Source organism: Algihabitans albus, from assembly GCF_003572205.1.
Lineage (GTDB): Bacteria > Pseudomonadota > Alphaproteobacteria > Kiloniellales > DSM-21159 > Algihabitans > Algihabitans albus.
This window is the reverse complement of the sequence record NZ_QXNY01000002.1, coordinates 1-57671: the sequence shown is the minus strand read 5'-3', so window position 1 is coordinate 57671 and position 57671 is coordinate 1. Positions and strand designations below refer to the sequence as shown.

The following is a 57671-nucleotide window of genomic DNA, read 5'->3' as shown; positions in this document are numbered from 1 at the left end:
TCCGGCACCATCGGATCCAACCGCATGATCCTCGGCAATCTCGGCGTCGACATGGACGAGGCTTACGAACTGGTCTACCTGGGCTACGGGCCGAGCGCGGAAGCCTTGCAGAGCGGAGACGTCGCCGGAATGTCGACGCCGGCCGGCGCCCCGGTGGCCGCGGTCACACGTGCCTTCGCTGCGATGGGCGACGACATCGCGCTGCTCGAGTTCACGCCGGAACAGGCGACCGAAGCCGATGGCGGCACCGGCATCTGGAGCCCTTACGTGATCGCGGCCGGCACTTATCCCGGACTGGACCGGGAGATCAACACCGTCGCCCAACCGAACTTCCTGGCGGCCCATGCGGATGTTCCCGAGGAGGACATCTACATGATCACCCGGACGATCTACGAAAACCTGCCCTTCCTGCAGAACATTCACCCGGCGACCCAGGCGATGGCGCTTGAGACCGCGATCGTCGGCTTGCCGGCACCACTGCACCCCGGCGCGCTGCGCTATCTCGAAGAGAAGGGCGTCGAGATCCCCGATCGTCTGCGCCCCTGAAGCAGGAATTACGCTTTAGGTGGATCGTCAAAGCGAAACCAAGTCGCAGAGCCGCGAAACGCGTGAATCTGGAGTCACCGCTCAAAGGATCTTGGGCCAAAGGATCTTGGGCTGAACTTCCCCCGCCGTCTTCCGAGCTCATATCGCTTGAGTTGCGCACTCCGCAACGGTCTTCGCCTGGAATTGGCGTCGGAGCCGGCGAGTGTTAGCGTCGTCGAAGACACAGCAAGGAGTCCGACAGGATGCAGATGACCGGCGAATACCGGATCGAGGCGCCGCGAGAAGCGGTCTGGGCCGCGCTCAACGATCCGGAGGTATTGAAGGCCTCGATTCCCGGCTGCGAGGAGCTGCAGCAGACGGCGCCGGACGCATTCGAAGCCAAGGTCCGGGCAAAGGTGGGGCCCGTCAGCGCCCGCTTCGCCGGAGCCGTCTCCCTCAGCGACATCGTCCCGCCGGAAAGCTACACGATTTCCGGCGAAGGCAAGGGCGGTGCCGCAGGCTTCGCGAGCGGCGGCGCCAAAGTCCGCCTGGAAGAGATCGCAGACGGCGCGACGCAGTTGCATTACGAAGTCGACGCCAAGGTCGGAGGCAAGCTCGCGCAACTCGGATCCCGCCTGATCGACTCGACCGCCAAGAAAATGGCCGATCAGTTCTTCACCACCTTCGCGCAGCAGGTCACCGCAGCGCAGCCGCCGGCAGCTGCCGCGACGACGCCCCCTACCGAACCGCCCGCAACCGAACCGACTTCATCCGAGCAGGCGGCTTTGCAGCAAGCAGCGCCCGGCGGAACGGCGATGGGCCAGGCGACGCCGCCGGAGGCTGCAGCCGTCAGCGACACGGAGGTCAAGCGTCGGGCCGCCGAGGCTTCGACGCAAGCGGTCAAGGACGCACGTGCGACGAAGAGCCTTTCACCGATCGTCTGGGTGGCCGGTCTGATCGCCGTGGTGGCGATCCTGTGGGTGCTCCTCGGTTCCTAAAGCGAACCCCGGTCCGGTCTCCCGCACAACCATTTGAGACGGCGCCGTGACCATCCGGATCTCCGCCGGCAAGTCTTTGTAGGCGTGCGAGGATTCCTGGCGGCGGGTTTGTCTTGACCTGTTCCCGGCCGCCCCACACACTACCTCTAGACGGTCGGCCGCGCGGTGTAATACCTGCTTGACTCCGGTCCATGGATTGTCAACCGGCCGATGAACGAGGCGAGGACCAGGCCCGACAGCCCGGAACCCCGGTCTATTACAGGGAGGATCGTATGCTCACCGTATCGATGACGGTGAACGGGCAGCCGGTGACCAAAGAGGTCGACCCGCGCACGCTGCTCGTTCAATTCTTGCGCGAACACTTGAGCCTGACCGGAACCCACGTGGGCTGCGATACCAGCCAGTGCGGTGCCTGCGTGGTGCATGTCGACGGTGCTTCGGTGAAGGCCTGCACCATGCTGGCCGCCCAGGCCAACGGCGGCGAGGTGACCACCATCGAGGGGCTTGCCCAGAACGGCGAGCTGCACCCCATGCAGGCTGCCTTCAAGGAGCATCACGGCCTGCAATGCGGCTTCTGCACGCCGGGGATGATCATGAGCGCGGTCGATCTGCTGAAGCAGAATCCAGATCCCAGCGAGCATGAGATCCGGGAGTGGCTGGAGGGCAACATCTGCCGCTGCACCGGCTACCACAATATCGTCAAGGCGATCCGCCACGCGGCCCAAGACATGAGGAGTTAGGACGATGCCCGATTCCGGTTTTGGCGCTTCCGTCAAACGGCGCGAGGACTTCCGCTTCCTCACCGGCCGAGGTCGCTATGTCGACGATATCGACCGGCCCGGTCAGCTCTACGCCGTTTTCGTACGCTCGCCGATCGCACATGCGAACGTCACCTCGATCGACATCGGCGAAGCTCGCAAGGCACCCGGTGTCGTCGCCGTTTTCACCGGCGACGACATGGCCGCCGACGGCGTCGGCTCCCTGCCCTGCGGCTGGGTCGTCACCGACAAGAGCGGCGATCCGCACAAGGCACCGCCGCACTGGCCTCTGGTTCGGGGCCGCGTCCGCTACGTCGGCGACCATGTCGCCGTGGTCATTGCCGACACGCTGGCCCAAGCGCGCGACGCCGCGGAACTGGTCGAGGTCGGCTACGACGAGTTGAGTCCGGTCGTCGACCTCGGCACCGCCGGCCAAAATGTGCAGCTGCACGATGAAGCGCCGGGCAACCTCTGCTTCGATTGGGAACTGGGCGACAAGGCTGCCGTCGACGAGGCCTTCGCCAAAGCCGCGCACGTCAGCAAGCTGGATCTGGTGAACAACCGGTTGATCCCCAACGCCATGGAGCCGCGCGCGGCGATCGGCGAGTACGATCCGGGATCGGACAACTACACGATCTACTCGACCAGCCAGAACCCGCATCTGCTGCGTCTCATTCTCTGCGCCTTCGTTCTCAATCTGCCGGAGCATAAGGTGCGCGTCGTGGCACCCGATGTCGGCGGCGGCTTCGGCTCGAAGATCTACGCCTATGCCGAGGAGACGGTCTGCACCTGGGCCTCGAAGCGGCTCAACGGCAAGCCCGTCAAGTGGACGGCGGAGCGCAGCGAGTCCTTCCTGTCCGATGCTCACGGCCGCGACCACATCACCACGGCCGAGCTGGCGATGGACTCCGACGGCAAGTTCCTGGCGCTGCGGGTCGACACCCAAGCCAACATGGGCGCTTACCTCTCCAGCTTCGCAACCTCCATCCCGACCTATCTCTATGCGACCCTGCTGGCCGGCCAGTACGCCACTCCGGCCATCCACTGCAACGTGAAGGCCTACTTCACGACGACCGCCCCAGTGGACGCCTACCGCGGCGCCGGACGGCCCGAGGCGACCTACGTGATCGAACGTCTGGTCGAGGTGGCGGCACGCGACATGCGAATGGAGCCCGCCGAGATCCGCCGGAAGAACTTCATCCAGCCGGACCAATTCCCTTACCAGACGCCGGTCGCGCTAACTTACGACATCGGCGACTACGAGGCCTCGCTTAACAAGGCCTTGGAGATGATTCGCTACGGGGAGTTCGCACAGCGCCGCAGCCAGTCGGAGGCACGCGGCAAGCTGCGCGGGATCGGCATGTCGGCCTACATCGAGGCCTGCGGCATCGCGCCCTCGGCGGTGGTCGGAGCGCTGGGGGCCGGCGTCGGCCTGTGGGAGTCGGCTCAAGTCCGCTTCAATCCGACCGGCAGCGTGACGGTCCTGACTGGCGCCCACAGTCATGGCCAGGGCCACGAGACCACCTTCGCCCAATTGGTTTCGGAGCAGCTCGGCGTCGACTACGAGCAGATCGATATCGTGCACGGCGACACCGGCCAAATCCCGATGGGGATGGGGACCTACGGCTCGCGGTCGCTCGCGGTCGGCGGTTCAGCCATCAGCAAGGCCTGCGACAAGATCATCGAGAAGGGCAAGAAGATCGCCGCCCACCTGATGGAGGCGAGCGTCGACGACGTGGAGTTCGCCAACGGTCAGTTCACCGTGGCCGGCACCGACAAGTCCAAAGGTATCGGCGAGATCGCTTTCACCGCCTACGTGCCCCACAACTACCCGGAGGGCGTGGAACCGGGACTCGACGAGACGGCCTTCTACGATCCGCTGAACTTCACCTACCCGTCCGGTGTCCATATCGCCGAGGTCGAGATCGACCCCGATACCGGCGAGACGGAGATTGTCGACTGGGTCGCGGTGGACGATTTCGGCAAGGTCCTGAACCCGATGATCGTCGAGGGTCAGGTTCATGGCGGAATCGCCCAAGGCGTTGGCCAGGCTCTGCTCGAAAACGCCGTCTACGACGACAGCGGGCAGCTCGTCACCGGCTCCTACATGGACTACACCATGCCGCGCGCGGACGACCTCTGCGAGTTCCGGGTCGGCATGACGATGTCGGAGTGCACCCATAATCCGCTAGGCGTCAAAGGCTGCGGCGAGGCGGGTGCGATCGCCGCTCCGGCCGCCCTGATGAACGCCATCACCGACGCCCTCGGCGTCGAGATCGATATGCCGGCCAGCCGCGAGAAGGTCTGGCGCCATGCCCAGGCCCGCTTCAAAGCGGCAGCCGAGTAAAGGGGAGGATCGACGACGCCATGTATGCCTTCAACTATCACCAGCCGGACAGCGTCGAGGCCGCGGTGCAAGCGGTCTCGGCCAACGAAGACGCCAAGCTTCTCGCCGGCGGCATGACCTTGCTGCCGACCATGAAACAGCGCCTCGCCATGCCAAGCGACCTGATCGACCTCTCGGCCATTGCCGATCTCAAGGGTGTTAGATCGGAGGGTGACAGCTTGGTCCTCGGGGCCATGACGCGTCATGCCTTGGTCGAAAGCGATGCCACCGTGCAGTCGAAGATCCCGGCACTGGCCAAGCTGGCCGGCGGCATCGGCGATCCTCAGGTGCGCAACTGCGGCACCATCGGCGGCTCCATCGCCAATGCCGACCCGGCGGCGGACTACCCGGCGGCGGTGCTCGGCCTCGGCGCCACGGTGAAAACCAACAAACGAGAGATCGCCGCGGACAACTTTTTCACCGCTCTCTTCGAAACGGCCTTGGAGCCGGGCGAACTGATCGTTTCGGTGCAGTTCCCCATTCCCGAAGCAGCCGCCTACGCGAAGTTCGACAATCCGGCCTCCCGTTACGCGGTGGTCGGGGTCATGGTTGCGAAAACCGGCGGTGGCCTGCGCGTCGCGGTGACCGGTGCCGGCCCGAAAGTCTTCCGCCACAGCGAGATGGAGCAAGCCCTGGCCGGAAACTTCGCACCGGAAGCGCTCGACGGCATCTCCACGCCGGCCGACGACCTCAACAGCGACATCCACGCCTCGGCCGAGTATCGCGCGCATCTGGTCGGCGTCATGGCCAAACGCGCCGTCGTCGCAGCCAAGGGCTGACGATCGCATCCGAGACAAAACTCTGGCTTTGCAAACCTAGGGGCCGGGCTCATCGTCCGGCCCCTTTGCGTTTTCGGCTTCGCCAGCACGGCTCACGGGATTAGCCTGCAGCAATGCGGCGGCTGGCCTTCGTCTCTCTCATCTTGCTGGTGTTTCTGCTGGGACTCGCCAGCGGCGCTTGGCTATTCCGTATGGACTTGGCGGAGATCGCCGCACAGCGCTGGCTGGCCGCGCGCGGAGTTCCGATTGAGCTGACGGTCACGCGGCTGGACGTCGATGGCGTCAGGATCACCGACCTGAAGCTCGGCGGTGCCCCGGTCGCTTCGGCCCGGGTGGCTCAGGTGGAGATCGCCTGGCCGCGTTGGCGGGAACCGGAGGTGGCCGGCTTGACCGTCGAGAGCGGACGTCTGAACCTGAACCTGACCGGTGACGGCCCGCTCCTGGGCGAGCTGCAGCCGCTGTTCGAGACCGCCGGGACCGAGGCCCCGGAAGAGACCACGGCGTCCCCCCGGACGACCGAACCTGCGGCGGCGCTCCCCTCCCCGGCCGCCTTCCCAGGAGCGCTTCCGTTTCGACCTTTCCCGGTCGAAGTCTCCGACATGACGATCTTGGCCCGAACGGCCCTGGGGCCTGCGACCTTGCGCCTGGACGGCAAGGCTCGGCCTGACGGCGAAGGTCTGGCCACCGACGTCACGCTGCAGGGCGTGACGCCCGTCGCCGTCTTCGGTGGCCAGCTCCAGGCCGAGGCGACACCGCAAGGCTTGGCCGACCTGCAGACCGACCTGCAGTTCGCAGCGGAAGATCAAGGACTCGAAGGTCGTCTGATCGCCGACTTGTCGGATCTGCCGGCGTCGCCGTCGGGGCAGCTGACGGTGGACCTCACGGCAGGGCCGCGCACGGCCGCCCTGCTGGCGCCGCTCCTGCCCAAACCCGTGACCTGGCGGGATCTGCGGCTGACCATCGATCTGGAAGGGCAGGTCCCGCAGCTTCCGGCGGACCCGGTATGGCAGACCTGGCTGCAGGACGGCGACTGGTCGGCCGCCATGACCCTGACCGCCAACGACTTTGCATGGCCGGATGGCTTCTCCGGCGGGCAGCTCCTGCTGGTCCTCGATGCGAAGCTTGCCAAGGGAATCCTGACGGTCCTGCCAGCCCAGACTGCGGAGCTTTCGATCCCGCGCCCCGATCCGACCTTCCTCGCCGAACTCGGCTTGCCGGAAGATCTGAGAGAACAACTGCTCGATGGCATCGGACTGCGTCTGCAGCCGCTGGACGCCGGAGATCCGCTGCTGGCGATCGAACGGGGACCCGAGACGACGGTTCTGAGACCGGCCCTTCGGGTCGGGCTCGAAACCGGGCCGTCCGCCGCCGCCGCAGCCTTACGTGGAAATCTTAGTTTTAACTCCAACTTAGACCTTCAGTTTATTGATTTATCAGAGTTTAATTTTTCCTTATCCAACTGGACTCTGGCCGGACACAAGCTCAATGGAGCCGCGATATCGGGCCGACTTGCGGGGCCGCCCGATGCGCTGCTGGGCGTGGTCGACATCTCCGGCGAGGGCGTTCCGGAGCTTCCGGGCGCCGTCGCCGAAACAGTTGCGCTTCACTGGCCGGCAGATCTGCAAGGGGATCTGGCTGCGAAACAGCTTCGCCTCTCCGGTCCCCTGGCCTTGGACGCGCTCGCGCTCGCCAACGAAGAGCTGTCTTTGGCGTCCTTCGACTCCCGTCTGCAAGCCGATCTGACGATCAGCCCCGAAGGCCTCGACCTCACGGCACCGGGATACCTTGAGGCCGGGGACCTGCGCTTCGGCCAACGGCGGATCGCCGAGCTCCGAGCCACCCTGGAGCAGAACGAGGTGCGTTGGTCACCCGGCGGTCCGCTAAACCATCGACAGGAAGCCCGTTGGTCACCGGTCGAGTTGCGCATCCTGGAAGGGGACAGGCCCCTGTTGGAAGCCGATCTGAAGCTTGGTCGCTGGCAGGTCGGTGGCACTCTGGAAGACGCAATCTACGAAGGCGGCTTTTCGATCGATGAAGCCTCTGTCGGTCTGCAGGAGCCACCGTTGCGGGTCGAGGCGCTTCGGCTGGGGGGGGCCCTGCCGCTCCAAGCCGGAGCGGCGCTCGACCTCGCCGGACGCCTAACGCACACGGCAGAAGTTCCGCTGCTGCCTCCGCTCGATCTTGCCGGCAGCCTGGAGCCGGAAGAAGCCGCTTATGAGGTCGCGGTCACGGGCCGCGGCCTAGGCGGACGCGTAACCGCCTTGGCGCGTGCCACGATCGACCCGGACGCTCCAAGACTGCGTGCCGACCTGACTCTAGCCCCCGTGGTATTTGCTCCCGAAACTCTGCAGCCCGGCGATCTCACGCCGCTGTTGTCCGACCTTACGAGCGTCAGTGGTCGGCTCGCCGCGACGCTGGGCCTGGACTGGACGGCTGACGGTCCGCGCAGCCGGGCCGAGGTCACACTCGAAGGCCTCAACTTCGACTATGGCGACGGCATTCGCGTTTCCGGCCTGTCCGGCGGGCTTGAGTTCGCCAGTCTGATGCCGCTGAACGCCCCGCCGCCGCAGCGCCTGTCGGCCGCGCGGATCGAGACGCTTTTCCCCCTGACCGACCTGATTGCGGAGGTCGGCGTTGCGACGCCGGCAGCGACCGGATCGCCACGGCTGCAGATCGTTTCGGCCAGGGCACGCGCGCTGGGCGGCTGGCTCTCTCTCGAGCAAGGCGTGATCGATCCCGCAAGCAACCGTGAAGAGGCCGTTCTCGGCCTCGAGAGGATCGACATAGCCGAGCTGTTGGCCGTGCTGAACGCACCGGACGTCGAGGCGACCGGGCGGATCAGCGGCGAGATTCCGATTCGCCTGGAGGGCAACACCGTCACCATCGCGGAAGGCCGATTGGCGGCAGAAGAGCCCGGCAGCCTGCGCCTGACCTCGGAGGCGGCCAAGCAGGCGCTGGCTGCGGGCGGCCAGAGCGTGGATCTGATGATGCAAGCCCTGGAGAACTTCGAGTATCAGGAACTCGCCCTGACCCTGGACAAGCCGGCCGAAGGCACAACCCTGGTGACGCTCAAGCTGCTCGGCCAGAACCCGGACGTGCTCGACGGGCAGCCGTTCGACGTAGCTGTTCGCTTGGAAACCGACCTGGCACCGCTCCTCCTGGCCTTGTCCCAGGCCTTGGCCCTCACCGACGGGGCGATCGAGCATCTATGGAGATTGCGACGTTAACTGGCGTATCACGTTAGAACTGAGTGGCACGGGCCGGGTCAGCACGGCGAAAAACAAGGAGAGACTGCGTGCAAGCTTCATCGAAGTCGATCGCTCCGGCTTCGGCTGCCTGGTTGCTGGTAGCCGCGACGGCCTTGGCGGCCTGCCAACCGCGCGTCGCGCTGGAGGCACCGAAGGAGCCGATTACGATCAATCTCAACATCAAGCTCGATGCCGACGTCCGCCTGCGCATCGAACGCCAGGCCGAAGAGGACATCCAGGAAAATCCGGACATCTTCTAGCGGCCGCCTTGGCCTTTGGCGGCCCCCTAAAGTTACCCCTCTTGACAGCACCGGCACGAAAGCGAAGCTGACAGCCATGCCAACGACACGACGCTCTTTCCTTCTTCAGTCCGCCGGAACGCTCGCCGCCGGTCTCGCGCTTGGGGGCGCAGTACTGACCGGCGCGTCCCGCGACGCCCAGGCTCAAAGCGCCGAAGACCTGAAACGCCGAGGTCTCGCCGGCGAGAACCTCAACGGTTTCCTGGTCGCCCGCGACGCCTCGGTCGAAGCCAGGGTGGAGGCGATCAACGCCGAGCGCAGCCAGGTCTACCGGCAGCGCGCGGCCCAGCAAGGCGTCGACGCCAACACCATCGGTCAGATCTATGCGCAAGAGATCATCGAAGCCTCCCCGCCGGGAACCTGGTATCAATCGTCCGGTGGTCAGTGGGTTCAGAAGTGACCGAAGCCACGCACGAGACGACGGATAGCTCACAAGACAACGGATAGATCGTGACCGACGCCCAACGCGCCCCCGCGCCCGCTCCGTCCGAACCGCCCGCCGACGTCGATGGCGTGTTGGGCCTGCTGCAACGCGGCAACTACGTGGCCGACCGCAGCCTTGCCACGGTTCTGTTCCTGGCCTTGAAGCTCGGGCGGCCGCTGTTCCTGGAAGGCGAGGCCGGCGTCGGAAAGACCGAAATCGCCAAGGTTCTTTCCGAAACGCTGAATCGCGACCTGGTCCGGCTGCAGTGCTACGAGGGCCTCGACGTCGCCTCCGCGGTCTACGAGTGGGACTACCCGCGTCAGATGGTCGAGATCCGCCTGTCCGAAGCGGCGGAAGACCGGGATCGCGGCAGTCTGGAATCCACGATCTTCTCCGAGCGCTTTCTGATCGAGCGGCCCTTGCTCAAGGCCCTGAAACCCAGCATCAAGGGACCGCCCGTCTTGCTGATCGACGAACTCGATCGCACGGACGAACCCTTCGAGGCCTTTCTGCTGGAGGTCCTGAGCGACTTCCAGATCACGATCCCCGAACTGGGCACGATTGCGGCGCCGCAGCCGCCGATCGTGATCATCACCTCCAACCGGACCCGCGAAATTCACGACGCACTCAAGCGGCGCTGCCTCTATCACTGGGTGCCCTACCCCGATGCCCAGCGGGAGTTGGAAATCCTTCGGGTCAAGGCCCCAAACGCACCGGACCTGCTCAGCCGCGAAATCGTCGGCTTCATTCAGAAGCTGCGGGACCTGGATCTCTTCAAGTTGCCGGGTATCGCCGAGACCATCGACTGGGCGGAGGCGCTCATCCAATTGGACAAGGTCGCGCTCGACCCGCAAGCGATCGACGACACGCTCGGCGTGCTGCTGAAGTATCAGGACGATATCGCCAAGATCGAAGGCAGCCAGGCCGCCCAGCTTCTCACCGAAGTCAAACGCGAGCAGGCCGCCTTGCCCCAGGGCTGAAACGGTCTCGCGGGGAGCGCTCGATGCGCCAGTCCGACCCCTTCGCCGAAGCCAAACGCAGGCTGGAGACCGAAAGCAAGGTCGATCAGCTCAGCCTCGGCGACCTCGAAGACCTGCCGGGCGGCCGGCTGGCGGAAAACATCATGTACTTCGCGCGCACCCTGCGTGCAGCGGGGCTGCCGATCGGCCCCGGCAAGACTCTGGCGGCCCTGGAGGCCGTCGGCGCGGTCGGCCTGTTGCGGCGCGACGACTTCTACTGGACCCTGCACAGCGTCTTCGTGAACCGGCGCGATCAGCAGGAGCTCTTCGACCAGGCTTTTCACGTCTTCTGGCGCAATCCGAAGTTCCTGGAGCGGCTGCGCAGTCTCTTTTTGCCGGAGATCGCACTGGAGGGCCAAGAGCCCGAGGGCCGCGAACTGTCGCGCCGGGTGGCCGAAGCGCTGCAGAGCGAACTTCCGAGCCAGAGCGAGACTCGAGGCGAGGACGAAGAGATCGAGATCGACGCGGCACTGACCTACTCCGATACCGAAGTGCTGCGGCATCAGGATTTCGAGAAGATGACGGCGGAAGAGATCGCCCGGGCCCGCGAGACCATCCGCCGGATGCGGCTGCCGATCATGCTGGTGAAGACCCGTCGCTTCCGGCCGACGTCGGGCAATGGGCGGGCCGATCTGCGGGCAAGCTTGCGGGCCGCCTTGCGCGCGGGCAGCGACACCATTCCGCTGAAGTTCAAACGGCAGCGGCGCAGGCACCCGCCGCTGGTCATCCTCTGCGACATCTCCGGCTCGATGAGCCGCTATTCGCGCATGGCCCTGCACTTCATGCACGCCGTGACCAACGACCGCGACCGGGTGCAGTCCTTCGTCTTCGGAACGCGCCTGTCCAACATCACCCGCTACCTGCGCAGCGCCGACATCGACGATGCGCTGCAGGCCTGCGGAGAGGTGGTGGGCGACTGGTCGGGCGGCACGCGCATCGGCGCCTGCCTGGCCGACTTCAACCGCGTCTGGTCGCGCCGTGTCCTCGGTCAAGGGGCCGTGGTGCTGCTGATCACCGACGGCCTCGACCGCGAAGGCGCCGAGGGTCTGGATGCCGAGATGGAGCGGCTGCACAAGTCCTGCCGCCGCTTGATCTGGCTGAACCCCCTCTTGCGCTACGAGGGCTACGAACCCAAAACCATGGGGGCGAAGGCGATCATGCCCCATGTCGACGACTTCCGGTCGGTGCACAATCTCGAAACGCTGCAGCAGCTGACCGACGTCCTGAGCCGCGAACCGAAGCGCCGCCACGAAGGCGTCGGCGACTGGAGCGCCCAACGCAACCGCAACAACCTGGCGGAGCAACCTGGATGAGCGACGGAGCCACCGGCGAAACAGACACCAGCATCTATCCCTCGACCGATCGCGTACTGCAGCAAGCGGCGGCCTGGCGTGCCGAGGGCCGCAAAGCGGCCTTGGCAACGGTGGTCGCCACCTGGGGCTCCTCGCCGCGCCCGATCGGTAGCCAGCTTGCCGTTGACGAGACCGGCAGCATGCTGGGCTCGGTTTCCGGCGGCTGTATCGAAGGCGCGGTCGTGACCGAAGCGCTCGAGGTCATGGAAGACGGGCGTCCGCGCCTGCTGGACTTCGGTGTCAGCGACGAGAATGCCTGGGAGGTCGGCCTCGCCTGTGGCGGAAGCGTCCAGGTGTTCGTCGAGATCCTGGACTAGTCGAGAGGGAGAGCCAGAATGCGCCAAGCCCTGCTCGACCGCTTGCTCACCGCCCGGAAGGCCAAGCAGCCGGTCGTTCTGGCAACCGACCTGAACGATGGCCGGCAGGCGCTCTTGGACGCCGAGCGGGTCGACGGCGACCTTCGGTTATCCGATGCGGAGCTGCAGGCGGCGCGCGCGGCCCTGCGCAACGACGTCTCCGGCCGTCTACCGCCGGAGGTCTCCGAGGATCGCCAGATCTTCCTACAGGTCTTCAACCCGCCGCTGCGGCTGGTCGTCGTCGGCGCGGTTCACATCTCGCAGGCGCTGGTGCCGATGGCTCAGATCCTGGGCTTCGACGTGGCCATCGTCGATCCCCGGCCGGCCTTCGCCACCGAGCAGCGCTTTCCCGGCGTGCGGCTGGTCGACGAGTGGCCGGACGACGCCATGGCCTTGCTGAAGCCGGATCGGCGTACCGCCGTCGTCACGCTCACCCACGACCCGAAGCTTGACGACCCGGCCCTCACCGAAGCGCTCAAGAGCGAGAGTTTCTACATCGGTGCGCTCGGCTCGACCCGTACCCACGCGAAGCGCCTGGAGCGGCTGCGTGCCGCGGGCCTCGGCGAATCGGAGCTTGCCCGCATCCAAGGGCCGGCCGGTCTCGCTATCGGCGCCAAGAGTCCGGCGGAAATCGCACTCTCGGTCTGCGCACAGATGACCGCGGCTCTGCGGGCCGCGCCGCCACTGATCAGGGCGCAGCAGCCCGCAGCCGCGCAATGATCTTCGGTCCGACACCGCTCGATCAAGCCGAGGGCGCGATCCTCGCCCACTCGCTCAAACAGGGCGAGATCGCCTTCAAGAAGGGGCGCCGCCTGTCGGCTGAGGATGTCCGCAACCTCCGCTCCGCGCAGATCCACGAAGTCATCGCCGCCCGCCTGGAGGAAGGCGACCTGCACGAGGACGAGGCCGCCCGGCGCCTGGCCGAGGTCGCGGCGGGGAACGGCGCGAAGGTCACGGAAGCTTTCACCGGACGCTGCAACCTGGTCGCCGAAGCCCATGGGCTCGTCCAGGTCGAAGCTGAGCGGCTGGACGAGCTCAACCTGATCGACGAGGCGCTCACCATCGCAACGCTGCCCGACCTGGAGCCGGTCGAGCCGCGCCAGATGCTGGCGACCGTCAAGATCATCCCCTTTGCCGCTCCGACCGCGGCCCTCGCACGCTGTCTCGAAATCGCCGGGAGTGGCGCGCCCCTGGTACGGGTCGCGCCTTTCGCGGCCAAACGGGTGGGCCTCGTACAAACCCGTCTGCCGGGTCAGAAGGAACGCCTGTTGGACAAGACCCGGGACGCGCTGGATGCCCGCCTGGCAGCCCTGGGCAGTGCGGCCTGCCTGGAGCGGCGCTGCGGCCATCAGGAAGCCGAGGTGGCGGAGGGGTTGGCGGCCCTGCGGTCGGCCGGCTGCGAGATCCTGCTGGTCTCCGGCGCTTCGGCCATCGTCGATCGCCGCGACGTCGTACCGGCGGGCATCGAGCGGACCGGCGGGCGCGTGCGCCACTTCGGAATGCCGGTCGATCCCGGCAATCTGCTTCTGCTGGCGGAGTGGGACGGTCTGCCGGTGCTGGGCCTACCCGGCTGCGCACGCTCGCCGAAGATCAACGGCTTCGATTGGGTGCTGCAACGCTTCGCCGCCGGGCTCTCCGTAGAGCCTCGGGACGTCATGCGCATGGGAGTCGGCGGGCTGCTGAAGGAAATCGGCGGCCGTCCCCTGCCCCGTGCCGAGGCCGTGGAATCCAGCCAAACGAAACGTGCGCCGCGCATCGCCGCCTTGGTGCTAGCTGCCGGCCAGTCGCGTCGCTACGGCCGCGAGAATAAGCTGCTCGCCGAAATGGACGGCCTGCCTCTGGTCCGCTATACCGTGGCGGCTGCCCAGGCCAGCCAGGCAGACCCCGTCCTGCTGGTCACCGGGCACGCCCGCGAGAGCGTCGAAGCGGCCGTCGCCGAAACCGCCGTGGCGCTGCTGCACAACGCCGACTATGCCCAGGGCCTGAGCACATCCCTGCGCCGCGGCCTGGCCGGCTTGCCGGACGACATCGATGGGGTCGTCGTGCTGCTGGGCGACATGCCGAAGGTCGACGCCAAGACGATCGACAAGTTGATCGCCGCTTTCGATCCGTTGGAAGGCCGGGCAATCTGCATTCCCACCAGCCAGGGCAAGCGCGGCAACCCGGTGCTCTTCGCCCGACGTTTTTTCGCCGAAGCGATGGAGATCGCCGGCGACGTCGGCGCCAAGCCATTGATCGCCGACCATGCCGATCAGGTCGCGGAGGTCCCGGTCGACGGGGAGGCGGTTCTGCTCGACGTGGACACACCGGCGGCGCTGGCCCGCCTTACCGGCTAGACCAGACAGCGGATCGGCGGACGACTTCGGTTTGTTGCAAAAATCTATCGCGAATGCTCCGATTGAGCGCTCGCCTCGGAAAACCAGACATCGCCATACGTCTGGAGTGCGGGACGAAATGGACCTTGGAAGATGGAACGCGATTGCGTGCTTTCTGCAGGGTCACGTAGTTCTGCGTTTGACGGCCTTTTTTTCAAGTCGGATCGCGACGATTGCTGCCAGCAACCCGGCAAAGGATGCGATCAGCATCAAAATCAACAAACCTTGCGGAGAGGGGCTGTCCGCGAGAAGAAAACCCGTCACGGTGGCCATCAATGCGCCACCGGACAGCGTCAGCGCTCCGGTAATGCCCGCTGCGCTGCCGGCCAGCCGGGGACGCACGGACATGGCACCGGCGTTGCTGTTCGGCGTCGTCAGACCGTTGCCCACACCGACAAATATCGTGCAACCGAAGTAGAGCAACGGCGTCACCATCCCCGATGCGAGCACGGCAAGACCGATAAGCATTCCGGCACAGGCCACGACCCGCCCCGCCAACATGACCGAGCTTAACGCATAGCGCGAGACCAAACGCGAGGTAAGAAAGCTGCCGAACATGAAGCCGGCGGTGATGCTGCCGACAAACAACCCTAGCGTCGCCGTCGTGATCCCGAACACCGAGGTTGCAATGAGCGGAGCGCCGGCGAGAAAGACATAGAATGCGCCGATAGAGAATGCTGTGCAGAGTGCGTAGCACCAAAAAATGGGCTCGCTGAGAAGCTGTGTCAGCCTTTGCTCCTCCGGGTCCTCCTCCTCCGACCGCCGCCGCATGGTTTCTCCGAGATCAAACCATGCAAGACACAGCAATGCCGCACCAACAGTCACATAGAGCAGGAATATCGCTCGCCAGCCAAAAGCTACATCCAAAACGCTGCCCAGCATCGGCCCCACCATTGGTGCAAGCGCCATTGCCATGCCGATCCTACCAAGCAGTCCGGCAACCTCCGCCCCCTCCTGCGTGTCGCGAACGATCGCCATAGAAAGGACGTAACCCGAGATGGCGCCAGCCTGCAGCATCCTGAACGCGAGAAACGTCTCCGCGCTCTGCGCCATCGCACATCCCAACGATGCAACGGTAAAGACGGCCAACGCTGCCAGCAGAACCGGACGGCGCCCGATCCGGTCGGACAAAGGCCCCACACCTAGCTCAACAAATGCCGTCACGGCCAAATAGCCACCTAGAGCAAGGCTTATAATCGCGTAGTCGGCCCTCAAGTCCCGTGCGATGTTGGCCAGCGACGGTACGATCATGTTGAGTGTCAGCGGGGACATCGCCGCCAGAAGATAAAGGGTCGTCAGGGCCGGTGGTGAACCCGCCTTTCGCATAACTTTTCGGGCCTCTCAAAAACAAAAAGCCCCCGAACGAAGGTCGGGGGCGCATGGCAAACCGGATAGGGTTTCCGCTAGGGGACCATGCACCTTCTGCTGACGACGACAATGATCCTGCGGGGCATCTTGCTTCTCCTCCATCCAAGCCTAAGGCGGGCAGGGCACTTGTACAATGCCGGATTGATTTCTAGGCTCCACGAGCAACACGAGGAGTTCGAAATGACCGACGATCCGTCCTGTGCTGATCCCAGTGTATTTCTCAGTCAGCTGCCTTTCGTCAAAGAGTACCGAATCAACCTCGTCAGCAGCATTCCCGGCGAGGTTGTTGTTGAGATGCCCGTCGAGCAGCGTTTTTCGACACCTCCCGCAAACGTTCCCGCTTCCATCGTGGGAACAATTGGGGACGTCGCCGCTGTGTCCTCCTGCCTCTCCAAAGTTCCCCAGGGCTGGGCCGTTGCGACACTGGACTTCACGGTCAAAATGATAGGACCCGCCTCCGGCGAAAAGCTAATCGCACGAGGCCGTGTATTACAGAACGGCAGGACGAACTCTATCGGTGCCGCTGACATTTATTGTGTGAAGGAAGGCGCGGAGATTCACTGCGGGACTCTGCTTGCAACCACCCGCAATTTCGAGATCAAGCGATAAGACACCTGATCGCATCGCAATCGAACAGCCCTACCGAAGTCAAGTTACCAAGTGACTCTCGTAAAAAAAGTTGAGAGCAATCTGATGATGCTAAGGAGTGATGCGCCGCAAGGCGGCCATTACGGACAAAGAGATGAACGGCAGCAACGTCCGCTTTCAGGAAGCTGCACCGCAGCAAGGTAGTCGCTTGCGAACGACCGCTTTAAGCCGAAAGCCACTCATTGCGATAGCTGATGAACGTGTGATGATGGCCGCGAAGCTGTCCTTTGCAGCTCACGGCGTCGCGAAGGTTTCCGGCTCGTTCACGGCTTCGCCGGCAGGGGTTACGAAGTCGCGCAGCGCCTGCACCGCTTCGGGCCGTTCGAAGTGTCCGACATGGCCCGTACTGGGCAGGGCGACGAGGGTCTTGGGCTGGACGGCGGCCTCGTAAAGTCGACGGCCGAGAGCGAACGGGACGGTGCGATCCTCCTGCCCGTGCAGGATCATCAAGGGCGTGGCAATCCGAGCGATCAGAGCGAGACTGTCGTAGCGGTCCCGTACCAGCCAGCGGGCGGGCAGGATCGGATAGTGAAACTGCGCGGCGTCGGCCATGGAGGTGAAGGGCGCCTCGAGAATCAGACCGGCCGCCGGAGCACCGGCGTCGGCCAGTTCGCTCGCCATAGCCGTCGCGACGCCGCTGCCGAGAGACTCACCGTAGAGGATCAGCTCAGGACCGGCGATCCCCTGACTCGCGAGCCAGGCCAGGGACGCACGCGCGTCTGCGAAGAGACCCTCTTCGGTCGGCGTGCCGGGATTGCCACCGAAGCCTCTATATTCGGAAAGAAAGATACCGACCCCGGTCTCCGCCAGGAAGGTCAGCTTGCCGACCCGATGACCGGCATGGCCGGCATTGCCGTGGAAGAAAAGCAGCGTCGGCTGCCCGGCTTCGGCCGGCCGGTGAAGATGGGTCAGGCGCAGACCGTCCGCCGTCTCGGTGGTGACAATCCGCCAGTCCGGCCCCGCCCGCTCCGCGGACAGCGGTTCGCTATCCGGATGGTACATGAGCTGCCGCTGGCTCAGGAACATGAAGAGACAGATCCCGACATAGGTGGCGAGAGCCACCCCGGCGGCGCCGACCGGCCAGCTCATGGCTTTCTCGTCTGCGGTGGCGGCAAGCTAGCTGGCATAGCTGGGATCTTCGGCATCGAGCAGGCGCTTCAGAGCCGTGAAGTGCGCCTCCGCATAGGTGCCGCCCTGGTCCATCTCGGCCTTGGTGCTGGCCGCGACGTTGTCCGTCACGCGCTTGAGCGGCCGGCCGGTGGACATGGCAAGCACCTGAACGCGACAGGCTTGCTCCAGGTAATAGAGGTCGTCGAAGGCCTGAGCCAAACTCGGCCCCACCACCAAAACACCGTGATTGCCCATGAAAAGAACGCGCTTGTCGGCCAGCGCTTCGGCGATCCGGTCGCCCTCCGCCTCGTCTTCTGCCAGGCCGTTGTAGTCGGGATCGTAGGCGACGTCGCCATAGAACCGCAGGGAGTTTTGGTTCACCGGCTCCAGGCGGCCCTCCTCGAGGCAGGTCAAAGCCGTCGCGTAAGGCATATGCGTGTGCAGAACGCAGGTCGCGCGGCGGTGCTTGGCGTGCACCCGGCCATGGATGACGAAGGCCGTCAGCTCGGCCTCGGTCGTCCCCTCCAGGGTTCGCCCTTGGCCGTCGATCAACAGGATGTCGCTCGCCCTGATCATCGACCAGTGGACGCCGTGGGGATTCAGCAGGTAGCGATTGTCCAAGCCCGGTATGGCGACGCTGAAGTGGTTGCAGACTCCCTCGTTGAAGCCGAAACGCGCCGACAAGCGCAGTGCCGCCGCCAAGTCGATCTTTGCTTGTTGAATCGCGTCCACAGCCGCCCTGCTCCCACGCTCTCACTCGGCGCCAGAATAGATAGCGTTCCCCGGCAGTCAATGTCAGGTGGTCGATATCAGGCGCTGAGGCGTTCTTTACAAGCGGTCGGCATCGAAACCTCTATGGACAGCGGGATCGTAAAGCTGACCGTCGTGCCGATGCCCGGAGCGCTTTCGATCCACAAATGTCCGCCGTGCAGCTCCACAAGACCTTTGCTGAGCGGCAATCCCAGGCCTGTCCCTTGTGCGACGGCCGTCATGTTGGAACGAACCTGCTCGAAAGGCTGCAACACCCAGTCCAGATCGTCGGAGTCGATGCCGACACCCTGGTCGATCACGGATACCGTCAGGCCGTTGGCGTCTTGAATGGCCGTCACCTCGACGCTGTCACCGGCCGAGGAGAACTTCAAGGCATTGCCGATCAGATTGAGCAGCACCTGCCTGAGGGCCAGTCGATCGGCGAAGACCGGCGGAAGCGCGAGCTTGGGTACGCACACCAGGGTGACGCCGCGTTTGCGCGCCTCGGTGGTCAAAAGGCGCGCGATATGGGTCAACTCGTCGCCGACGGACAGATAGGTCAGGTCGAGCTCCCGCCGCCCGGCCTCCAGTTTCGAGAGGTCGAGGATGTCATTGATCAACTGCAAGAGATGCGCCGCGCTGTAATGAATGTCTTCCGCGTAACTGCGATAGCGCTCCGAGAGCGTGCCCAAGTGCTGATCGCGCATGATCTCCGAGAAGCCTAGAATGGCGTTCAGCGGGGTCCGGAGCTCATGGCTCATGCTGGCCAGAAAACGGTCTTTTGTCAGATTCGCTTCATGCAAGCGTTCCGACAGTCGTACCAGCGATGTATTGGAATGCCGCAGCCGCCGATGTTGCCACATAATCAGGAAAACGAAGGCGATCACGCCTGCCGACAGCAATAGGAACACCGCTGCGATCATCTGCAAGAGCCGCTGCAAATGCTTCTGATGACCCTCTTGCATCGCGTAATAGCGCTGACTGGCTTTTACGGTCATCTGCCGCAAAGCCGGCGCCAGCGGACCGAGTGTTTGGAGCAAGCGGCCCGCGGTTTCCCGAACGCCGACCTGCGGCGCCTCTGCGATGATCTTATCCGCCTGTTCGATGACCCTCTCAACCTCGACCAAGATGGCGGCATGATCCGGTTGCTGAGCAAGCTGCCCGCTGTAGATACCGGTATCCAAAAGCCTGACGCGATTCACGAAAATCTCTTGTCGAAGAGCAAGCTCCTCGAAATCGGCGGCTTCGCCGCTGTTCTCGAGCTCGAAGCCGGCGATGCGAAGCCGATCGAACTCGTACTCGACTTGAGAAACGGCCCAAAACAGGCTGTCCTTGCGCTCCTTGATAGCCTGATCGGTTTCGTGGAGGGCGTCGCCGAGCAGAAGGCCGACCAAAGTCAGTGCCAGACCTCCCAGCAGGATGGCCAAGCCCGGCAGATTCATTTTCAGGTCGGGACTCCAAAGCACCTTGTCGAAGGGCTTCCTCATAACCGCCGACTACCGAAACTCAAGCCGGCGGAGCTGCCAGATCGAACGGGCGAGATAGGCCCGGTTGTCGGTTTCTTCGATCTGGCTATAGGGAAACACGATCCAGAGCGGCCCGTTATCGCGCACCCGCATGGGGGATCCGTTCCGTTTGTAGGCAATGAGAAGACCCGCCTCGCGGAAATCCGAAATTGGGATCTCCACCTGGTAGTCGTTCAAAGCCACAGCCAGAGCCACAGCCGTATCGCCCCGGATGCCGAGAAGCTCGATAAGTTGCTGTCCCGCGATCCCCTCGAAAACCGCCAAATCGTCGGTCCAGGGCGTCTCGGTCTCCAGCCGGACTCCACCGAAGCGCTCGAGCAGCGCCAAATCCAGAACAGCCAGCGGCTGACCCTCGTCATCTTGCGCATTGGTCTGTGTAATCGCGCCTGCAACTTCAAGCAGAACTCGACCTTCCGGCGCCGGGAGGTCGCTGGCAACCCCTGGACGACCCAGGGTCAAACAGATCAACAAGGCCACTAAGGTGGGAGTTCGGAGGCTTGGCATGTGATTTCAGAATAGAGTTTTAGGGGGATTGCGCGGATAATATGTAATGAAACATATTAAACTGTAATTAAATTTATTGACGCCAATTAAGTTCAATCATTGCGAGTTCTGTGTAAAAATATAAATCGTCTTAGTCGTTTTGCCGGAATACACAGACGGGCGGTACGGACGAGAGAAGAGATGCAAAGAACGTGAACACTTTGAGGTTTAAAACCGAACGTGCCTACTTGCAAGCTCTGTCGTCTCGTCGCAGCGACCGGGCAGGCCTGGTTCAGCTTGCTCTCCATTTGGCACTGCTGGCGCTCTCCAGTCTGCTTTGTCTACGCGCCGCCGGCAGCGCATGGTTAGCTCCTGCTCTGCTGATGCAGGGCGCGCTTCTCGTTTTCCTCTTCTGCCCCCTGCACGAGGCCAGCCATCGCTCGGCTTTCCGCAGCCGGAAACTCAACGACGCGGTGGCTTGGGGGGCGGGGCTGCTTCTGCTGATCGCACCGACCTGGTTTCGCCACTACCACATGGCCCATCACCGCTGGACTCAAAACCCGACGCGCGATCCCGAGCTGGAGACCCCCAAGCCCGAAAGCCTTGGCGCCTGGTTGCTGCATGTGTCGGGGCTGCCGCTCTGGCGGGCTCAGACGGTGACCTTGCTCCGCCTCTCCGTCGGACGTGGCGACTTTTCCTATCTGCCACAGCGCGACCGTGCCAAGGCCGAACGCGAGGCACGGCTGATGCTGGCGATCTACGGGGCTGGGGCTCTAACAGCGTTCGGCTTCCAGAGCTGGCTAGCCCTGCTGATCTGGATCGGGCCGCTCCTGGTCGGTCAACCGCTGCTGCGTCTGTTCCTGCTCGCCGAGCACGGCGGCTGCCCCTACACAGCGGACATGCTGGCCAACACCCGTACCACATTCACCACGGCCGCCCTGCGCCGGCTGTGCTGGAACATGAACTTCCACGCCGAGCACCACGCCTACCCCTCGGTCCCCTTCCATGCCTTACCGGAATTGCACGGGTGGCTCAGGGATCGCCTACAGGTGACCGCTCGGGGCTACATCGCGGCAAATCGTCAGATCTTGCGTCAGATCACAGGAGCGCCCAGCCAGCCAGCGCGCCAGCAGCCACAACCGCCCAGGGCGGCACCTTGACCAGCATGAGCAGTGCCAGGGCGGCGAGCAAAAAGACGAAGTTCTCGACGGCTGTCACCGTGCCGGTCCAGAGAGGGTCGTAGAGGGCTGCGAGCAGGATACCAACCACAGCCGCGTTCGCGCCGGTCACGGCCCCGGCCATGGCCGGCTTGCGACGCAGCGTCTGCCAAAAGGGCAGCACGCCGAAGATCAGGAGTGCGCCCGGCAGGAACACGGCGATTAAGGCAATCGCTCCGCCCAACAGACCGCTCGGCGCCCCCTCCTTTGCCGCTCCCAGATAAGCGGCAAAGGTAAAGAGCGGCCCGGGAAGGGCCTGCGCCGCTCCGTAGCCGGCCAGGAACAGGTCCGGCTCGACCCAGCCGGTCGGCACCGTCTCCGCCTGAAGCAGCGGCAGCACCACATGCCCGCCGCCGAACACCAGCGCCCCGGCCCGATAGAAGGAGTCGAAAACGGCCAGAGTGCCGTCGGCGGACGCCAGGGGGGGAAGCAGAACCAAAAGAACGAAGAAGCTGCCGAGCAGCAGCGCGCCGAAGCCGCGTCCCACCGCAAGCCCCCCATAGTCGGCGTTCGAGGCGTCGCGGCGAAAGGCGACCGCGCCGATCATCCCGCCCAGCAGAATCGCCCCCACCTGTCCCCAGACCGCGCTGCCGAAGAACACCGGCGCCAGCAGCGCGAGCGCGGCACCGCCTAGGGCCAGGCCGGCGCGCGGTCGGTCGGGGCAGAGGGAGTTGGCCATCTGCCACAGGGCCTGAACGACCACCGCCACGGCGACAAGCTTGAGACCGGTCAGCCAACCCGCGCCGGAAACGTCGCCGAGCGCGACGACGCCGTAAGCAAAGGCGATCATCAACAGGGCCGACGGCAGCGTGAAGGCGGTCCAGGCCGCCAACCCGCCGAGCCAACCGGCGCGATGGGCCCCCAAGGCCATGCCGACCTGGCTCGAGGCCGGCCCTGGCAGAAACTGCGCCAGCGCCACGTACTCGCCGTAGGTCCGGTCGTCGAGCCACCTGCGGCGCTGCACGAACTCGGTGCGGAAATACCCAAGGTGGGCCACCGGACCGCCGAAGGCCGTCACGCCAAGCTTCGCGAAAGCGGTGAAAACCTCCCCTGCCCTGCCGCGCTTCGCTCGCTCTTCCGTCACCATCGACCCACCGCTTCAGCTTCAGTTCGCGAGGCGACTTTAGCGGCACCTCTAAAAGCCGTCAGCCGTTGCGGCAGGCTGTCACAAAACCTTCGCGCGAAGCCGGGAGCATGGCATTCTAGTCTGCGCAAAAGGGCCTCAAGTGCCTGTAGATACATCCACTGGAGAGATCGAGATCATGACGGGACGCAACAGCCGCCTTCTTCTTTCCGCCGTCGTTGCCGCTTCGATCGTCGCGGCCGGCGGATTTGGGGCCTTGGCCTCCGACGCCGAGGACGCGGTGAAGTATCGCCAAGGTGTGTTCCAAGGGTTGAAGTGGAACATCGGCCCACTGGCCGCCATGGCGAAGGGCGAAATGGCGTTCGACGCGGCCGAGGTGGAACTCCGCTCTCAGCGCATTGCCAACCTCTCGACCACCATCGTCGAGGGCTTCCCCGAGGGTTCCGACATGATCGCGGACAGCGATGCCCTGCCGGAAATCTGGGAAGACAAGGACGTTTTCATGGAGAAGGCGACGGCGCTTGGCGAGGCTGCGACGGACCTGAGCTCCGCAGCTCCGACCCTAGACGCCGGCGGTCTGGGTCCCATGGTCGGCGCCATCGGCCAGGCCTGCAAGGCCTGCCACGACGACTTCCGGGCCGAATGACGGCAGAGCGAACCGCCGAGGTGGCTTCGCTTTCCGTCAATCAGATCGGCCGCGCGCTCCGGAAGTCAGTCCGTCCAAGCGGGTAACCCCAGGACGAGCGCGGCGACGGCTGCGGCCGAAAGGACCATGGACAGCAGTCCGCGAAACCCAGCGGAGGGAACGTTCGGCGTTGCTTCTGCGCCGGCCTCTCCAATCTGCTTGTTGCCGGTCACCATGGCCCGGATCAGCCGCTGCCCCTTCACCGCTTCGTAGAAGGCGACCGCCGCCAGATGCAGTGCGATCAGGGCGACCAGCAGATCGAACGCCAGGTGATGCACACCGGTCATCCAGTCCACCGTAACTCCGGGCACCAGCCCTGCAAGCGGCCCTTCGATGAAGATATCGTCGCTGGCGAAGAGCCCGCTTCCGGCCTGAACCAGCAACAGCAGGAGCAGCAGCAGCACGGAAAGTCCGCCCAGCGGATTGTGCCCGGCATAGCTGGAATTCCGGCCTGAAATCAGCCCACCCAGGTAGGAGAGAGTCTGTCCGGGCGGTCGCAGAAAATCCTGGAAACGGGCGTGGCGCGTCCCGACAAAGCCCCAAGCGAGGCGGAATAGGACCAGCGCCAGGATCGCGTAGCCCGACAGCTTGTGCCACTGCATGTCAACGCCGCGCCAGAATTCGCCGGTCAGATAACTGGTGAGAACCAGCACGACCAATGCCCAGTGGAAGACGCGTGTCGGTAGGTCCCAGACACGGCGCCCAACTGGACGGCGACCGGCGGGCAGCACTTCGTCTGTTCGGTTTCTCGGCATTTTCGTCCTGTATCGCGCTTCTCTATCGACCAGGTTAGGCGGATTGTCGCCGGTCTCATCCGCAGATAACCGCAATGGGATGGGATTGTCGCCGCAAGGCTATGGCGAAACACGTGCTGATCTAATGAAACAGTTTGAAGGGCTTGACCTTCCTGTCGGAGGAGGTGGCATCGCTTTATCATGAAGTACCGCTTTGCCGCCGTCGCCCTGCTTCTCGTCGGGAGCACCCTCGGGTTGGTCGCTCTCCTGAGACCGCCGGGCGTGCAATCGACAGCGATCGACCCGAACGACATCCAGATGGTGAACAGCGGTGCGAGGATATACGCGGCCGAGTGCGCCACCTGCCATGGAGCCGAACTGGAAGGACAGACGAATTGGCGCCAGCGCAATGCCGCAGGACGGTTACCGGCACCACCGCACGATCCGAGCGGTCATACCTGGCACCATCCCGACGCCCACCTCTTCGCCATGACGAAGCAGGGAATCGCAGCCCTGGCGGGAGCAGGCTACCAGAGCGACATGCCGGCCTACGGCGAGACCTTGAGCGACGCCGAGATCCTGGCCGTCCTCAGCTATATCAAGAGCACCTGGCCGCCGGAGATCCAAGCCAGGCACGACGAAATCAACCGCCGCTTCCAGGCGGCTCAGGACTGAACCCGCCCTCCTGCCACCGCGGCCCCGCCGTCCTGGCGCAGGTGTCTAGCCATCGTCCGGTTTCGTCATCCCGACAGCCCGCGTATCTTCAGGGCTCTCCGATTGCAGCTGAAACCCGTCGCTGCCCTCGAAACGCACACCGATCAGAATCATGTCGCAGCGCCGGTTCGGCGTCACGAGCGGCAGCATCAGCCATTCGAAGCGGACGAAGTCCCGCCCTTGCCAAACCACCGAATTGAGGCCGTAGCGTGGTTTCCACTCATGGATGATGGCGTGATACTCCGCCTCCCAGAAGCTCTGCCACGAACCGAGTTGAAGGTCGTCCAGCCAGCGCCCGGTGAGTTCTTCCGTATAGAACTGTGTAAAGCGGGTCCCGGCGAGCCGGAAATAGAACCGGGGTTTGTCGCCGGTCCAGTCGACGTCGACGAGCAGCAGGTCCGGCAGCAGGTCCGGAACGTCGACCGGATCGATCTCGGCGCGCGAAGGCGGCCTGTCTTCGGCATGGCGGTCCCACCAATAGGCGAAAAGTCGGCGCAGCTCGGGCGACTGCAGAACTTCGGGCCGATCAAGCCGCACCCTATGCTCCTCTCGGGATCGTGTAAGACCTTTAACGGGCGAGCATACAGATTTATGCGCGAAATTGCTCGTTAAAGTAGAGGCGAGGCAGGGTCACGCCAAGCGCGCGGGAACGCCCGCACGACGCAGAACATCCGCGATATGGCTGGTCAGGCCGACGCGCCCGACAACCTCCAGGCCGGTATCAGGCGGCAGAGTCTCCAGCCGCTCGCGCAGAGCGCCCAAACCGTCGCCGACGGCGAAGCGGACCCATTGCGCCGCCGCCCCGGGCACGATGATGTCGCCTTGGCTGGCCGTGCTCCCGCGATGCAGTTGAACCAGCCAGAGCGTCTCGCCGTCGTAGACCCATTCGAAGCGCACCGGCCCAAAGACCTCATCGAGCCGTGCGGCAAGGCGCTCGATCTCCACACGAAGCTGGGCGGGCAGTTCCTGTGGTGCTTCTCGCCCGAGCATGAAGGAGTCGCCGGCACCGGCGACGCCTTCGGCCAGCCCCTTGCCGGCGCCGTCGACATAGTAGGCCCCCGACCAGACCGCCGGCACGCCGCTCTGCACGATGGCAGACGCGAGAATATGGCGCAGGTCGCTGAGGTGCAGGTCGGGATCGCTCCACTCTTGCGGATCGGGGTCCTCGGCCTCCAGCAAGGCAAAAGGCTCGATCCAACCGTGACGCGTCGCGTAGCGGCCCGGGACCGGTTCGATCGGACAGGTGCGGACCCAAACGTCGCGCCCATCGGTTTCCTGCCCGAAACTGAAGGCTCGGCCACGCAGACGGCGGGCGAAGACAGAGGTGAGCGGTACAGGCGCAGCAGCCAAGTGAGCCATCATGAGGCCGTAGGCCTTGTCACCAATCAAACGAGAGAAGCGATTGGGCCAAGCTAGGCGGGGTGTCAGGCTGTGCGTGCCCACCTCCTCCACTTCCCATCCTAAGGTCTGCGTGTCCCGCCAGCCGCGCGGCTTGGGGTGGATCGAGAACTCCAGCCGCTCGCCCGGCTCCGCCGTCAGCTCCGGCGCAAAGCCATAGACGGTCTCGAGCAGCCGCCGCCCCCACTCGAGCGGCAGGGACGCGGTGCCGGGTTTTTCGACGCAACGCGGCGTGTCGTCGGGCGCGAACTCGACAATCCCCCCCTCGATCACACCGGAGACACCGCCATCGTTGACGTCCACGGTCTCGTTGAGGATGACGTAGAAGCCGTCGTCCAGCGCACTCCTCGCGACCTCAACGATGTCGTCGAGGCGGTCGAGCCCATAGCGAAACGGCTTGCTGCGCGGATCCTTCGGCAGATAACTGCGAACGTTGACGGCCCGATCGGGACTGTTGCGCAACAACTCCTCGGCGGCCAAACGCAAGGAGGAAAAGGGCTCGTTCGCCCTATGGCCGCGCAGGCGGCAAAATGTCTGTTCCGGCCTCTCCGGCGTCGGTGCGTAAGCAACGAATTGCGCGACGTTGATCCGCTCCGCAAGTTGATCCAAAGCCTCGTCCTTGCGAAGCTCCTGCACATCGAACGCTTCGCTGCCCATAGCGACTCCACCGAAAAACAGAAGCCGTCCGCTTAGACGGTTTTCCGGCTTTGGGGAACCGCCTGATCCACCGAAACGCCCCCCACCTTCGCCGCAGCGAGCCGTGATCGCGATGCACCGCGCGGTAAAACCGCAGCCGACAGCGAAAGATAGTCTTCAGCGACAGACAAAATGGTCAACTCAAAAAAGGCAGCCGTCCACTGCCCTGTTTCGCCCCCCCCGAAGCTTTCGTTAAATCATCCTGTTTAGAAATTCAGAATGAATATCTGTATTTATTAATAAAATGACGCAAGGAGTAAAGTGGTTCCGAAGCCGCCAACGGCATTCCACTCCAACTCTTATTCCATCGGCAGCAGACATGTCTCTTCTTCAAAGTAAATCTTGGAGACCTCCCGCGCCGGACCCCGGGAGATCACGCTCGACGAACAGGGTTTCGGATCGTCGCATTGGGTTCGAGCATTATTGCGAATGAGTTTCATTTGCTTTAGTTTTTCCATCTGGAGCAGGCGAACTCATGAGGCCAGCTAGGCAAGCGCCGGGCTCGCGGGGCAGGAAGCCGGTCGAACGCCGAGGCGTTCACTGACAAGGTCCGAAGTGGAAGCACCAGTGAACGAACAGAGGGTCGAGCAGCTCTACCTGGAACATCATGTCGCTCTGCAGCAGTTCCTCCGTCGCCTGCTGCGCTGTGAGGAGGCGGCCGCCGAAGTGATGCAAGACGCCTATCTTCGGTTGCTCCGGTTCGCGCCGTCCCGGGACATGGCGGACTCACGAGCCTATCTGTTTCAGGTCGCCGCCAACGCCGCCTACGACCGCTTGTCGCGCGAGGGGCGCTATGGCGGTACCGCCATGAACAGCGCTCCCGAGGAAACCATCAGATGCCCTCACCCGAACGCCGAAGCTGCCGCCATGAGCCGCGAACGCTTGCGGATTCTGGCCGAAGCCGTCGATGACTTACCCGCGCGCTGCCGAGAGGTCTTTCTCATGAGCCGCCTTGAAGGTCTCTCGAACGGCGCTATCGCGGTGCGGCTCGGCATTTCAAGAAACATGGTGGAAAAACACATCATCAAGGCCATGCTACGGTGCCGGCAACGTCTCAAGGCTGCTGACGAATAGCTTAGTGATCGCGACCGGGTATTCCGCACCTGGGCAGTCTGCGATATTAGATCTGTTGTAGCAGAACGGACAACGGCGCAGCGCCTCTCGAACGAGGCCCGCGCTATTCTTCACAGCAAGCATGCCGGGATGACGCCACCACCACCCGAAGCGCATGAAGACAAACTGGTCGAAGAAGCGACGGCCTGGTTTGTCCGCATGCGCTCCCGCCGGACCAGCGAATCGGATCGACGCGACCTTCAAGAGTGGCTCGACCGCGATCCCCTGCATCGCAAGGCCTATGTCGAGGCGTCGGCGCTCTGGCAAGAACTCGGCGCGTTACCGGACTCACGCTCGGGCCCTGCGACAGACCGACCGCCGAAGGCGATTCCTCCATCGCGACACGCAGCGGCGCGAAACACGGGACCCGGCCGCCGCGCTCGCCGCTGGAGCGCCCTGGCGGCCTGCCTGGTCTTGGCGGCAGGCATTACTCTTTGGGCGAGCGGCGGTTACGACCGCCTTCGTGCCGACCATGTCACAATGGTTGGCGAAATGAGAGCACTGGAAATCGCGGACGGTTCGACCATCCAACTGAACACCGATACGGCGATCGCCATCGATATCACCGACCGGTACCGCCGCGTCGAGATCTACCGGGGCGAGGCCTTTTTCAGCGTCGCCTCCGACCGAGACAGGCCTTTCGAGGTCATCGCCGGCGCCGGCCGGACGCGTGCCCTTGGAACGGCATTCAACGTGAATCGGGAGGCGCGGACCGTTGCCGTCATTGAAGGCCAGGTCAACGTCTCGACGGAGAGGAACCAGGAAGCCTTAGTTGAGACTGTCGTTCTCGGGGCCGGCCAGTCCGCCCGGCTCGACGAAGACGGTACAATCTCAAGGCATGACCCGGACGTTGCACTCCAGACCGCTTGGCGCTCTGGCAAACTCGTCTTCTCGGACCAACCTCTCCGCGATGTGATCTTCGAACTCGATCGCTATCGTCCGGGCGCCATCGTCTTTCTGAGCGAGGCCCTGGCCGCAGAGCGCTTTACCGGCGTGATCGATCTCGAGGATACGGACCGAGCCCTGGATGCGATCGAAAAGACGCTTCCCGTCGAAGTCATAAGGATGACCGATCGCCTGACCTTCCTGCGGCTGGTCTCAAAATAGGATGCGACCTTCAGGGGAGATGGTGCCGTACGATCCACAGCCAGCTCACTGTGGAGGCAGAGCGACCGGGGCCCGTTCCTTATAACGCGAAGATAGGTCACGACCTATCGAACGGTGTCGGTGAGCAGCTCGACCATCTCGTCATTCCCTTGAATGCGCGCCATCGGCCCCTTCGTTCTACCCAGGGTGCTGAAGGGACTCCGCCAGGCCTATCCCGATCTCAAGCTGTTTCTGCGCGAGGAGCAGCCCCTTCGGCTGCTCGAACGCTTGAGAAGCGGAGAGATCGGGGCAGCCTTCATCGCCCTGCCCTATGAGGTAGCGGATTGCGAAGTCATGGAGCTTGGAGCGGACCCCTTGTGGCTGGTCGCACCGCCGAACCATCCCTTGATCCTCGAAGACTCTCCGGCGGTCTCGGCGGCGGATCTGTCGCCGGACGACCTGCTGCTGCTCGAAGACGGACATTGCCTGCGCGAGCACGCCCTGGCAGCCTGTCATATGCACCAGGCGGCACGCACCGAAGGTTATGAGGCGACCGTCTCGTGGAAATGGTTGCGAACGGCCTAGGCGTAACCTTTGGCCCTGAGATCGCCCTTTCGGCGGAACTGGTCCGAGACGCCGACGTGGCACTGAAGCCGCTTGCCGAAGACAGTCCGGTCCGGCGCCTCGGTCTCGTCTGGCGCCGGTCCTATCACCGCCATGACGATGTGGCGGCGCGTGGGGCCTACTCGAGAGGACGGATAGCGACTCTTCGGATCAAGCGGCGGTGAGGCGAGCGCCTCCCGATCTAGCTCGTCAAACCGCGATCATGCTCTCGCTTTATGATTAGAGCAGGATAGCTTCAGTCACGAAAATCGGCTTACGCCAGCGGGCGTCGATTGGAACTCTCAAAGGCCGAGATCGCGCAGCAAGTTCGTCGTGCGACTGAGCCGTCGCGCCATATCGCGTGCGATCAGCTTATGGAACAGAGATGCGACCTCCGGTCGGTCTCGTTCCAAGGTATCCATACGATCCATGTCGATCCGCAACAGCTCAGAGGGTGCATCCGCGATAATGTCGGCAGATCTGCCGCGCCCCGAGTAATATGCCATTTCTCCGATAACCGAACCTGGGCGGATCTGCGCCACGATCGCGATCCGCCCATCGTCGCACCGCACTGCGACTTTCAGTTGACCCGAGCGCAGTAGGTAGATGTCGTTCGACAAGGCGCCTCTCTCTACGACGACGGCACCTGTATCCAGCTCGATCTGCTCGGCATATCCATCCAAGGCGTGCTCTCTGAACAAGGCTTCCATATGGTTTAGAATACTCTTCTCGTTCGCGAAATCGTCGGCCTCGTTTTGCGCCAGAAGCACGTCTTCGAGATGCTCCAAGACCTCGTCGAGCGACCTGAAGAAGCCGACGCCGTGCGGGCCCAAACAGTCACGCAACTCCGACTCCACCGGAGGGGCGAGGCCTGCCAACATCAGGCGTATGTCCCTCTGCGCACAGTCCGACACCAGTCGCTGCAAAACGCGTAGCGTGGAGACATCGACACCGGTCACATGCTTGAAATCGATGACCAGCCAGCGGACCTTGGGGCCTTCGCCGTCCATGATAGCTTGCATGCGTTCGCGCAACGCGTGGGAGAAGCCGAAGAACAAAAACCCGGACAGCTCGACAATTTGTACCTGCCCCCCGGTTTCCGCCAAGACGCGCAACTCGGTGTCGGGGCGCTCGACGCAAGACCGTCGTCCAGCCATGTTGCTATGTGAACGGATCAAATCGAGTTTGGCGTAAGCGAGTACAAAGAAGGCGCAAGCGACCAGCAATCCCACGGCAACGGCAGTCAGGAAGCTGTAGGAGACGGCAACGATGGGAATCAAGACAACGACCGCATAGTCGAGGATGCCGAGACGCCGCCGCTCCTCCCAGAGCCACGTGTAGAGCAGATCGAGTCCCAGATACACGATCACAGTGGCGAAAAGGCCGACGGGCAGAGCGGACATCATACCGGCGCCCAATAAAAGGATCGCCGCGCAACCGGCAGCACTGCTGATCCCGGCTATCGGCCCGACCAGACCGAGCCTGTTGGCCAAAATAGATTCGCTCAGACTGTGGTAGCCCGGCAGCCCCCCGACACAGGCGCTCACTATGTTGGCTAGCCCCGTCCCTTTCACCTCCCGGCTGATCTCGAAATCCTTCCGAAAGGCCAGTTCCAAGCCAGATGCATTGAGCGTCGTTCCGATCAGGGTGGTCGCAATGACGGTTAGGATGACGGGCGCCTGCGACAGGATCGTGGCCCAATCGGCTTGAGTCAGAAGCGCCGGGTCGACACCCAACAAGAAGCCGCCGTCTTGAAACGGTCCAAGTAGAAGCCCCTTTTCGCGGGCCTCGGCCAAGGACAACCCAGAGGCCCAAAGCAAGATATAGTATCCGACCGCCGTAGCGATCAGGGCCAACGGCAAAGTGACGTGGCTTCTAAAGACGCGCGTCGCGATGACAATTGCGACGGCGGCGATCAGAACCGCTAGCCACTTGAGAAGGACGTCCGGCGTCACGTAAAAAGCCCAGCCGTCCGCGCCTGCCGATGACCCCAAGGCCACGCCGATGCCGCCAATCAAAAGCATGAGTCCGGTCGCCGCCAAAAATCCGGCGAGCACCGTATAGGGTACGAAGCGTGCGATGTAGGCGAGCTTCATCTGTCCGATCAGCAAACCAGCCGCGCCTGTCGCTAAGGAGGCGACAGCGACCAGACAGGCGACGGTGGCGAACAGCGCCTCGCCCGAGAGCTCTCCGGCCGCGACGACTGTCGCGGCGGCTCCGGCGAGCAAGATGGCAGGCACGTCCTGGGGGGCGAGAATGGAGCCGCGGAAGGAGAGCGTGAAGGCGCCTGTGACCGCAATCACAAAACTGCCCAACAAAGTCAGCCCAATACCTCGATCGAGATACTGAGCCAACTCGCCAGTGTAGACGATAGCGGCAAAAGATACGGCGAAGACCGCCGAGACCAAGGCGATGAAAAATGCACCGAAAACAGCTCGAACCCGTGCCAACAACGGCGTTACCCCCCGGACTTCCGATTTCCCCGCAGTCCGCGTTCCGCAGCCCTTGCGGCGCCGTAACACGGTGAGTATCCGGGAAACAAGCCTCGGTCATTCCCTTGCCAAGCGGAATCTTGCAAGGCAGAAGACCCCGCTTGGCAAGCCGTTCAGCCCGATCCGGACACAGACAGCACCTCTGCCTGCTCCGAGTTCGAATGTCCAGCGTGCTCCAGCGCACTCGCATAGCTCAGGCGATAACAGCCGGACACCTCGAGTTCGGCCGTCCAGCCCGGCTCGATCGCAATGGTCGTCGTCTCTTCCTCGATCACCGCGGGACCGGCGACCTTATCGCCCGCGCCGAGCTTGCCGCCGTCGTAGACGGGCGCGTCGATCTGAACTCCATCGGCCGTGAAGATCATCGGACGGCGAGTCTTGACCGCCGCCTCGCTTCCCTGTCCCGGTGCGATCCTTGGCGGCTTCGGCTTGTCCACGCGCCCGAACAGGGTCGATTCGATGTTCACGACCTCGATCACACTGTTCGGCTCCGCATAGGTGTAGAGCTGCTCGTGGCGTCCGTGAAAGGCCTGCTTGACCTGCTCGATAGTGCTCTCGGAAATCTCGAAGTTGCCGATCTCGACCATGCACTCGTGAATCTGGCCGACATACCGCATATCCATGCTGCGCTTGATCTCGATCCGTGACCGGTCGAAACCGTCGGCCTCCAGGTGCCGGATCCCCTCGGCCTCGATCTCGGCGAACTTCTCGTTGAGCTGTCCATAGACTTCAGCGTTGTCGAGGCGCAGCGGCGCCGAGGCCATGAAGTTGTATTTCACGTCGGAGATGATCTGCCCGAAGGCGCAGAGGCCGGACGCGAGCTTCGGCACCAGGACCGAAGCCACGCCCATCTCGCGTGCGAGTGCCGTGATGTGCGCCGCGCCCGCACCGCCGGCCGCGACCAGGGAGAAATCGCGCGGGTCGTAGCCGCGCTCGACGGAGACGCGCCGAATGCCGTTGACCATGTTGTTGTTGACGATGGTAAAGATGCCGTAGGCCGCGCGCTCCACAGAGATCCCCAGAGGCTTGGCGATCTTCGTCTCGATGGCCTGATAGGCCTTCTCGCGGTCGAGTTCCATGCGCCCGCCCAGCAAGGCCGAGGGGTTTACGTAGCCGAGCACCAGGTTGGCGTCGGTCACCGTCGGGTCCTCGCCGCCATGTCCGTAACAGGCCGGGCCGGGCCGAGCTCCCGACGACTGCGGACCGACCTGCAGCAGACCCAGTTCGTCGATCCAGGCAATCGAGCCGCCGCCAGCGCCCAGCGTCTCCACCTGGATCATCGGCACACCGATACGGTAGCGCAGAAAGTCGATATTCTTGTTCACGTTGGCGCTGCCCTCATGCACCAAGGTGATGTCGAAGGACGTACCGCCCATATCGACGGTGATGACGTTGCGGATGCCGAAGGGGTCGGCTACGTAGAGACCTGCCGTGGGCGCAGAGGCAGGGCCGGAGTTGATGGCGTAGACAGCCCGGTCGCTCATCGCCTCGCCGATCGCCAAGCCGCCGTTGGACTGGAAGTAGCGCACCGGATACTTGGCCCCGAGCTCGGCGAAGTAGCGGTCGATCGCCACGACGTAGCCTTTCATGATGGGCCCCAGATAGGCGTTCGTCACCGTCGTCGATGTCCGGGTGTATTCGCGAACCTGCGGATAGATCTCCGACCCGACGGCCAGGAAGACTTCGGGCATTTCCTCGCGCACGATTTCGGCGGTCCGCCGCTCATGCGCGAGATTCAGGACCGACCAGAGCAAGGAAATCGCGACCGCCTCGACCCCTTCCTCGCGAAACAGCGCGCAGGCGGCCCGCACCGAGTCTTCGTCGAGCGGCGTGCGTACGCGACCGTCGGACAGCACTCGCTCGCGCACGCCGCGCCGCAGGTAGCGCGGCACCAGCATGGTCGCGGGCGGGTAGTCGGCATCGTAGCGATAGCCGTCCTCCTTGTGACCGAGCCGGATTTCAATGGAGTCCTCGTGCCCTTCGGTGCAGAGCAGGCCGACCTTGGCGCCCTTGTGCTGGATCAGCGCGTTCAGGCCGACCGTTGTGCCGTTGATACAGAGATCGCATTGGGAGACGATCTGCTCCGCCGTCTCGCCGGTCGCCTCGGAGATCAAGGCGAGGCCGTTGCCGATCGCCCGTGTCGGATCGTCGGGAGTCGAGGCGGTCTTGAAGAGGCGAACTTCACCGCTGTCACTGGCCAGAACGAAGTCGGTGAAGGTGCCGCCGGCATCCACTCCCAAACGGTACTTCGTGCGCATCGCTTCCCTTTCCGGCAACCGTCGACGCCTGCGCGACGCGGCTGCGCTTCCATTCGTTTCGTCACGTTCGGCGTTTCGTCGCGCGCCGCCCGGAGGTCGGACTACTCAGCAGCCACGGCACCGCCGCCGCGCAAGGCCTTCGTGGCCTCACCATCGATTTCGAGCGTCTGCGGGTCTGCGACGACCACGCCGTAGTCCTCGCGCGCGCCCTCCAGAGAGACGAGGCCGTTCTTGATATCCCAGACCACCTTGTCGACCGGCCGTTTGAAGGGATCGCCATAGCCGCCGCCACCGGGGTTCATGTTCGCCGCCCGCTCGCCGGGGTTGATGGTGGTGACGAAGTTGGTCTTCAGTTCCTCGACCGAACCTTCGCGGGTAATGTGGATCCGTCCGACCTTGCGGTCGACCAGCTTGGACTGCGCACCGGCCGCACCGGCAGCCGGCAGGCGGCGCCCTTCACCGAAGGTGATAAAGGTCATGGGCTTGTCGATCGGCTCCACTTCCCAACAGGTACCGGAACCGCCGCGGTGCATGCCGGCCCCGCCGGAATCGGTCATCAGTGAATAGCGGTGGATCACGATGGGGTAGGAGTACTCCAGCAGCTCGACGTCGCCCGAGGTCAGCGCGCCGAAACAGCACTCCGGCCCGCAGGCATGCCAGCCGTCCTGCTGTGGCGTGGCGCCAGCCCCTGAGATGATCGAGGCCAGCACCATGGTGACGTACTCCTCGTCATGGCGGGTGTCCCAGCCGGCGATGTTGCAGCCGTTGGCGTGGCCCCAGGAGGCACTGACCCGGTCCGGGGCCGCCTGCTCGAAGGCAAGGCGCACGGCATCGGTGAGAGTCTCCATCGGAGTGGTCGTGCAGTTGGCGTGGGGTGCGGGCTCGAGCGCGTTACAGATCGTCCCCTTCGGACCCATGTCCACCGAGACGCAGCGATAAAGCCCCTCGTTGTATGGCGGCGGCAACTGGGCGAACATCATCACGCCCAGATAGACGCCGGAGTAGGAGTTCCCCTCGTAGGAATTGATGAAGTAGGGGATCTGCGGCGGGCTATCGATCTTGATGTGGCAGCTATCGTCGCGGATCGTCACTTCCGCCGTGATGTCCAGATCGCCAAAGCCGTGGCCGGCATCCTCGACGGTTGCGGTGCCGGTGTAGGTGCCGTCCGGGATCTCGCGAATCAGCGAGCGGAGATGCCGGTCGGCCATATGCATCAGTTCGTCGATACAGCCGCGCACGGTCTCGAGACCGTACTTGTCGAGCAGCGCGATCAGGTTCCGCTCGCCGACCTGCACGGCGCCGAGCTGGGCGTTGAAGTCGCCCTCCTGATCGCGGCGCGCCCGCATGTTCGTGAGCAGCAGATTGACGACGTCGTAGCGCTTGACGCCCTTCTCGAAGACCTTGATCGGCGGGATGCGAAGTCCCTCGGCATAGATCTCCTTGGCGTCGGGGTTGTAGCCGGCCGGAACCGGACCGCCGATGTCGGTCAGGTGCCCCTTGCAGACCGTCCAGAAGACAAGCTCGCCCTTGTAAAACACCGGCTTGTACATGCAGGTGTCGATCAGATGGCTGCCCATGTAGGCCGGATCGTTGTGCAGGATGACGTCGCCGGGGTGGATGTCGTCGCCGAAGTAGGCGGCAACGCACTTCATTGCGGGGATCAGCGAGCCCAGATGGATCGGAATGTCCTGACCCTGCATGATCATTTCGGGCAAGTGGTTGAATAGCGCGTTGGAATAGTCGTGCGCGAGGTTGAAGACGCTCGAGCGCGCGGTCCTCTCCAGCGCCAACGTCATCTCACGTTGCGTCGTTTCCAGAACGCCGCGAACCACGGACAGGGTGATGGGATCTACGGTCGACATGACGCGCTAGCCTCCGTGTGCCTGTTGAAGGAGTGTTCGATTCAAAACTCTTGGCCCGCCATGGTCCCGGCAGGCGACTCCCCTCCCTTCCGGCGCGCGACGCCAAGCATCGCTCAGGCCCGAAGGAAATCCTGCCAGCGGCGGACGAGGTAATTGTGCTCGTCCATCGTGGAGTTCCAAACCCGGATGTGCGAGACGCGGTCCCAGTAAGACCCGCCGTTGCGCGCCTCGCCGGCCCGCACGACGGTCTGGCCGTAGGGGTTGGCCAGATCCTCCCGGGCCGGTTTTCCCAGGAACCAGTACTCCCACTCCGCCGCCGTCAAATGCCGCTTCACGGGTTCCGGAACGGAAATGTAGTAACCTTGCCGTGCCATCACGGCGCCGGGCCAGCCGGAGAGCCACCAGTTGAGGTATTCGTAAGCCGCGTCCCGCGCCCGCCCGGAGATCCGTGCCGATAGCGCCAGACAGCCATGCCAGGCCCGATAGCCTTCCTTGGGGGCGGCCGTGCGAACCGGAACGCCGGCCGCCTTGAGCGCCACGACGCCGGGCGACCAAAGGCTCTCGATCACCACCTTCCCGCTGCGCATCTGCGCGACCGCCTCGTCCACGGAGGACCAGAAAGCGCCGAAGTGCCCGGCCTTTTTTTTGGCGATCAGCAGCCTGACCAAAGCGTCGATCTCGGTGATCGAGAGATTGCCGAGGTCGCCGAACTCCATCAGCCCGGCGGCCTGCGCCGCCAAGGCCGCGTCGATCACGCCAATCGCCGGGTCGGCCAGCAACCCAACCCGACCCGCGTAGCGCGCGTCGAGCAGCCAGCTCCAACTCTCGGTCGCATAGGCCATGCCTTTGTCGATCGCATCGGTGTTGTAGCCGAAGGCATCGACGTTGTGCACACAGGGCAGCGCGACGATCCTGTCGCTCTGCTGCCAGCTCAGCCGGCTGTCCGGACGAACGTAGAGCTGACGTACCGGCGCATCGCCCTGCCCGATCGGATCTCCGGGCCGCAACGAACCGTGCTTCGACAGGTCGTTCACCAGATCCCATTGCGCGATGCGCTCGATTTCGACCGGCTGGATCGCTCCGGAGGTCCAGGCGATCTCCATGTTGTGAAACCACTGATCGTAAACGTCGAAGGCGTTCGGCTTGGTCACGGCGCTCAACTGAGCGTTGACGCCATCCAAGACGGTGAAGTCGAGGTCGATGCCGAGATCGGCTTGGGCCTGCGCGCGAATGGGCTCGATCAGCGTAACGCTGGTCCCGAGGATCCGCAGCGTCGTTCTTCCGCTGGTCTGAATGAAAGGCGCACTGACGGACGTCGATCGCTGCATGCTTGGATAAGTGGTCCCGATGATCTGTACCGTAGTCTTTACCACGGACCGGCACGGCCCAGACAGCCGCTACACACGATATCGCCGTGCGCCACCGCCTAAACCGGTTCATGCAGCCGGTCCCCAAGGCGATTGAAGGCGTTGAGAGAGCGTTCGACGGATTCGCGCGACAGCCCCCGCGCGATGAAGACCAGGCGCGAGCGCCGGTCGGCGCTGGGCCAGCGCGGCAGGTGGAGCGGTGGATGGATCAGGTGCTGCACCGCATGAACGACCACCGGGGTCGCTACATCGACCACGTTGAGAAGACCTTTGACCCGCAGCACGTCTTCGCCGTGCGCCTGGAGCAGCATGCTCAGCCAGATCCCGAACGCCGTCCAATCGAGCGGCCGGTCGAAGGTCAGCGCGAAAGCGGAGATGTCGGCGTCGTGCCGGTTGACGTCGGCGGGGCGATCGTGAGCGGAGTGATCGTGAGCCTGCTCGTTGCCGGCACCGCGCCGGCTACGTCGGGGATCCGGCAGTTCCGAGGCTTCGGCCTCCAGCCACCGCGCCACCTCGGCGGCTTTATGCGCCGGATCGTGCAGGTCCTGAGCCAGCAGCAGTTCGGGGTCGATCGCCGCATTGTCGGCTTCGCTCAGCACGGCCGCCGGATTGAGCCGCTTCAGCCGGGCGCGCAGGGCGGCAATACGACCGCGCGCGGCCAGATCGACTTTCGTCACGACGAGACGGTCGGCGATTGCCGCCTGCTTGACCGATTCAGGCTGTCGATCCAACTGGCCCGCGCCGTTCACCGCATCGACCGTGCAGATGATGTTACCCAACCGGAAGTGGTTGCAGATCACCGGGTCGGACAGCAAGGTCGAAACGATCGGCACCGGATCGGCCAGGCCGGTCGTTTCGATCACCAGGCGCTTGAACTGCGGGATCTGGCCGCGCGCGCGCCGAGAGTAGAGATCGCGCAGCGAGTCCTGCAAATCGCTTCGGATCGTGCAGCAGATGCAGCCACTCCGAAGCAGCAGGACACCTTCGTCGACCTGCTCGATCAGGTGGTGGTCAAGCCCGACCTCGCCAAACTCGTTGATCAGAACGGCCGTTTCGGCAAAAGCAGGACTGGCCAGCATGCGACCGAGGAGGGTCGTCTTGCCGCTACCCAAAAATCCGGTCAAGACATTGACCGGCAATAGACGGATCTCGCGATCACTCTCGCTCACGGCCGCCCTCTCATCCGCGCGCATCCACTGCCTGCTCCAGGCGCGTCACGACTTCGGGATCCAGTGGGTCCAGCTTGCGCCCGATCATCTGCTCAGCCGTCGGCCAGACCGCCATCAGATCTCCAACCATCTCGCTGCGGCCAGTCCGGCTCGAAACGACGAAGCTGGTGCCTTGAAAGTCCGAGAGGTCGAGTGCGAAGCCTTGCAGCACTTCATTGACCAAGCGGACTCGGTAGAGCCGTTCTCCGCGACGTGTGCGCCCGCCCGCGCCGTCACCGAAGGCCTCCGGGCTGGCGTGAGAGTCGCTCCAGTGCGTGGCGCCGAGAACGCCGCATAGGCCGCACATGCCTTACCTCCTGGAGGTCGACCGGCGGACGCGCGCAAGACGATGCGCCCGCCGGTTGGACAAACCCCTACTCCGCCGCCTGCTTCTGACGCGGATGACGGGCAACGAAGTCGTCGGCGATGTCGTTCATCGTCATGAACTCCACACCCGGATGCTTGATGATGTGCTCGTACAGTCGCTCGAGCATCATCAACACCTGCGGCCGGCCGGAGACGTCGGGATGAATCGTCATGGTGAAGGCCGCGTAGTCCATCTCGCGATAGACCCAGTCGAACTGGTCGCGCCACATCTGCTCGATATCGCGCGGATTGACGAAACCGTGACTGTTCGGCGCCTTCTTGATGAACATCATCGGCGGCAGGTCGTCGAGATACCAGTTGGCCGGGATCTCGATCAGATCGGTTTCCTCGCCGCGCACCAGCGGCTTCATCCATTCCTCGGGCGTCTTGGAGAAGTCGATCTTGGTCCAAGAGTCGCCGACGCGGACGTAGTAGGGCGTGAAGTCGTTGTGCATCAGGCTATGATCGTACTTGATGCCTTTCTTGAGCAGCAGCTCGTTCGACACCCGGCTGAACTCCCACCAGGGCGCGACGTAACCGGTGGGTCGCCGTCCGCAGAGGTCGGTGATCAGGTCGATGCACTTGTCCATGACCGTCTCTTCCTGCTCAGGCGTCATGGCGATCGGGTTCTCATGGCTGTAGCCGTGCATGCCAATCTCGTGGCCGGCCTCCGCCACCGCCTTCATCTGCTCGGGGAAGGTTTCGATCGAGTGGCCGGGAATGAACCAGCTCGTCTTGATTCCCCAGCGGTCGAACAGCTTGAGCAGACGCGGCGATCCCACTTCGCCCGAGAAGAGACCGCGCGAGATGTCGTCCGGCGAGTCCTCGCCGCCGTAGGACCCGAGCCAGCCGGCAACGGCGTCCACGTCGACACCGAACGCGCATTTGATCTGTTTGGGCATTGGTCGTCTCCTTCCTTTCAATCTTGCAGTACCGTGAGGCGGTGACTTCTCGCCAGCCAGGTCAGTCGACCTGTCTTCCTGGCGTCCGTTCTCATCGGCTTCGTTCTTGCCTCTTCACGCGTCCTCCCGGTCGCAGCCGCTGCCCGAGGAAGCCCACAAATCAGTCCGCTCCAACGGCGCGCTCGAACGCGCGGCCGTAGGTCAACAGTCGCTCGTCCTCGCCCCCCGGAGCGGAAACCAGAATGGAGGTTGGAAGGCCGAGCGGATCCCGGCCGTTCGGGATGGCCAGTCCGCAGGTGCCCAGGAAATTGCCGATCATGGTATTGCGCAAGGTCTTCAGGTTCGCGCGATGGAACAGCTCCTGGTCTTCGTCCAAAGGCGCGGCCTCCGGCGCGGTGTGCGGACAGGTCGGCATGACCAGCAGCGCGCCGGCCAAGGCGACATGGAGCTCCTGGGCCAGGCGCTTGCGCGCCTCCTGCACCTCGATCACGTCGCGTCCGCTCATGGTCTTACCCCCCAGGATGCGCGCGACGACGCGCGGGTCGATCGCGTCGACGTCCGCGCTTTCGATATGGCGATAGTGCACCTGATAGGCTTCGACGGCGGTCAACGAGCCGTAGTCCACGGCCACCCGCTGAACCTCCTCGAGCAGGTCGAGCTTGCGGTGCTCTACTTTCGCACCGGCCTCCGAGATACGGTCGAGCGATCGCTCGAAATTGGCCGCGACCGCCTCGTCCAGATCTTCCTGGACGACGTTGGTTGGCACGACCAGGCGCAACCCCCGCAAGTTCGCCTGCGCGAAGCGCCCCGGAATCTCGCCGCGCAGAGCGGCGTCGAGCAGAATGCAGTCCTCCACACTGCGCGCCAGGGGACCGACCGTATCGAGCGTATGCGACAGCGCAAAACACCCCTGTTTGGGAATACGCCGCTCCGAGGTCTTAAGACCGACGACGCCGTTGAGCGCGGCCGGGATACGAACGGACCCGCCCGTATCGGTACCGATGGAACAGGGCGCCAGTCCCGCAGCCACGGCCACACCGGAGCCGGAGGACGACCCGCCGGCCACCCGCGCGGTAATCGCGTCGTTGGGATTGCGCGGGGAACCGAAATGCGGGTTGAGGCCGAGCCCGGAGTAGGCGAACTCGGTCAGGTTGACCTTGCCGAGCGCAACCATCCCCGCCGCCGAAAGATTAGAAACCGCCGCGGCATCGACCTTCGCCGGTGGGGCCTCGCGGTAGAGTTGCGAACCGGCCGTGGTCCGCTCGCCGGTCATGTCGAACAGGTCTTTCCAGGCCACCGGGACACCATCCAGCGGACCCAGCGGCCGACCCGCGCGATGCCGCTCGCGACTGGCCGCTGCCTCGCTGCGGGCGCGCTCGGGCGTGACCCTTATGAAGACGGTCGAGTCCCCGTAGGCAGCAATCCGCTCCAGAAAAACCTCGCAGACATCGACGGCGTCGTAGAGGCCGGCGGCGATTTGTCGGCCGAGCGCGGCCGCGGAAAGATGGGATGCCTGTGCCGGATCCGTCATCGCATTCACGAGCCCTGCCTGATGACGGTTGCCTCGTTGGGTGCCCAGCCGACGAGAACCGGCGCGTCCAGCCGGGTCAGTTCGTCGGCGTACTTGCTGACGTGGCTGTCGACTTGCAGGCTGCTGCCGTTGTCGAAGCGCACGGTCATGGAAACGGTATGGCCGACCAGGGTTGCATCGGCGACCCGGCCCCGAATCAGGTTGCCGGCATAGGACCCTGCAATCGCCTGCTCGTCTGCGGAGTTACCGGGATGCACGTCGATCGCCTCGGCGGGTACGACGATGCTGGCCGGCGCTCCGACCCCGAGGTTCGGGTCGTTGAGCGTCCCGCGCAGAGGACCGAATCCCGTATCGAGTACCGCGTCGCCAGCCCCCACTGCGCTCAGCTTGCCGTCGAGAATGGTGTTGCGGCCGATGAAGCGCGCCACGAAGGGCGTCTTTGGCCGCGTGTAGAGCTCGTAGGGATCGCTGATCTGCTCGACGTTGCCGCGGTTCATCACGATCACACGGTCGGACAGGATCAGCGCCTCGGACTGGGCATGGGTGACGAAAATGAAAGTCACGCCCAACGTACGCTGCAGGAGCTTGAGTTCCTGCTGAATCGACTTGCGCAGATTGGCATCGAGCGCACCGAGCGGCTCGTCGAGCAACAGGATATCCGGTTCCACGACCAGACCCCGGGCCAGGGCGACGCGTTGACGCTGACCGCCGGACAAACCGCCTTCCCGGCGATCAGCAATGTCGAGCAGATCGAGCTTGTCCATGATGCGCTCGGCCTTGTCGTGCCGCTCGGCCTTTGACAAACCCTTGACGGCCAGTCCGTACTCCACGTTCTGCCGCACGTTCATGTGCGGAAAGAGTGCGAAGTTCTGGAAGATCGTAGAGGTCGGACGTTTTTCCGGCGGCAGTTCGTTGATGCGCTTGCCGCGCACCCGCACCTCGCCGTCGGTGATCTGCTCGAAGCCGGCGATCATCCGCAGCGTGGTTGTCTTGCCGCAGCCGGACGGGCCGACGAAGGAGACGAACTCGCCCCGCTCGACCTTCAGGTCGAACCCCGACACGGCGACCGTGCCATCAGGATAGACCTTGCGAAGCCCCGCCAGTTCGAGATCGTAATCCATCGTCGCGCTCGCTTGAAAAAGGAACCGCTTGGCGGCAGCCTGACACCCGCTTGTTGCGCCGGCTGCCGCCATTCGGACAAAGGAATTCCAGGCGCCGTCAGGCGTTCAGGAACTCGTCCCACTTCTGAATCAGATAGTCGTACTCGTCCGGCCACTGATGCCAGTAGGCGACGTTGGACGCCCGCTCGGCCAAGGAGCCGCCATCGCGCAGGTCGCCTTCCTGAATGCCGCGCTCCGGGGCGCCGACCCAGGGCTTACCCTCGTACCAGAAAGCATACCTGTCCGGATCCATGACCTGCTCGATGTTGGTGGTGGGCGAGTAGTAGCCCTGCTCGGAGACCGTGATCGCCGGAGGACCGGACAGCCAGTAGTCGGCATAGGCCATGACGGCCTCCCGGTTCGGCGTGCCTTCGATCATGGTGATGCCGATCGACCAGGCGCGATACCCTTCCTTCGGCACCGCGTACTGGCAGGGCGTCCCCTGGGCCTTGACCGCCATGACGGCCGGCTGCCAGGCATCGCAAACCACCATCTCGCCGGAGGCCAACAGGTTCACCAGTTCGCCGAAATCGCCCCACAGCGCGCGGAACTGACCGTCCTTCTTCTTCGAAATCAGGAACTTAGATGCCTCGTCGATCTGTGCCTGGTCGGGATTGCCGGGGTTGTCGATCTCGATCATGCCCATCGACTTCATCGCGAGCAGAGCCTGGCCGAAGGCGATCAGGGGGTCCGTGTTGAGGCCGGAGCGACCCTTCCACTTCTCGTCGAAGATCGCGGTCCAGGTGTTGGCTTCCTCCGCCGACACGACATCCGGGTTGTAACCGATCGAATCGTAGTTGTAGACGGTCGGCACCATGTAGAGTTCGGACTGCGTCTCATCCGTCCAGATCTGGCCGACGATCTGCGCACTACGGTCCCATTTCGGATCGGCCTGAGTGAAGGTGTCGCGGATGTTCCCCCAGTTCTTCAGTTCGGAGGTCGCGATGGGATCGACGTTCTTGGTGATGACCATCGCCGGCAGACGTTCGCCGATGATCTCCCAGCAGTCGAAGTCGGTCGAACCCGACAGAATTCGCGTCTGGGCATCCGGAAAGGTCGCGGCGGTGCCTCTGGTCTCGCCGACGCCGGAGGTCTCGCGGAACTCGGCCAGGATGCGTTCCTGCACCGTTACCGACAGACCGATGGTGCGAAGCTCCTGATCGGCGAGTGCCGCGGCGTGGGCCTTGCGGGAATTGAGAAAGGGCGTGCCGCCGCCCATGGCGAGCGCCATCGCCCCGACGCCGAGGCCGGCCTTGGCGGAACCCGCCAGCAGGCTTCGACGGGAAACCGATTTATTCAACATATCTTTCTGACTCCCTGAACAGTGGAAGCGTTCGCTTCCCTTTGGTTATCTCCCAAGTGACCGTCAGCGCCCTGCCGCGCCGCTCAGTAGCGGCCGACCAGCAGACCTCCATCGACCACGACGGTCTGCCCTGTCATGTAACGGGCAGACGACGACGCCAGAAAAACGATGACGTCGGCGATGTCCTCTGGTTCTCCGACGCGGCCCAGAGGAATGAATTCGGCCGCCTTCTCCAACCCGGCCGGTCCCAACGAGTGTTCTTCCGACAGTGCCTGAGCGGTGCGGATGTAGCCGGGCGCGATGCCATTGACTCGAATGCCGGCCCGGGCCAGCTCGACGGCGAGACCGCGCACCAGCCCCACGACCCCCGACTTGGCGGCCGAATAGTGGACATGCTCGTCCCAGCCGTAAGCCACGCCCATGATGGAAGAGAGCGCGACGACCGCACCGGAGCCGGCCTTGCGCATGCCCGGAGCGGCAGCCCGCACCACCCGCATGATCCCCTTCAGATCCACATCGAACGTGAGATCCCAAGTCTCGTCGCTCATGGTCTCCAGCGGTGCCTTGTGGGCGATTCCGGCGTTGGCGACGAGCACATCGAGCGGACCGTGGTCTTCCTCCACCGCGGAAACGACCGTTTCGGCATTGGCCGTATCCGTGACATCCAGCCGCCGAAACTCGGCCGTACCGCCCTTGGCGACAATCTCTTCGGCCACCGCCTGCCCTTCCCGCTCCAGAATGTCGGTCACGATCACCCGGTCTCCGGCGGCTCCCAGCGCGAAAGCGGCAGACCGGCCGATCCCGATGCCGGCACCGGTAATGAGGGCTGTACGTTGCGTCATTCGCCGTCGTCGTCTCCCTAGAGCATCACGTCGCCGGAGTTCGGGCCGAGGGTCTGTCCGACGTAGAGCGCGGCGGCCGGCGACGCCAGGAACGCAACCGTTTCGGCCACGTCTTCCGGCTCGCCGAAGCGGCCGAGCGGCAGTTCAGCGGCCTTGGCCCGGCGCCAGTCGTCCGACAGTCCGAGCACCAGGTCGGTGTTGATCGGACCTGGCGCGACCGCATTGACGCGCACACCGCGCGCGCTGAGTTCACGTGCCATTGCCTTGGTCAGGCCGATGATTCCAGCCTTGGCTGCGGCGTAGTGGCAGAGGTCCAATCCGCCGATCTGGCCGAGCTGCGACGCCACGTTGACGACCGTCCCCCTTCCCTCTTCCAACATCTGCGGAACGGCACGCCGGGCACACAGGAAGGTGCCGCGCAGATGGACGGCGATCATGCGATCCCACTCCGCGATTTCCAGCCGTTCGAACGGTGCCTGATGAACGAAACCGGCGTTGTTGACCAGCAGGCTACAGGGACCGAAGACCTGCTCGCAGCGTAGAAAAAGGCTCTCGACGTCCTCGGGGCTGGACACGTCGCCGGCCAGGGCTGCGGCCCGCCCGCCGGCGGCGGTTATCGCGGCCGCGACCTCCGCCGCCGCCTCGGCTCGCAAATCGTTGAGCATCACCGCGGCGCCGTCGCGCGCGAGCCGCTTCGCAACCGCGCGGCCGATCCCAGCACCGGCGCCGGTGACCAGGGCGACCGTGTCGGCGGCAAGGGAGGGCATGGCGCTCGCCGCGGCGTTCACTCGATCTCCTCCTGCACGGCATTTGCCTTCTTGGCGCGCCGCACGGACAGCGCCATGAGAGTTCCGAAGATCGCGAGCACGGTGAAGGAGAAGAGCGTCGTCAGCACACCCACCGCGAAGATGTTGGGATGGATCTCGACCGCAAAGGTGCCGTAGATCGCCAGCGGCAGGGTCAAATCGGCACCTGCGGAGAACAGAGTGCGCGGGAACTCGTCGTAGCTGAGCGTGAAGGCGAAGAGCATGGCGCTCAAAACGCCGGGAAAGATCTGCGGCAAGGTGATCCTGCGGAACGTGGTCGCCGGCGGAACGCCAAGGCTCCAGGCTGCCTCCTCGATCGAACGGTCGAAGCGGTTGAAGATCGCCAGCATCACCAGGAAGGCGAAGGGAAAAGTGTACATGACGTGCAGCACGAAGGCCGTACCCCACCAACTGCGGTCGATGCCGAGGTTCGTTGCCACCAGGGCCATGCCGAGGCCGACCAGAACGCCGGGCACCATCATGCCCAGGACAACGAGATAGAAGACAAAGCCCGATCCCCGGAACTTCCGCCGGAAGGCCTGGGCCGTAATGGTGCCCAGCACGGTCGAAACGACCATCGTCGCGAAAGCCAGGCTCAGCGACCGGATCAATGCGTCGCCGATCGGCAGGGGCGCGATGCGCGACGGCGGCACCAGACCGAAGATATGGCGGTACCAGTAGCTCGACCACTCGATGATCGGAAACTGCGGACCGCCTTCGGGACCTTGCTGAAAACTCAGCAATCCCATGACCAGGAAGGGTCCGTAGAGGAAGCCGACAAAAAGGACCGTAAAGACGCCGAGGGTCCAGGCCAGGGCTTTCCGGTTTTCCATGGCCTAGAGTTCCTTACGCAGGTTCACGACCCGCAGCAGCCCGGTGATCACCAGCGCCATGAGACAGGTCAGAATGACGCCGCACACCGCGGCGAAAGCCCATTTCAGCGAGCCGACCTGGGTCACGATGATATTGCCGAGCAGGTTGGTTTTGCGTCCCGACAAGGCGGCCGAGGTCGCGAACTCGCCCAGCACCATGACCGAGACGAAGATCGCGCCGACGACGACGCCGGGCATCGAGAGGGGCAGGATGACGGTGCGAAAGATGCGCCAGGTGCTGGCGCCCAGGTCGCGCGCCGCCTCGATCAGGCTCTGGTCGATGCGCGAGAGCATGAAGGCGATGGGGCCGACCATGAAGACCACGTAGATCTGGGTCATGCCGATGATCACGCTGAACTCCGTGAACAGCAACTCGTCGATCGGCTCCGAAATGATACCGAACTGCTGCAACACGATATTCACGGCGCCCTGCTGGCCGAGCATCGGCCGCCAGGCGAGCACACGGATCAGGAAGGAGGTCCAGAATGGGATCACGCAGAGCACGAGAACGCAGATCTGCAGCGTCTTGTTTCTGATGAAGAGACCGATGAACAGAGCCACCGGGTAGCCGACCAGCAGCGTCGCCGCGAGCACGATCAACCAGATCCGGATGGTGGTCAGCAGGGCGCCGAAGTAGGTTTCGCTGGAAAAGAAGGTGACCCAGCTGCTCAATGTCAGCGTCGGCTCGATGGTGAAGGTGGTCTGAGTCCAGAAGCTGACGTAAACCATCATCAGCATCGGCACGACCAGGAACAACAGCATCCAGATGGTGCCGGGTGCCAGCAGAAGCAGTGTGCCGAGGCGGTACTTTCGGCGCGCGCGGCTCGCCGTTTCCTCCATCGCCGCCGATGTTGAGGTCTCCGCCGGCGGGACAACTGCCTTCGACACGGTCATAGCTCGCTATCGTTCCTCGATCCGCCGTGGCGGTATCCGTTGCACATCCCGGGCTGGAAGCACCGGACGAAATCTTCAAGCGTAGACCAGCGCCTCTTCGCGCGGCCAGGCGAGCGTGTAGAGATCGCCTTCGGTGAAGGCATCCGGTTTGCGGTGGGACAGATGGTACTCCACCTCAACCACCTTCTCGTCGGCGAGGCGGAAGAAGTAGATGATCGCCGACCCGGAGTATTCGCTGGTGATGTATCTGGCCGGGAGCTGTGCCAGACTGGCTGCCGCCGATCCTTCCGGAACCGGCGCGTCGGTCGCACCGTTCTTCGCACCCTGCATCCCACGGACCTGAATCCGGTCGTAGCGGATGCAATAGGAAGCGGCGTCGCGATTGGTCGGCACGCTGTCCGGCAGCGGAAGTTCACCGCCCGGAAAGGCGAAGCCGCCCCCATCGGTCAGCTTGCCTTCGAAAATGTTGTAGCGGTTCAAAAAGCGCGCCACGGCAGCCGAGTTCGGGCGATTGTAGACCCTGTCCGGCTCATCGACCTGCAGCGCGCGACCTTGGTCGAGGACGACCACGCGGTCGCCCATGGACAAGGCCTCCAGCTCATTGCCCGTGACATGCATGAAGCTGATGCCGAGCAGCTTGCGGATGCGCCGCAGTTCGACCGTCATGCGCTGCCGCAGGTTGGCGTCGAGCGCTCCCAGTGGCTCGTCCAGCAGACACACCCGGGGATTGACCACCAGCGTGCGGGCCAAGGCAACGCGCTGCTTCTGCCCGCCGGAGATTTGTCCCGTCATGCGATCGCCAAGGTCCGCCAATCCGACGAGGTCGAGCATCTCGACAACGCGACGGCGCACATCCGCTTCGTTTTTGACCGGATCGCGCTGACTGTAGCGCAAGCCGAAGGCGACATTGTCGAACACCGTCATATGCGGAAAGAGCGCAAAGCCCTGGGACACGAAACCGATACCCCGCTCGTGCGGCGGCACGCCGTTCAAGGACTGGCCGTCGAGCAGAAGCTCGCCACGGTCGGCGACGTCGAAACCGGCAATCAGGCGCAAGAGCGTGGACTTGCCTGAGCCCGAGGGCCCAAGCAGCGTCAGGTACTCGTTGTCACGGAGATCCAAAGACAGGTCCTGCAGCGCCGGCTGACCATCGTAGCGCTTCGTCAAACTCCGCGCTTCCAGCATACCCCACTCCCCATTCGAGCACTTCCCTGCCGCAGCGGTGCCGCCGGTGCCCACCTTCTACGGGGGGCTTGCAGGTCGTCTTATCGTCGATTTCGGCCGCGTCCGGCACAGTCCGTGCAGCTCATTGTGGGAAAGCTAGCTTAAAATGATTTTTGCGTGCAATCTTCTTTTTATCCAAAAACCTGTTTGCGCAACTCTTGGCTCATAGGCCCCTATCACGTAATATAATTATAAAAGAGACGCAAACATGGACTAATTCACCCAGAAGTCGAACGAGATTGGCGCCGATGGTTCTTGTATTTTTGATTTTTGCATACTCTGATGAATTATTCAGGCGAATCAAAGGTGAAGGAGTCGAAAGACCGGGCAGACCACCGAGGGGTTGCATCGATACTCATCCCTCGGGGGTGAAGTCCAACCGAGAAAATGCGACTTCAGATTGCTTTTTCACCGGCCAAACCTTCGGGCGTCCGCGACAGCCTGCAACGCCAGGGTGTTGTGGCGTCGGAACCCGCGATCACCCCGCCGATCCGTCGATCGGCCTCTCCGCTCGAGCGAACTCGAAACCCTTTTCATGGCAGACAGCGCAAAACTAGGAGCGCTTGACGAGAGCGCGCCGCCGGTCGCTCCCTTGCCGCTCTACGAGATCGTGCATCGGGTCTTGCATCAGCACATCTCCGAACGCCGTCTACCCGTAGGACTGGTGTTGCTGGAGGGGCCGATCGCCGAGATTTTCGAGATCAGCCGCGCGCCGGTCAATCGCGCACTCCGACTCCTTCATGAAGAGGGTCTGATCCAGCGCTTCGAGGGGCGCGGCTACCTGGTCCCTGGCCGTGACCATGGGGCGGAGCCCTTGCGCGTCGACATCCGAGAGGCCGGTTTGACGCTGCCCTCCGCTCTGAGCGAAGAGTTGATCCAGCGCACCTCCTGGGAGCGGATCTACGACGCCGTGGAGGCGGAAGTCGGCTCGGCGCTCGCCTTCGGCCGTTATCGGATCTTGGAGACGCGCCTTGCCGACCGCTTCGGCGTCAGCCGTACCGTGGCCCGAGAGGTGCTGGGCCGCATGCAGGAGCGCGGTTTGGTCGAGAAGGGGACGCGTCCGCACTGGATCGTCGGCCCCCTTACCGCTAAGGCAATGCGAGAACTCTACCGGATGCGGCAACTGCTCGAGCCGCCGGCCTTGATCGAGGCCGCTGAGCGGATGTCGGTGCGGGAAATCGAAGACCTGAGGGATCGGCTGTTGGAGGTCGAGCACCGGTTTCCCCATGTCGACGGCGAGACGATCGGCAGCCTGGATGAGGATCTGCATGTTACCTGCGTGCTGAACATCGACAATCAGCGCCTCAAGAGCGCGATCCGGCAGTGTCACCTCCCGCTGGTGACGAACCTCACCTTTCTGAAATACCTTGGAATGCCTGACAGGCTGCCGGAACTGCAAGAGCATAGACTTGTCTTCGAGTTGCTGATCGCCGGCTCTGTCAACGCGGCGGCGGCAGCCCTGGACGACCATCTCGTGCGCTCACTGGAGCGAGCCCTGAAACGCTTGCAGGTTCTTTCGGTCATCCCGACACCGGAACTCCCGGACTATCTCGTGCCGGCCGATTGAAGCGTGAGACGCGCGACGTTCTTGTGAGTTTTACGGCTCTTCCCAATCTCGCCACAGGCAAGCGAACAGGTCTACTGGGTGAGTTCGCGAAGCGACAGGACCCATACCGCGCGACTGGTGCGGCCCGGCAAGCGTCCCGCGCGCACGCGGCGCAGTCCCTCCTGCGAGGGACCCGGTCAGGCCGCTGTGCTGCGGCGGCGTGCCCGCTTCCCCGCAAAGGCATGGAACCTAAGTTTCTGAAGCAGCGAAAGACGATCGACGAAGAGCTTGCCGACAAGATGGTCCATCTCATGCTGCAGGCAGACGGCTTCCATACCCGCCAGATCTCGCTCGAAGGTACTGCCTTGCCGATCCTGTGCCCGGACTCGAACCGCCGTCGCTCGCACGACGTTTCCGACGACACCGGGCAAGGAGAGACAGCTCTCTTCAACGAGGCCCCAAGCACCCTTGGACAGAATCTCCGGGTTCACGAAAGCCTGCGGAGCCGAACCATCGCCCGAGAGGTCCATCACCAGGACTGCACGGCGATCGTCGACCTGTGGCGCTGAAAGCGCGATCGCCTTCGTCAATCGAAGGGTCTCGATCATATCTTCGATCAGTCGAACCAGATTCTCATCGAACGTCGTCACCCTGCGTGAAGGAAGGCGTAGACGCGGATCCGGATACTCGAGAATATCAAGTCGTCTCATTGCAGCATCCCATCTCGAGTCTCAATCGGATCGATCGGCTTCCGTAGGTTGACGGACATACTGCGCGGGCCAACGCCAAATCTGCGACCGGCCCTCTCGCTGCTTTGGATCAGTGAGCCAATAGCCACGATTGTGACAAGCAGCAGGATGACCTCCAACGCATAGACCGTAACGTATCCTGCGGCATCTCCAAACTCGCCGAACGACCCGGTCACGTCCACCACGGCGTCGACGAGATCGCGGATGGTACCGCCAAGCGCCATCGCGACGCCTGCAGCAGTTGCCTGCACCGCGCCCCAGGCGCCCAGCGCGAGACCGGCCTGATCCCTCGGCGCTTGGTTCATCGTCGCAGTTAGCGTTCCGTGGCCAAAAACCGCGGCGGCGAAACCGATCAGGAAATTGCCGAGCAGAAAAGCCGCGGAAAGCCCGGTCGGCGCCGCAAGAATGACACATGCGAAGGCCGGCAGACCCAAGAGAGCGCCATAGCGGGCCATGCGGTAGGGATCGCCCCCTTGCCCCAGAGCACGGGAGGCAAACGCGAAGCCCAGCAATCCCCCAAGCGCGAGGAGCGCCGTGAGCTTCGTCGTCTCGGCGACCTCCCAGTTCAAGACTTGGCCGCCGAAGGGTTCGAGTAAGATGTCCGCCATGCCGAACGCCATCGTCCCAAGCCCGACAACGACGAGACGGCGCACCGCATGCTCACCCGTGCAGAAGCGCGTCCAGGATGCGCGGAATGTCGGGTCCGGCGCCGCTGGCGCTGCGCCGCGTGGGGGGCGTCGCGTCTCCTGCTTCCACACCGCCACCATGTTCAGCACTATACAGGCCACGGCTGCCCCCTGAACGACCTGAACCAGCCGTCCCGGCGTAAAGTCCGCAAGCAGCGCTCCGAAAACCAAAGCGCTGACCATCATGCCGATCAGGAGCATCACGTACATCATACCGACGACCCTGGGATGGGACTTCGGCGGCGTGAGGTCGGTTGCCAACGCCAGACCCACCGTCTGAACGATGTGCGTGCCGGCCCCGACGAGAAGAAACGCCAGGGCGGCTGCCGATTGGCCGATCCAGATGGGGGCGGTATCCGCTTGCCCCTTGCCGGCAAGAACGAGCAAGGCGAACGGCATGATGGCGAAACCGCCGAACTGCAGCAGCGTACCCCTCCAAATGAAGGGGACCCGTCGCCAACCAAGTTCGCAGCGATGCGTGTCAGAACGGTGGCCGATGAGGGCACGGCAGGGCGCGAAGACGAGCGGCAGGGCGATCATGATGCCGACCACCGCCGCAGGCACTCCCAATTCGACGATCATGACACGGTTGAGGGTCCCGACCAGAAGAACCAGCGTCATGCCGACGGAGATCTGGAACAGCGACAGGCGGACGAGGCGCCCAAGCGGTAAGTCCGACGTGGCGAGATCGGCAAAGGGCATGTAGCGGGAACCGAGCGATTCCCACACAGTCATCAACCGTCGACCCAAGTATCTCATTTGCTCTCTCGCGAGCGCGTACCTGCTGGAGCAGACCAACGGACAGGAAGAACCGGCACCCTGCTCGGCCGCGATCCCAACTCTATCTCTACCTGCGTCTGATCAGCGTGCCGATCCCAAGTAGTGATGAGAAGGGCGCGGGATTTCGCGTCAGCATCGGGAAGCCGAAGCTCCGCGTCCACGATCGTTTCCTGGCCGAAAGCGTTCGCATCCCGACGGAGGAGGAAAGTGGCGCCGGGTTGTTGCTAAGCAGCGGCAGACCAAAGCTCGACCTCCACTCGCGCTTACTGTCGCTCAGGACTTTCATGCCGAACAGCGACGAAAGCGGTGCCGCCTTCCGGCTTAGCAGGCCAAACCCGAAGAGAGAGGAAAAGAACCAAGACGCACTCTTCAACTCACTGACCGGCGCGGCGCGGCTCAAGGTTGGAAGACCGAGCAGATCGGAGAAGGGCGAGGGATTTCTCGGATAGTAGGCCGGCAGGGAATCGCTGTCGACCGCACCACAGTTCTCCATGATCTCGATGGCCTGTTGCGCGAATCCGAAGTTCGTCGCGACAGCCACCAGCGACCGCCCTCGCTGCAGATTCCGAACGCAAACCGAAATGTGACGGCCTGCCAGGAGCCCGTCCCCGACTGCTGCGCGAACCATCGCTTCCGGATCCGGTGGCGACGAGGAATACTCCCCTGCCGGGCTCCGTTCTCCGGACAGCACCCTAAGCTTGCCGAAGCCAGCTTCAGACAGCTTCGCAGCCGCTTCGTGCGCGACTGCCTCAGACTCGAAAATCCGTACCGTTGGCGTCATGCCTGCTCTCCCATGAAGACCGGCAGGTGCTCCGGACTCTTGCGCCACGCAGTGTATGTCGCTCGCGAGTCGGAGTCCCTGCCGCGCCTCAGTCTTTAGAGAACACCGATATCCACTGTCAGCCGCCCTGGAAGAAGGCGGCAAACCAGGAGGTGTTGTATAGAAGCGAGAAGTGCACCAGAAGCGAAATTAGGGCGACACTCCCGAGGAACAGCGGCAGACCCACCGTCGGATTGACGACACACCAGATTCTTCCTTGGTTCATGACTCAATCTCCCCTCAGCCACCCCATGGCGTAAACAGCCACGCCAGCAGGTGGGCAATCAAAGAAATGAAGAAGAACACGCGCGCACCATCGATGATGTGCTTATGCAGCTCTTCCGATTCCCTGATCGTCAGGCCAGTCGGCCAAATCCGATCAGGGTCGTCCAAGTCGGCCGTTTGTATCTCGTGGGCCATTGGAGTTTTCTCCTCTCACAATCTTGCGCACCCACCAACTCCTTCGGCAGGTCTTCAGATCCTAGTCGTACTGTAACAAAGTGTCAATATAAGATGACATTAATATGTGTAATGTAAACTTTACAGTTGAGCTGGATTACTCAGGCAGACCTGAGAGGCGCGCAGAGGTCACGCGGCAGGTGACAGGCTGTGGAGAGGCTCCGATACCCGGCTGGCTGATTGCTGCACGACAGGGCATCCAACTGTGGCCGGCGACGCGTTTGCAACCAGTCCTGACGATGGCGCTTGCCTTGCGCATGCGCATAACTGCTCTCGCCGAGCGATGACGCTGTCGGCGGATGATATAGCGTTCAAAAGTTGCAAGGTCTGCCACACCCTCGGAGAAGGTGCCCCCGTCCCGGCTTGGGGCCGGCCCCGGACGTGCGGCGGAACCGCTTCGGCTACGCATCGTTTCTTTGAGCAGGATTCCACTCGCCCTTTCCACGGGCTTGTCACTCAGCGGCTTTGCCATAGATGATAACACTGTAGATATCTGTGAATCACTGGGGACTGCTTCATGCCTGTGAACAAGTATCTTGCGACGGCAGCCACGCTGCTTTCTCTCACCGCCGCACCGGCTCTCGCGGAAGGCGATCCCGCCGCCGGCGAGCAGGTGTTCAACAAGTGCAAGGCTTGCCACACCATCGAGGAAGGTGGTCCACCCCGTGTCGGCCCCAACCTCTATGGCGTCTACGGGCGCGCCGCCGGGACGAGCGAAGCTTTCGCCGCACGCTACTCGAAGGGCCTGCAAGAGGCCGACTTCACCTGGACCGAGGAGACGCTGCCGTCCTACCTGACCAATCCGCGAGAAATCATTCAGGGCAGCCGCATGGCCTTCCAGCTCCGCGACGAGCAGGAAGTCGCCGACGTCATCGCCTATCTCAAGACCCAAGGCGGCGAGTAAGTCGAGGCCCGACAGCCCAAGGCCAGTGAGCTAGGGCCAGTGAGTCAGAGCCAATAACTCCGCCCTCCCCCGGCCGGGCTACGCTCGGCGGGAGGAGTGGTACGACCGTCGCTCCCAACCTTGGCCGTGAGGCCGTTCAGAAGCGGATTTCGAAACGACAGACCTGTGCGCCGGAAGCCTGGCAGTCGATTTCGACACCGTAGGCGTCGGCGTCGACCAGCTTGCGAAACAGCCGCTCGAAGGTGGCAGTATAGTAGTCGCAGAGCGGGCTATCAGCCGTGACGCCACGACAAAGTGGGCCGTCGAAGACCGCAAGCCGCGCCGGCCGTCCGCCCCGGCCGACGAAGACGCCGCTCCCGACAAAAGTCCAGGCGTTTCGGCCGATCGCCTTGACCAGAAGATGGGACGCCAGGCGCCGGGGCAGCAGTCTCAGGGCGATCTGCGCCACCCTGGGAATGCGATGCGCCAGCAGGTAGTCGGCGGTGCGGCGACCCGCCTCCCGCGCTACGGCCTGCGCAGTCCGCAGTCCGAGTGAACGCCGCAGATGGCCATGGAGACGGACGGCCTCGAGCTCGGGAACCAGCGACTGCGGCGGAACGGCAAGACGGTGCGACAGTCCGGCCCCCGCGAAGAGCAAAGCCGTTCTCTCGGCACCGACGGTAACCTCCAAAGCCGAGGCGACCTGGATCAAACTGTTTGGGCCGATCCGCGCGCCGGCGCGGCCAGCGAGGGGTGAACAGCAGGGCCCCGCCTCGGCAACGCCGAGCAGGCTCTCTGGGTTGGGCGCAGCTTCGGGCAGATCTTTCGCGCAAGTCTGGGACATCGTCTTCATTACGCCGGACCGGAGATCGTCTCGCTCTTTTCGAACATCTGAGCCATCGCTGCGTCGCCGAGTTGCTCCTTGCCGCCACCGCAGGCCATCGCGGCGGCAGCCGGCACGGAGACACCCAGCCTCTCCGCCTCGCGGCGTTTGCGGGCGCGGGTGGCCTCGGCATCGGCGCGTTTGCGGGTGGCATCCTGTACCGCGCGCCAATCGGCGGCACCGGCGGCGGTGGCTTCAACGGGCTTGAGTACTCCCTGGCCGCGGCTCGTATCGAAACCGAAATCGACCGATGCCTTCGATTGCGGCCCCCAATAGCCGACCCGGCCGAGGTCGTAGAAGGTCCGTTGCACGCCCGACTTCAGGAAGGCCTTGAGGCAACCGAGCTTGTAGTTGCGCTTCTGCCTGTTGCGGATCCAGGGATAGCTCAGGAAAGACTTGCGCATGTAGAAGCGCCGGTAGTTGTTCATCACCCGGTCGAGCAGCTCTTCGCGCTCGAGCGCCTCCGGTTTGATGATCGGCGTCACGAAGTTGTACTTCTCGTAGTCGAAGATTTCGACCTTCTCGCCGAGTTCCTGGAAGAGGTCCGAGAAGGGCCAAGGCGTATACATTGCCCAGTTGGCCATATCGGGCTTCCAGTCGAGCGCCATGCGGTAGGTCTCTTCCAGCGTCTCGGCCGTCTCATTCTCCAGACCGACGATGAACTGCGCCTCGGCGACGATCCCGTGCTTGCGCAGCAGTTCGATCGCCTTCTTGTTCTCGGCGACGGTCGTTTCCTTGTTGAAGCGGTCGAGTTTGAGTTGCGCCGCCGCCTCGGTACCGAGCGAAACATGAATTAGGCCGGCACGTCGATAGAGCGGCAGGTACTCCTCGTCGCGCAGAATATCGGTGACGCGGGTGTTGATCCCCCAGCGCACCGGCAGGTCGCGGCGCTCCAATTCTTCGCAGAACTCGATGAACTTCTTGCGGTGAATCGTAGGCTCTTCGTCGGCAAGGATGAAGAAACCTACCCTATGATCGCGCACCAGGGTCTCAATCTCGTCGACTACCTTTTTCGGCTCGCGCACGCGATAGTTCCGCCAGAACTTCCACTGGCTGCAAAAGCTGCAGGTGAAGGGGCAGCCGCGCGCCATATTGGGGATCGCCACACGAGTCCCGGTCGGAATGTAGACGTACTTGTCCCATTCCAACACGCCCCAATCCGGCTCGATCTTCTCCAGATCCTCGACCGGAGGTTCCGCCGGCGTGGCAACAATCTTATCCCCCTCCGCGAAGGCGAGACCACGGATCTCGCGGGCCGCGGCCGGCCAGCGGCCCGCCTCCACCGCCCGTGCCAGATTCTGGATCACCGCTTCACCCTCGCCACGCGCGATCACGTCGATCCAGGGCGCTTCGCTCAGCACCTGCTGATACATGAAGGTCGCATGGATGCCGCCCAGCACCGTAACGCAGTCCGGGTGCAGTTCCTTGGCGATCTGAAGCGCACGTTCGGCCTTGTAGATCGAGGGTGTGATCGCCGTGGCGCCGACCAGATCCGGTTTCTGCTCGGCCAACAGCGCACGAAGCAGCTCCTCCGAGAGGTCGTCGGTCATGGCGTCGATGAAGTGGATGTCGTCGTAACCCGCCGCCCGCAAGGCACCCGACAGATAGGCAGCCCAAGCCGGCGGCCAGTTTCCGGCGATTTCCGCGCCGCCCGAGTGATAGTTGGGGTGGATGAGAAGGATACGCATGGACCGGACCTCCCTACTGCGGACTGTCCGATTTGCTTAACAGCGAAAACGTCAATTCACATTGACATGCGTCAGAGAAAGCCAGGAGGCGTACGTCGGAAAACTTCGGACCGATAAGCGACAGAAGGGGCGACGAAAAAGTGAGGGGCCGCTCTGTAAACAGAAGCGGCCCCCAAGGTCCGCGGCGCGGTGAGGTGCGCCGCAAAGACCGGACGACCGAGGACTACTCCGCCGCCGTCCTGCAAAGCACGTCCATCTGTTTCCAGATGGTTGTGAGGGCTGTTATGAGATTGTCGAGGTCCTGGTCGCTGTGGAGCGGTCCGGGTGTGATGCGCAGGCGCTCGCTGCCGCGCGGG

Annotated in this window: 54 protein-coding genes (1 of these 54 running past the window's edge); 23 read left to right on the top strand and 31 right to left on the bottom strand. The window is 63.7% G+C overall.

The genetic code is table 11. The annotated features are described in order from the left end of the window. The 13 genes from DBZ32_RS01740 to DBZ32_RS01680 form a co-directional block, all read left to right on the top strand. On the top strand, positions 1-546 hold the 3' portion of the coding sequence (locus tag DBZ32_RS01740) for a TAXI family TRAP transporter solute-binding subunit (RefSeq protein WP_235829953.1). It extends 540 nt beyond the left edge of the window; the window shows 546 of its 1086 coding nt (coding positions 541-1086); its start codon lies off the left edge, out of view; it ends in the stop codon at positions 544-546. Positions 547-788: 242 nt separating this feature from the next. Beyond that, the gene (locus DBZ32_RS01735) at positions 789-1523 is read left to right on the top strand and encodes an SRPBCC family protein (protein ID WP_119165412.1); all 735 of its coding nucleotides are present in this window, start codon (positions 789-791) and stop codon (positions 1521-1523) included. Positions 1524-1795: 272 nt separating this feature from the next. After that, entirely contained in the window at positions 1796-2263 is a 468-nt protein-coding gene (locus DBZ32_RS01730) for a (2Fe-2S)-binding protein (protein ID WP_119165411.1), read from the top strand. 4 nt (positions 2264-2267) lie between these two features. Beyond that, positions 2268-4628, top strand: a complete 2361-nt coding sequence (locus DBZ32_RS01725; RefSeq protein WP_119165410.1) for a xanthine dehydrogenase family protein molybdopterin-binding subunit — start codon at positions 2268-2270, stop codon at positions 4626-4628. Between the two features lie 20 nt (positions 4629-4648). Beyond that, positions 4649-5446, top strand: a complete 798-nt coding sequence (locus DBZ32_RS01720; protein WP_119165409.1) for an FAD binding domain-containing protein — start codon at positions 4649-4651, stop codon at positions 5444-5446. A 113-nt stretch (positions 5447-5559) separates the two neighbouring features. Then, positions 5560-8673, top strand: a complete 3114-nt coding sequence (locus DBZ32_RS01715; RefSeq protein ID WP_119165408.1) for an intermembrane phospholipid transport protein YdbH family protein — start codon at positions 5560-5562, stop codon at positions 8671-8673. A gap of 68 nt (positions 8674-8741) precedes the next feature. Further along, positions 8742-8954, top strand: coding sequence for a YnbE family lipoprotein (locus DBZ32_RS01710; protein WP_235829952.1), 213 nt, complete (start codon positions 8742-8744; stop codon positions 8952-8954). Between the two features lie 76 nt (positions 8955-9030). After that, complete coding sequence (locus DBZ32_RS01705) at positions 9031-9393, top strand: YdbL family protein (RefSeq protein WP_162906513.1); 363 nt, start codon at positions 9031-9033, stop codon at positions 9391-9393. Between the two features lie 50 nt (positions 9394-9443). Continuing rightward, a complete protein-coding gene (locus DBZ32_RS01700) occupies positions 9444-10397 on the top strand; it encodes an AAA family ATPase (protein WP_119165406.1) in 954 nt (317 codons plus the stop codon). A 23-nt stretch (positions 10398-10420) separates the two neighbouring features. Continuing rightward, positions 10421-11749 carry a vWA domain-containing protein gene (locus DBZ32_RS01695; protein WP_119165405.1) on the top strand — a complete coding sequence of 443 codons (1329 nt, stop codon included), beginning with the start codon at positions 10421-10423 and terminating at the stop codon, positions 11747-11749. Further along, positions 11746-12105, top strand: a complete 360-nt coding sequence (locus DBZ32_RS01690; protein WP_119165404.1) for an XdhC family protein — start codon at positions 11746-11748, stop codon at positions 12103-12105. Before DBZ32_RS01695 ends, DBZ32_RS01690 begins: the two co-directional genes overlap by 4 nt. Positions 12106-12123: 18 nt before the next feature. Beyond that, positions 12124-12864, top strand: a complete 741-nt coding sequence (locus tag DBZ32_RS01685; protein ID WP_119165403.1) for an XdhC family protein — start codon at positions 12124-12126, stop codon at positions 12862-12864. Next, positions 12861-14480: an NTP transferase domain-containing protein gene (locus DBZ32_RS01680; protein ID WP_119165402.1), complete on the top strand. Its 1620-nt coding sequence runs from the start codon at positions 12861-12863 to the stop codon at positions 14478-14480. The genes DBZ32_RS01685 and DBZ32_RS01680 overlap by 4 nt, the downstream gene beginning before the upstream one ends. Before the next feature lie 162 nt (positions 14481-14642). Here DBZ32_RS01680 and DBZ32_RS01675 read toward each other — a convergent pair whose 3' ends face one another. Continuing rightward, positions 14643-15845, bottom strand: coding sequence for a multidrug effflux MFS transporter (locus tag DBZ32_RS01675; RefSeq protein WP_119165401.1), 1203 nt, complete (start codon positions 15843-15845; stop codon positions 14643-14645). A gap of 222 nt (positions 15846-16067) precedes the next feature. On the opposite strand from DBZ32_RS01675, the gene DBZ32_RS01670 reads away from it, so the two are divergent. Next, positions 16068-16496 carry a PaaI family thioesterase gene (locus DBZ32_RS01670; protein ID WP_162906512.1) on the top strand — a complete coding sequence of 143 codons (429 nt, stop codon included), beginning with the start codon at positions 16068-16070 and terminating at the stop codon, positions 16494-16496. Between the two features lie 273 nt (positions 16497-16769). On the opposite strand, the gene DBZ32_RS01665 is transcribed toward DBZ32_RS01670, so the two are convergent. From DBZ32_RS01665 to DBZ32_RS01650, 4 genes are all read right to left on the bottom strand, one after another. Then, a complete protein-coding gene (locus DBZ32_RS01665) occupies positions 16770-17624 on the bottom strand; it encodes an alpha/beta hydrolase (RefSeq protein WP_119165399.1) in 855 nt (284 codons plus the stop codon). Positions 17625-17651: 27 nt separating this feature from the next. Beyond that, positions 17652-18377 carry an aldolase gene (locus tag DBZ32_RS01660; RefSeq protein ID WP_119165398.1) on the bottom strand — a complete coding sequence of 242 codons (726 nt, stop codon included), beginning with the start codon at positions 18375-18377 and terminating at the stop codon, positions 17652-17654. A 77-nt stretch (positions 18378-18454) separates the two neighbouring features. Next, positions 18455-19882, bottom strand: a complete 1428-nt coding sequence (locus DBZ32_RS01655) for a sensor histidine kinase (RefSeq protein ID WP_119165397.1) — start codon at positions 19880-19882, stop codon at positions 18455-18457. A gap of 9 nt (positions 19883-19891) precedes the next feature. After that, positions 19892-20398 carry a molybdopterin-dependent oxidoreductase gene (locus tag DBZ32_RS01650; protein ID WP_119165396.1) on the bottom strand — a complete coding sequence of 169 codons (507 nt, stop codon included), beginning with the start codon at positions 20396-20398 and terminating at the stop codon, positions 19892-19894. A 218-nt stretch (positions 20399-20616) separates the two neighbouring features. Between DBZ32_RS01650 and DBZ32_RS01645 the strand changes: the two genes are divergently transcribed. After that, entirely contained in the window at positions 20617-21564 is a 948-nt protein-coding gene (locus DBZ32_RS01645; RefSeq protein ID WP_162906511.1) for a fatty acid desaturase, read from the top strand. Here DBZ32_RS01645 and chrA read toward each other — a convergent pair. Next, a complete protein-coding gene (gene chrA, locus DBZ32_RS01640) occupies positions 21503-22708 on the bottom strand; it encodes a chromate efflux transporter (RefSeq protein WP_119165394.1) in 1206 nt (401 codons plus the stop codon). The two genes, DBZ32_RS01645 and chrA, sit on opposite strands and share 62 nt — an antisense overlap. A gap of 175 nt (positions 22709-22883) precedes the next feature. On the opposite strand from chrA, the gene DBZ32_RS01635 reads away from it, so the two are divergent. Beyond that, positions 22884-23351 (top strand): c-type cytochrome, encoded by a 468-nt coding sequence (locus DBZ32_RS01635; RefSeq protein ID WP_119165393.1) that lies wholly within the window; start codon positions 22884-22886, stop codon positions 23349-23351. A 65-nt stretch (positions 23352-23416) separates the two neighbouring features. Here the strand turns inward: DBZ32_RS01635 and DBZ32_RS01630 are convergent, their stop codons facing one another. Continuing rightward, positions 23417-24145 (bottom strand): cytochrome b/b6 domain-containing protein, encoded by a 729-nt coding sequence (locus DBZ32_RS01630; protein WP_119165392.1) that lies wholly within the window; start codon positions 24143-24145, stop codon positions 23417-23419. Positions 24146-24325: 180 nt separating this feature from the next. On the opposite strand from DBZ32_RS01630, the gene DBZ32_RS01625 reads away from it, so the two are divergent. Continuing rightward, on the top strand, positions 24326-24799 hold the full coding sequence (locus tag DBZ32_RS01625) for a c-type cytochrome (protein ID WP_119165391.1): 474 nt from the start codon (positions 24326-24328) through the stop codon (positions 24797-24799). Between the two features lie 45 nt (positions 24800-24844). Here the strand turns inward: DBZ32_RS01625 and DBZ32_RS01620 are convergent, their stop codons facing one another. After that, the gene (locus DBZ32_RS01620) at positions 24845-25375 is read right to left on the bottom strand and encodes a PAS domain-containing protein (RefSeq protein WP_119165390.1); all 531 of its coding nucleotides are present in this window, start codon (positions 25373-25375) and stop codon (positions 24845-24847) included. A 93-nt stretch (positions 25376-25468) separates the two neighbouring features. Beyond that, positions 25469-26893: a hypothetical protein gene (locus tag DBZ32_RS01615; protein WP_119165389.1), complete on the bottom strand. Its 1425-nt coding sequence runs from the start codon at positions 26891-26893 to the stop codon at positions 25469-25471. A 606-nt stretch (positions 26894-27499) separates the two neighbouring features. On the opposite strand from DBZ32_RS01615, the gene DBZ32_RS01610 reads away from it, so the two are divergent. The 4 genes from DBZ32_RS01610 (at position 27500) to DBZ32_RS22775 (ending at position 29919) form a co-directional block, all read left to right on the top strand. Then, the gene (locus DBZ32_RS01610) at positions 27500-28006 is read left to right on the top strand and encodes an RNA polymerase sigma factor (protein ID WP_162906510.1); all 507 of its coding nucleotides are present in this window, start codon (positions 27500-27502) and stop codon (positions 28004-28006) included. 129 nt (positions 28007-28135) lie between these two features. Further along, positions 28136-29152, top strand: a complete 1017-nt coding sequence (locus DBZ32_RS01605) for a FecR family protein (RefSeq protein ID WP_119165387.1) — start codon at positions 28136-28138, stop codon at positions 29150-29152. Between the two features lie 153 nt (positions 29153-29305). Further along, positions 29306-29716, top strand: coding sequence for a LysR substrate-binding domain-containing protein (locus DBZ32_RS01600; protein ID WP_119165386.1), 411 nt, complete (start codon positions 29306-29308; stop codon positions 29714-29716). Continuing rightward, positions 29698-29919, top strand: coding sequence for a LysR substrate-binding domain-containing protein (locus tag DBZ32_RS22775; protein ID WP_119165385.1), 222 nt, complete (start codon positions 29698-29700; stop codon positions 29917-29919). Before DBZ32_RS01600 ends, DBZ32_RS22775 begins: the two co-directional genes overlap by 19 nt. Positions 29920-30036: 117 nt before the next feature. Here the strand turns inward: DBZ32_RS22775 and DBZ32_RS01590 are convergent, their stop codons facing one another. The 15 genes from DBZ32_RS01590 to DBZ32_RS01520 all read right to left on the bottom strand — a co-directional run bounded on the left by DBZ32_RS01590 (position 30037) and on the right by DBZ32_RS01520 (position 48782). After that, positions 30037-32184 carry a SulP family inorganic anion transporter gene (locus tag DBZ32_RS01590; RefSeq protein WP_162906508.1) on the bottom strand — a complete coding sequence of 716 codons (2148 nt, stop codon included), beginning with the start codon at positions 32182-32184 and terminating at the stop codon, positions 30037-30039. 155 nt (positions 32185-32339) lie between these two features. Beyond that, positions 32340-34484, bottom strand: a complete 2145-nt coding sequence (capA, locus tag DBZ32_RS01585) for a caprolactamase subunit alpha (RefSeq protein ID WP_119165383.1) — start codon at positions 34482-34484, stop codon at positions 32340-32342. Positions 34485-34585: 101 nt separating this feature from the next. Then, a complete protein-coding gene (gene capB, locus DBZ32_RS01580; RefSeq protein WP_119165382.1) occupies positions 34586-36346 on the bottom strand; it encodes a caprolactamase subunit beta in 1761 nt (586 codons plus the stop codon). Between the two features lie 113 nt (positions 36347-36459). Then, entirely contained in the window at positions 36460-37674 is a 1215-nt protein-coding gene (locus tag DBZ32_RS01575) for an ABC transporter substrate-binding protein (protein WP_119165381.1), read from the bottom strand. 98 nt (positions 37675-37772) lie between these two features. Beyond that, positions 37773-38882, bottom strand: coding sequence for a CobW family GTP-binding protein (locus DBZ32_RS01570; protein ID WP_235829951.1), 1110 nt, complete (start codon positions 38880-38882; stop codon positions 37773-37775). A gap of 10 nt (positions 38883-38892) precedes the next feature. Continuing rightward, a complete protein-coding gene (locus DBZ32_RS01565; RefSeq protein ID WP_119165379.1) occupies positions 38893-39228 on the bottom strand; it encodes a hypothetical protein in 336 nt (111 codons plus the stop codon). A gap of 67 nt (positions 39229-39295) precedes the next feature. Further along, on the bottom strand, positions 39296-40189 hold the full coding sequence (locus DBZ32_RS01560) for a polysaccharide deacetylase family protein (RefSeq protein WP_119165378.1): 894 nt from the start codon (positions 40187-40189) through the stop codon (positions 39296-39298). A 160-nt stretch (positions 40190-40349) separates the two neighbouring features. Next, the gene (locus DBZ32_RS01555; protein ID WP_119166295.1) at positions 40350-41720 is read right to left on the bottom strand and encodes an amidase; all 1371 of its coding nucleotides are present in this window, start codon (positions 41718-41720) and stop codon (positions 40350-40352) included. A 5-nt stretch (positions 41721-41725) separates the two neighbouring features. Continuing rightward, on the bottom strand, positions 41726-42841 hold the full coding sequence (locus tag DBZ32_RS01550) for an ABC transporter ATP-binding protein (RefSeq protein WP_119165377.1): 1116 nt from the start codon (positions 42839-42841) through the stop codon (positions 41726-41728). Between the two features lie 97 nt (positions 42842-42938). Then, positions 42939-44183, bottom strand: a complete 1245-nt coding sequence (locus tag DBZ32_RS01545; RefSeq protein ID WP_119165376.1) for an ABC transporter substrate-binding protein — start codon at positions 44181-44183, stop codon at positions 42939-42941. A gap of 83 nt (positions 44184-44266) precedes the next feature. Beyond that, on the bottom strand, positions 44267-45025 hold the full coding sequence (locus tag DBZ32_RS01540) for an SDR family NAD(P)-dependent oxidoreductase (protein ID WP_119165375.1): 759 nt from the start codon (positions 45023-45025) through the stop codon (positions 44267-44269). 17 nt (positions 45026-45042) lie between these two features. Further along, a complete protein-coding gene (locus DBZ32_RS01535) occupies positions 45043-45813 on the bottom strand; it encodes an SDR family NAD(P)-dependent oxidoreductase (protein ID WP_208539074.1) in 771 nt (256 codons plus the stop codon). Then, positions 45810-46664 carry an ABC transporter permease gene (locus DBZ32_RS01530; protein WP_119165374.1) on the bottom strand — a complete coding sequence of 285 codons (855 nt, stop codon included), beginning with the start codon at positions 46662-46664 and terminating at the stop codon, positions 45810-45812. Before DBZ32_RS01530 ends, DBZ32_RS01535 begins: the two co-directional genes overlap by 4 nt. Before the next feature lie 3 nt (positions 46665-46667). Continuing rightward, positions 46668-47591: an ABC transporter permease gene (locus tag DBZ32_RS01525; RefSeq protein ID WP_208539073.1), complete on the bottom strand. Its 924-nt coding sequence runs from the start codon at positions 47589-47591 to the stop codon at positions 46668-46670. Between the two features lie 81 nt (positions 47592-47672). Further along, entirely contained in the window at positions 47673-48782 is a 1110-nt protein-coding gene (locus DBZ32_RS01520; RefSeq protein ID WP_119165373.1) for an ABC transporter ATP-binding protein, read from the bottom strand. 574 nt (positions 48783-49356) lie between these two features. Here DBZ32_RS01520 and DBZ32_RS01515 point away from each other — a divergent pair. Next, positions 49357-50388, top strand: coding sequence for a GntR family transcriptional regulator (locus tag DBZ32_RS01515; RefSeq protein WP_119165372.1), 1032 nt, complete (start codon positions 49357-49359; stop codon positions 50386-50388). 176 nt (positions 50389-50564) lie between these two features. On the opposite strand, the gene def is transcribed toward DBZ32_RS01515, so the two are convergent. From def to DBZ32_RS01490, 5 genes are all read right to left on the bottom strand, one after another. After that, positions 50565-51077, bottom strand: a complete 513-nt coding sequence (gene def / locus DBZ32_RS01510; protein ID WP_119165371.1) for a peptide deformylase — start codon at positions 51075-51077, stop codon at positions 50565-50567. Beyond that, complete coding sequence (locus DBZ32_RS01505) at positions 51074-52537, bottom strand: PucC family protein (protein ID WP_235829950.1); 1464 nt, start codon at positions 52535-52537, stop codon at positions 51074-51076. The genes def and DBZ32_RS01505 overlap by 4 nt, the downstream gene beginning before the upstream one ends. A gap of 112 nt (positions 52538-52649) precedes the next feature. Then, positions 52650-53123 carry a hypothetical protein gene (locus DBZ32_RS01500; RefSeq protein WP_162906507.1) on the bottom strand — a complete coding sequence of 158 codons (474 nt, stop codon included), beginning with the start codon at positions 53121-53123 and terminating at the stop codon, positions 52650-52652. Between the two features lie 358 nt (positions 53124-53481). Beyond that, positions 53482-53628 (bottom strand): light-harvesting protein, encoded by a 147-nt coding sequence (locus tag DBZ32_RS01495; RefSeq protein ID WP_119165368.1) that lies wholly within the window; start codon positions 53626-53628, stop codon positions 53482-53484. A gap of 14 nt (positions 53629-53642) precedes the next feature. Then, the gene (locus tag DBZ32_RS01490; protein ID WP_119165367.1) at positions 53643-53822 is read right to left on the bottom strand and encodes a light-harvesting protein; all 180 of its coding nucleotides are present in this window, start codon (positions 53820-53822) and stop codon (positions 53643-53645) included. Between the two features lie 556 nt (positions 53823-54378). Between DBZ32_RS01490 and DBZ32_RS01485 the strand changes: the two genes are divergently transcribed. Further along, on the top strand, positions 54379-54765 hold the full coding sequence (locus tag DBZ32_RS01485) for a c-type cytochrome (RefSeq protein WP_119165366.1): 387 nt from the start codon (positions 54379-54381) through the stop codon (positions 54763-54765). A 136-nt stretch (positions 54766-54901) separates the two neighbouring features. Here DBZ32_RS01485 and bchJ read toward each other — a convergent pair whose 3' ends face one another. Continuing rightward, positions 54902-55588: a bacteriochlorophyll 4-vinyl reductase gene (gene bchJ / locus DBZ32_RS01480; protein ID WP_119166292.1), complete on the bottom strand. Its 687-nt coding sequence runs from the start codon at positions 55586-55588 to the stop codon at positions 54902-54904. Between the two features lie 8 nt (positions 55589-55596). Continuing rightward, positions 55597-57315 (bottom strand): magnesium-protoporphyrin IX monomethyl ester anaerobic oxidative cyclase, encoded by a 1719-nt coding sequence (gene bchE, locus DBZ32_RS01475; RefSeq protein WP_119165365.1) that lies wholly within the window; start codon positions 57313-57315, stop codon positions 55597-55599. Between the last annotated feature and the right edge of the window lie 356 nt (positions 57316-57671).

Bases quoted from the DNA above. Each gene is read 5' to 3' on its own strand.
- DBZ32_RS01735 (WP_119165412.1), top strand. From the start codon at position 789: ATGCAGATGACCGGCGAATACCGGATCGAGGCGCCGCGAGAAGCGGTC.
- DBZ32_RS01730 (WP_119165411.1), top strand. From the start codon at position 1,796: ATGCTCACCGTATCGATGACGGTGAACGGGCAGCCGGTGACCAAAGAG.
- DBZ32_RS01725 (WP_119165410.1), top strand. From the start codon at position 2,268: ATGCCCGATTCCGGTTTTGGCGCTTCCGTCAAACGGCGCGAGGACTTC.
- DBZ32_RS01720 (WP_119165409.1), top strand. From the start codon at position 4,649: ATGTATGCCTTCAACTATCACCAGCCGGACAGCGTCGAGGCCGCGGTG.
- DBZ32_RS01715 (WP_119165408.1), top strand. From the start codon at position 5,560: ATGCGGCGGCTGGCCTTCGTCTCTCTCATCTTGCTGGTGTTTCTGCTG.
- DBZ32_RS01705 (WP_162906513.1), top strand. From the start codon at position 9,031: ATGCCAACGACACGACGCTCTTTCCTTCTTCAGTCCGCCGGAACGCTC.
- DBZ32_RS01695 (WP_119165405.1), top strand. From the start codon at position 10,421: ATGCGCCAGTCCGACCCCTTCGCCGAAGCCAAACGCAGGCTGGAGACC.
- DBZ32_RS01690 (WP_119165404.1), top strand. From the start codon at position 11,746: ATGAGCGACGGAGCCACCGGCGAAACAGACACCAGCATCTATCCCTCG.
- DBZ32_RS01685 (WP_119165403.1), top strand. From the start codon at position 12,124: ATGCGCCAAGCCCTGCTCGACCGCTTGCTCACCGCCCGGAAGGCCAAG.
- DBZ32_RS01680 (WP_119165402.1), top strand. From the start codon at position 12,861: ATGATCTTCGGTCCGACACCGCTCGATCAAGCCGAGGGCGCGATCCTC.
- DBZ32_RS01675 (WP_119165401.1), bottom strand. From the start codon at position 15,845: ATGCGAAAGGCGGGTTCACCACCGGCCCTGACGACCCTTTATCTTCTG.
- DBZ32_RS01670 (WP_162906512.1), top strand. From the start codon at position 16,068: ATGACCGACGATCCGTCCTGTGCTGATCCCAGTGTATTTCTCAGTCAG.
- DBZ32_RS01665 (WP_119165399.1), bottom strand. From the start codon at position 17,624: ATGAGCTGGCCGGTCGGCGCCGCCGGGGTGGCTCTCGCCACCTATGTC.
- DBZ32_RS01655 (WP_119165397.1), bottom strand. From the start codon at position 19,882: ATGAGGAAGCCCTTCGACAAGGTGCTTTGGAGTCCCGACCTGAAAATG.
- chrA (WP_119165394.1), bottom strand. From the start codon at position 22,708: ATGGTGACGGAAGAGCGAGCGAAGCGCGGCAGGGCAGGGGAGGTTTTC.
- DBZ32_RS01635 (WP_119165393.1), top strand. From the start codon at position 22,884: ATGACGGGACGCAACAGCCGCCTTCTTCTTTCCGCCGTCGTTGCCGCT.
- DBZ32_RS01630 (WP_119165392.1), bottom strand. From the start codon at position 24,145: ATGCCGAGAAACCGAACAGACGAAGTGCTGCCCGCCGGTCGCCGTCCA.
- DBZ32_RS01625 (WP_119165391.1), top strand. From the start codon at position 24,326: ATGAAGTACCGCTTTGCCGCCGTCGCCCTGCTTCTCGTCGGGAGCACC.
- DBZ32_RS01615 (WP_119165389.1), bottom strand. From the start codon at position 26,893: ATGGGCAGCGAAGCGTTCGATGTGCAGGAGCTTCGCAAGGACGAGGCT.
- DBZ32_RS01605 (WP_119165387.1), top strand. From the start codon at position 28,136: ATGACGCCACCACCACCCGAAGCGCATGAAGACAAACTGGTCGAAGAA.
- DBZ32_RS01600 (WP_119165386.1), top strand. From the start codon at position 29,306: ATGCGCGCCATCGGCCCCTTCGTTCTACCCAGGGTGCTGAAGGGACTC.
- DBZ32_RS22775 (WP_119165385.1), top strand. From the start codon at position 29,698: ATGGTTGCGAACGGCCTAGGCGTAACCTTTGGCCCTGAGATCGCCCTT.
- capA (WP_119165383.1), bottom strand. From the start codon at position 34,484: ATGCGCACGAAGTACCGTTTGGGAGTGGATGCCGGCGGCACCTTCACC.
- capB (WP_119165382.1), bottom strand. From the start codon at position 36,346: ATGTCGACCGTAGATCCCATCACCCTGTCCGTGGTTCGCGGCGTTCTG.
- DBZ32_RS01575 (WP_119165381.1), bottom strand. From the start codon at position 37,674: ATGCAGCGATCGACGTCCGTCAGTGCGCCTTTCATTCAGACCAGCGGA.
- DBZ32_RS01565 (WP_119165379.1), bottom strand. From the start codon at position 39,228: ATGTGCGGCCTATGCGGCGTTCTCGGCGCCACGCACTGGAGCGACTCT.
- DBZ32_RS01560 (WP_119165378.1), bottom strand. From the start codon at position 40,189: ATGCCCAAACAGATCAAATGCGCGTTCGGTGTCGACGTGGACGCCGTT.
- DBZ32_RS01555 (WP_119166295.1), bottom strand. From the start codon at position 41,720: ATGACGGATCCGGCACAGGCATCCCATCTTTCCGCGGCCGCGCTCGGC.
- DBZ32_RS01550 (WP_119165377.1), bottom strand. From the start codon at position 42,841: ATGGATTACGATCTCGAACTGGCGGGGCTTCGCAAGGTCTATCCTGAT.
- DBZ32_RS01545 (WP_119165376.1), bottom strand. From the start codon at position 44,183: ATGTTGAATAAATCGGTTTCCCGTCGAAGCCTGCTGGCGGGTTCCGCC.
- DBZ32_RS01540 (WP_119165375.1), bottom strand. From the start codon at position 45,025: ATGACGCAACGTACAGCCCTCATTACCGGTGCCGGCATCGGGATCGGC.
- DBZ32_RS01530 (WP_119165374.1), bottom strand. From the start codon at position 46,664: ATGGAAAACCGGAAAGCCCTGGCCTGGACCCTCGGCGTCTTTACGGTC.
- DBZ32_RS01520 (WP_119165373.1), bottom strand. From the start codon at position 48,782: ATGCTGGAAGCGCGGAGTTTGACGAAGCGCTACGATGGTCAGCCGGCG.
- DBZ32_RS01515 (WP_119165372.1), top strand. From the start codon at position 49,357: ATGGCAGACAGCGCAAAACTAGGAGCGCTTGACGAGAGCGCGCCGCCG.
- def (WP_119165371.1), bottom strand. From the start codon at position 51,077: ATGAGACGACTTGATATTCTCGAGTATCCGGATCCGCGTCTACGCCTT.
- DBZ32_RS01505 (WP_235829950.1), bottom strand. From the start codon at position 52,537: ATGACTGTGTGGGAATCGCTCGGTTCCCGCTACATGCCCTTTGCCGAT.
- DBZ32_RS01495 (WP_119165368.1), bottom strand. From the start codon at position 53,628: ATGAACCAAGGAAGAATCTGGTGTGTCGTCAATCCGACGGTGGGTCTG.
- DBZ32_RS01490 (WP_119165367.1), bottom strand. From the start codon at position 53,822: ATGGCCCACGAGATACAAACGGCCGACTTGGACGACCCTGATCGGATT.
- DBZ32_RS01485 (WP_119165366.1), top strand. From the start codon at position 54,379: ATGCCTGTGAACAAGTATCTTGCGACGGCAGCCACGCTGCTTTCTCTC.
- bchJ (WP_119166292.1), bottom strand. From the start codon at position 55,588: ATGTCCCAGACTTGCGCGAAAGATCTGCCCGAAGCTGCGCCCAACCCA.
- bchE (WP_119165365.1), bottom strand. From the start codon at position 57,315: ATGCGTATCCTTCTCATCCACCCCAACTATCACTCGGGCGGCGCGGAA.